At 58.8% G+C, this 56861-nt stretch carries 54 protein-coding genes, 1 tRNA gene and 4 pseudogenes (1 of these 59 running past the window's edge); 33 read left to right on the top strand and 26 right to left on the bottom strand.

Annotated elements, in window-relative coordinates:
- The 3 genes in view from rimK to rimA are tightly spaced (at most 16 nt apart) and all read right to left on the bottom strand, a layout consistent with a single transcriptional unit that may run on beyond the window.
- Window positions 1–332 carry the beginning of a 30S ribosomal protein S6--L-glutamate ligase gene (gene rimK / locus ABJ99_RS23090; protein WP_003318100.1) on the bottom strand. It extends 574 nt beyond the left edge of the window, so 332 of the gene's 906 nt are visible here — the first part of the coding sequence; its start codon is at window positions 330–332; the stop codon falls past the left edge of the window.
- Window positions 329–805, bottom strand: coding sequence for a retropepsin-like aspartic endopeptidase RimB (rimB, locus tag ABJ99_RS23085; protein ID WP_007253181.1), 477 nt, complete (start codon window positions 803–805; stop codon window positions 329–331). The genes rimK and rimB overlap by 4 nt, the downstream gene beginning before the upstream one ends.
- Before the next feature lie 16 nt (window positions 806–821).
- Window positions 822–1604, bottom strand: coding sequence for a S6 modification regulatory phosphodiesterase RimA (gene rimA / locus ABJ99_RS23080; protein ID WP_054087783.1), 783 nt, complete (start codon window positions 1602–1604; stop codon window positions 822–824).
- Window positions 1605–1773: 169 nt separating this feature from the next.
- Between rimA and ABJ99_RS23075 the strand changes: the two genes are divergently transcribed.
- The 3 genes from ABJ99_RS23075 (at window position 1774) to ABJ99_RS23065 (ending at window position 4979) form a co-directional block, all read left to right on the top strand.
- Complete coding sequence (locus tag ABJ99_RS23075; protein ID WP_007253183.1) at window positions 1774–2181, top strand: RNA-binding S4 domain-containing protein; 408 nt, start codon at window positions 1774–1776, stop codon at window positions 2179–2181.
- 171 nt (window positions 2182–2352) lie between these two features.
- A complete protein-coding gene (gene hslO, locus ABJ99_RS23070) occupies window positions 2353–3255 on the top strand; it encodes an Hsp33 family molecular chaperone HslO (RefSeq protein ID WP_054087782.1) in 903 nt (300 codons plus the stop codon).
- A 179-nt stretch (window positions 3256–3434) separates the two neighbouring features.
- The gene (locus ABJ99_RS23065; protein ID WP_054087781.1) at window positions 3435–4979 is read left to right on the top strand and encodes a phosphoenolpyruvate carboxykinase; all 1545 of its coding nucleotides are present in this window, start codon (window positions 3435–3437) and stop codon (window positions 4977–4979) included.
- Window positions 4980–5118: 139 nt separating this feature from the next.
- Here ABJ99_RS23065 and ABJ99_RS29970 read toward each other — a convergent pair.
- From ABJ99_RS29970 to ABJ99_RS23050, 5 genes and pseudogenes are all read right to left on the bottom strand, one after another.
- Window positions 5119–5307 (bottom strand): annotated as a pseudogene (locus ABJ99_RS29970) (hypothetical protein); the annotation flags it as partial.
- A 1-nt stretch (window position 5308) separates the two neighbouring features.
- On the bottom strand, window positions 5309–6019 hold the full coding sequence (locus ABJ99_RS23060; RefSeq protein ID WP_054087897.1) for a hypothetical protein: 711 nt from the start codon (window positions 6017–6019) through the stop codon (window positions 5309–5311).
- 128 nt (window positions 6020–6147) lie between these two features.
- Window positions 6148–6597, bottom strand: coding sequence for a hypothetical protein (locus tag ABJ99_RS27735; protein WP_080378283.1), 450 nt, complete (start codon window positions 6595–6597; stop codon window positions 6148–6150).
- 440 nt (window positions 6598–7037) lie between these two features.
- Window positions 7038–7751 (bottom strand): cupin domain-containing protein, encoded by a 714-nt coding sequence (locus ABJ99_RS23055; protein WP_054087780.1) that lies wholly within the window; start codon window positions 7749–7751, stop codon window positions 7038–7040.
- A gap of 286 nt (window positions 7752–8037) precedes the next feature.
- The gene (locus tag ABJ99_RS23050) at window positions 8038–8895 is read right to left on the bottom strand and encodes a GNAT family N-acetyltransferase (protein WP_054087779.1); all 858 of its coding nucleotides are present in this window, start codon (window positions 8893–8895) and stop codon (window positions 8038–8040) included.
- A gap of 532 nt (window positions 8896–9427) precedes the next feature.
- On the opposite strand from ABJ99_RS23050, the gene ABJ99_RS23045 reads away from it, so the two are divergent.
- The 11 genes from ABJ99_RS23045 to ABJ99_RS22995 all read left to right on the top strand — a co-directional run bounded on the left by ABJ99_RS23045 (window position 9428) and on the right by ABJ99_RS22995 (window position 22464).
- A complete protein-coding gene (locus ABJ99_RS23045; protein ID WP_054087778.1) occupies window positions 9428–10096 on the top strand; it encodes a haloacid dehalogenase type II in 669 nt (222 codons plus the stop codon).
- 69 nt (window positions 10097–10165) lie between these two features.
- Window positions 10166–11440 (top strand): NAD(P)/FAD-dependent oxidoreductase, encoded by a 1275-nt coding sequence (locus tag ABJ99_RS23040; RefSeq protein ID WP_054087777.1) that lies wholly within the window; start codon window positions 10166–10168, stop codon window positions 11438–11440.
- Window positions 11441–11532: 92 nt separating this feature from the next.
- Window positions 11533–13185: an ABC transporter substrate-binding protein gene (locus tag ABJ99_RS23035; protein ID WP_054087776.1), complete on the top strand. Its 1653-nt coding sequence runs from the start codon at window positions 11533–11535 to the stop codon at window positions 13183–13185.
- Window positions 13186–13216: 31 nt separating this feature from the next.
- Window positions 13217–14173 (top strand): ABC transporter permease, encoded by a 957-nt coding sequence (locus ABJ99_RS23030; RefSeq protein WP_054087775.1) that lies wholly within the window; start codon window positions 13217–13219, stop codon window positions 14171–14173.
- Entirely contained in the window at window positions 14170–15048 is an 879-nt protein-coding gene (locus tag ABJ99_RS23025) for an ABC transporter permease (RefSeq protein ID WP_054087774.1), read from the top strand. Before ABJ99_RS23030 ends, ABJ99_RS23025 begins: the two co-directional genes overlap by 4 nt.
- 1 nt (window position 15049) lies before the next feature.
- On the top strand, window positions 15050–16891 hold the full coding sequence (locus tag ABJ99_RS23020) for an ABC transporter ATP-binding protein (RefSeq protein WP_054087773.1): 1842 nt from the start codon (window positions 15050–15052) through the stop codon (window positions 16889–16891).
- Window positions 16888–17199 carry a (2Fe-2S)-binding protein gene (locus tag ABJ99_RS23015; protein WP_007253195.1) on the top strand — a complete coding sequence of 104 codons (312 nt, stop codon included), beginning with the start codon at window positions 16888–16890 and terminating at the stop codon, window positions 17197–17199. The genes ABJ99_RS23020 and ABJ99_RS23015 overlap by 4 nt, the downstream gene beginning before the upstream one ends.
- Window positions 17178–18587 (top strand): FAD/NAD(P)-dependent oxidoreductase, encoded by a 1410-nt coding sequence (locus ABJ99_RS23010; RefSeq protein WP_054087772.1) that lies wholly within the window; start codon window positions 17178–17180, stop codon window positions 18585–18587. Before ABJ99_RS23015 ends, ABJ99_RS23010 begins: the two co-directional genes overlap by 22 nt.
- Window positions 18584–19738, top strand: a complete 1155-nt coding sequence (locus ABJ99_RS23005; protein WP_054087771.1) for an NAD(P)/FAD-dependent oxidoreductase — start codon at window positions 18584–18586, stop codon at window positions 19736–19738. The genes ABJ99_RS23010 and ABJ99_RS23005 overlap by 4 nt, the downstream gene beginning before the upstream one ends.
- Window positions 19735–20892 carry an acetylornithine deacetylase gene (gene argE / locus ABJ99_RS23000; protein ID WP_054087770.1) on the top strand — a complete coding sequence of 386 codons (1158 nt, stop codon included), beginning with the start codon at window positions 19735–19737 and terminating at the stop codon, window positions 20890–20892. The genes ABJ99_RS23005 and argE overlap by 4 nt, the downstream gene beginning before the upstream one ends.
- A 114-nt stretch (window positions 20893–21006) precedes the next feature.
- A complete protein-coding gene (locus ABJ99_RS22995; RefSeq protein ID WP_054087769.1) occupies window positions 21007–22464 on the top strand; it encodes an NAD-dependent succinate-semialdehyde dehydrogenase in 1458 nt (485 codons plus the stop codon).
- 24 nt (window positions 22465–22488) lie between these two features.
- Here the strand turns inward: ABJ99_RS22995 and ABJ99_RS22990 are convergent, their stop codons facing one another.
- The 10 genes and pseudogenes from ABJ99_RS22990 to ABJ99_RS22950 form a co-directional block, all read right to left on the bottom strand.
- Complete coding sequence (locus ABJ99_RS22990; protein ID WP_054087768.1) at window positions 22489–22992, bottom strand: hypothetical protein; 504 nt, start codon at window positions 22990–22992, stop codon at window positions 22489–22491.
- Window positions 22993–23136: 144 nt separating this feature from the next.
- A pseudogene (locus ABJ99_RS29965) lies at window positions 23137–23604 on the bottom strand (methyl-accepting chemotaxis protein); the annotation flags it as partial.
- A 108-nt stretch (window positions 23605–23712) separates the two neighbouring features.
- Window positions 23713–24414 (bottom strand): annotated as a pseudogene (locus tag ABJ99_RS29960) (PAS domain-containing protein); the annotation flags it as partial.
- A 396-nt stretch (window positions 24415–24810) separates the two neighbouring features.
- Complete coding sequence (locus ABJ99_RS22980; RefSeq protein ID WP_054087766.1) at window positions 24811–25089, bottom strand: hypothetical protein; 279 nt, start codon at window positions 25087–25089, stop codon at window positions 24811–24813.
- 180 nt (window positions 25090–25269) lie between these two features.
- Window positions 25270–25713 (bottom strand): helix-turn-helix domain-containing protein, encoded by a 444-nt coding sequence (locus tag ABJ99_RS22975; RefSeq protein WP_054087765.1) that lies wholly within the window; start codon window positions 25711–25713, stop codon window positions 25270–25272.
- Window positions 25710–26027: a DUF4258 domain-containing protein gene (locus ABJ99_RS29665; protein ID WP_054087764.1), complete on the bottom strand. Its 318-nt coding sequence runs from the start codon at window positions 26025–26027 to the stop codon at window positions 25710–25712. Before ABJ99_RS29665 ends, ABJ99_RS22975 begins: the two co-directional genes overlap by 4 nt.
- 360 nt (window positions 26028–26387) lie before the next feature.
- Window positions 26388–26463, bottom strand: a tRNA-Phe gene (locus ABJ99_RS22965).
- Between the two features lie 101 nt (window positions 26464–26564).
- Complete coding sequence (locus tag ABJ99_RS22960) at window positions 26565–26837, bottom strand: oxidative damage protection protein (RefSeq protein WP_002555777.1); 273 nt, start codon at window positions 26835–26837, stop codon at window positions 26565–26567.
- Entirely contained in the window at window positions 26834–27901 is a 1068-nt protein-coding gene (gene mutY / locus ABJ99_RS22955; RefSeq protein WP_054087763.1) for an A/G-specific adenine glycosylase, read from the bottom strand. Before mutY ends, ABJ99_RS22960 begins: the two co-directional genes overlap by 4 nt.
- An 86-nt stretch (window positions 27902–27987) precedes the next feature.
- A complete protein-coding gene (locus tag ABJ99_RS22950) occupies window positions 27988–30210 on the bottom strand; it encodes an AsmA family protein (RefSeq protein ID WP_054087762.1) in 2223 nt (740 codons plus the stop codon).
- Between the two features lie 555 nt (window positions 30211–30765).
- On the opposite strand from ABJ99_RS22950, the gene ABJ99_RS22945 reads away from it, so the two are divergent.
- The 7 genes from ABJ99_RS22945 (at window position 30766) to hisF (ending at window position 37045) form a co-directional block, all read left to right on the top strand.
- On the top strand, window positions 30766–32427 hold the full coding sequence (locus ABJ99_RS22945; protein WP_042914225.1) for an OFA family MFS transporter: 1662 nt from the start codon (window positions 30766–30768) through the stop codon (window positions 32425–32427).
- A gap of 196 nt (window positions 32428–32623) precedes the next feature.
- Window positions 32624–33823: an amino acid aminotransferase gene (locus ABJ99_RS22940; RefSeq protein ID WP_054087761.1), complete on the top strand. Its 1200-nt coding sequence runs from the start codon at window positions 32624–32626 to the stop codon at window positions 33821–33823.
- Between the two features lie 92 nt (window positions 33824–33915).
- Window positions 33916–34509, top strand: a complete 594-nt coding sequence (hisB, locus tag ABJ99_RS22935; RefSeq protein WP_002551454.1) for an imidazoleglycerol-phosphate dehydratase HisB — start codon at window positions 33916–33918, stop codon at window positions 34507–34509.
- The gene (hisH, locus tag ABJ99_RS22930; RefSeq protein WP_054087760.1) at window positions 34509–35147 is read left to right on the top strand and encodes an imidazole glycerol phosphate synthase subunit HisH; all 639 of its coding nucleotides are present in this window, start codon (window positions 34509–34511) and stop codon (window positions 35145–35147) included. Before hisB ends, hisH begins: the two co-directional genes overlap by 1 nt.
- Window positions 35148–35151: 4 nt before the next feature.
- Window positions 35152–35412: a DUF2164 domain-containing protein gene (locus tag ABJ99_RS22925; RefSeq protein ID WP_054087759.1), complete on the top strand. Its 261-nt coding sequence runs from the start codon at window positions 35152–35154 to the stop codon at window positions 35410–35412.
- A 105-nt stretch (window positions 35413–35517) separates the two neighbouring features.
- On the top strand, window positions 35518–36255 hold the full coding sequence (hisA, locus tag ABJ99_RS22920) for a 1-(5-phosphoribosyl)-5-[(5-phosphoribosylamino)methylideneamino]imidazole-4-carboxamide isomerase (RefSeq protein WP_002551457.1): 738 nt from the start codon (window positions 35518–35520) through the stop codon (window positions 36253–36255).
- Between the two features lie 19 nt (window positions 36256–36274).
- Window positions 36275–37045 (top strand): imidazole glycerol phosphate synthase subunit HisF, encoded by a 771-nt coding sequence (gene hisF / locus ABJ99_RS22915; RefSeq protein WP_002551458.1) that lies wholly within the window; start codon window positions 36275–36277, stop codon window positions 37043–37045.
- A gap of 58 nt (window positions 37046–37103) precedes the next feature.
- On the opposite strand, the gene ABJ99_RS22910 is transcribed toward hisF, so the two are convergent.
- Entirely contained in the window at window positions 37104–38624 is a 1521-nt protein-coding gene (locus ABJ99_RS22910; protein WP_054087758.1) for a trypsin-like serine peptidase, read from the bottom strand.
- Between the two features lie 214 nt (window positions 38625–38838).
- Here ABJ99_RS22910 and ABJ99_RS22905 point away from each other — a divergent pair, with 214 nt between their 5' ends.
- Entirely contained in the window at window positions 38839–39594 is a 756-nt protein-coding gene (locus tag ABJ99_RS22905; protein ID WP_054087757.1) for a substrate-binding periplasmic protein, read from the top strand.
- Window positions 39595–39598: 4 nt separating this feature from the next.
- Here ABJ99_RS22905 and ABJ99_RS22900 read toward each other — a convergent pair whose 3' ends face one another.
- From ABJ99_RS22900 to gpmI, 5 genes are all read right to left on the bottom strand, one after another.
- A complete protein-coding gene (locus tag ABJ99_RS22900; RefSeq protein WP_054087756.1) occupies window positions 39599–41089 on the bottom strand; it encodes a trypsin-like serine peptidase in 1491 nt (496 codons plus the stop codon).
- 368 nt (window positions 41090–41457) lie between these two features.
- Window positions 41458–42240, bottom strand: a complete 783-nt coding sequence (locus ABJ99_RS22895) for a divergent polysaccharide deacetylase family protein (RefSeq protein ID WP_054087755.1) — start codon at window positions 42238–42240, stop codon at window positions 41458–41460.
- A 3-nt stretch (window positions 42241–42243) separates the two neighbouring features.
- Complete coding sequence (locus tag ABJ99_RS22890; protein ID WP_054087754.1) at window positions 42244–43575, bottom strand: S41 family peptidase; 1332 nt, start codon at window positions 43573–43575, stop codon at window positions 42244–42246.
- A 33-nt stretch (window positions 43576–43608) separates the two neighbouring features.
- A complete protein-coding gene (locus ABJ99_RS22885) occupies window positions 43609–44931 on the bottom strand; it encodes a murein hydrolase activator EnvC family protein (RefSeq protein ID WP_054087753.1) in 1323 nt (440 codons plus the stop codon).
- A 153-nt stretch (window positions 44932–45084) separates the two neighbouring features.
- A complete protein-coding gene (gpmI, locus tag ABJ99_RS22880; RefSeq protein ID WP_054087752.1) occupies window positions 45085–46617 on the bottom strand; it encodes a 2,3-bisphosphoglycerate-independent phosphoglycerate mutase in 1533 nt (510 codons plus the stop codon).
- Window positions 46618–46761: 144 nt separating this feature from the next.
- On the opposite strand from gpmI, the gene ABJ99_RS22875 reads away from it, so the two are divergent.
- From ABJ99_RS22875 to secB, 3 genes are read left to right on the top strand one after another with little or no spacing between them, the layout of a single operon-like run.
- Window positions 46762–47175: a rhodanese-like domain-containing protein gene (locus tag ABJ99_RS22875; protein ID WP_054087751.1), complete on the top strand. Its 414-nt coding sequence runs from the start codon at window positions 46762–46764 to the stop codon at window positions 47173–47175.
- A 2-nt stretch (window positions 47176–47177) separates the two neighbouring features.
- Window positions 47178–47429 carry a glutaredoxin 3 gene (grxC, locus tag ABJ99_RS22870; protein ID WP_005621585.1) on the top strand — a complete coding sequence of 84 codons (252 nt, stop codon included), beginning with the start codon at window positions 47178–47180 and terminating at the stop codon, window positions 47427–47429.
- 40 nt (window positions 47430–47469) lie between these two features.
- Window positions 47470–47958, top strand: a complete 489-nt coding sequence (gene secB / locus ABJ99_RS22865; protein WP_005896108.1) for a protein-export chaperone SecB — start codon at window positions 47470–47472, stop codon at window positions 47956–47958.
- Window positions 47959–48019: 61 nt separating this feature from the next.
- Here secB and trmL read toward each other — a convergent pair whose 3' ends face one another.
- On the bottom strand, window positions 48020–48475 hold the full coding sequence (gene trmL / locus ABJ99_RS22860; protein WP_054087750.1) for a tRNA (uridine(34)/cytosine(34)/5-carboxymethylaminomethyluridine(34)-2'-O)-methyltransferase TrmL: 456 nt from the start codon (window positions 48473–48475) through the stop codon (window positions 48020–48022).
- Between trmL and ABJ99_RS22855 the strand changes: the two genes are divergently transcribed.
- The 8 genes and pseudogenes from ABJ99_RS22855 to ABJ99_RS22820 all read left to right on the top strand — a co-directional run.
- Window positions 48474–48914 (top strand): hypothetical protein, encoded by a 441-nt coding sequence (locus ABJ99_RS22855; RefSeq protein WP_054087749.1) that lies wholly within the window; start codon window positions 48474–48476, stop codon window positions 48912–48914. The genes trmL and ABJ99_RS22855 overlap by 2 nt on opposite strands.
- Window positions 48915–49923: 1009 nt before the next feature.
- A complete protein-coding gene (locus ABJ99_RS22850) occupies window positions 49924–51282 on the top strand; it encodes an OprD family porin (RefSeq protein ID WP_054087748.1) in 1359 nt (452 codons plus the stop codon).
- A 168-nt stretch (window positions 51283–51450) separates the two neighbouring features.
- On the top strand, window positions 51451–52089 hold the full coding sequence (locus ABJ99_RS22845) for a peroxiredoxin (protein ID WP_054087747.1): 639 nt from the start codon (window positions 51451–51453) through the stop codon (window positions 52087–52089).
- 385 nt (window positions 52090–52474) lie between these two features.
- Window positions 52475–53440 carry a sulfonate ABC transporter substrate-binding protein gene (locus ABJ99_RS22840; RefSeq protein ID WP_054087746.1) on the top strand — a complete coding sequence of 322 codons (966 nt, stop codon included), beginning with the start codon at window positions 52475–52477 and terminating at the stop codon, window positions 53438–53440.
- Between the two features lie 28 nt (window positions 53441–53468).
- Window positions 53469–54266 carry an aliphatic sulfonate ABC transporter permease SsuC gene (gene ssuC, locus ABJ99_RS22835; protein ID WP_054087745.1) on the top strand — a complete coding sequence of 266 codons (798 nt, stop codon included), beginning with the start codon at window positions 53469–53471 and terminating at the stop codon, window positions 54264–54266.
- The gene (gene ssuB / locus ABJ99_RS22830) at window positions 54263–55075 is read left to right on the top strand and encodes an aliphatic sulfonates ABC transporter ATP-binding protein (RefSeq protein WP_054087744.1); all 813 of its coding nucleotides are present in this window, start codon (window positions 54263–54265) and stop codon (window positions 55073–55075) included. The genes ssuC and ssuB overlap by 4 nt, the downstream gene beginning before the upstream one ends.
- A 26-nt stretch (window positions 55076–55101) precedes the next feature.
- Window positions 55102–55317, top strand: a complete 216-nt coding sequence (locus ABJ99_RS22825; protein ID WP_002555770.1) for a TOBE domain-containing protein — start codon at window positions 55102–55104, stop codon at window positions 55315–55317.
- 133 nt (window positions 55318–55450) lie between these two features.
- Window positions 55451–55873: pseudogene (locus ABJ99_RS22820) on the top strand (RHS repeat-associated core domain-containing protein); the annotation flags it as partial.
- A 51-nt stretch (window positions 55874–55924) separates the two neighbouring features.
- Here the strand turns inward: ABJ99_RS22820 and ABJ99_RS22815 are convergent.
- Window positions 55925–56861 (bottom strand): IS3-like element ISPsy28 family transposase (locus ABJ99_RS22815; protein WP_080378292.1); only part of this gene is annotated, 937 nt, incomplete at its 5' end.

The following is a 56861-nucleotide window of genomic DNA, read 5'->3' as shown; positions in this document are numbered from 1 at the left end:
CCACGACGTGAAAGCAATTGCAGCGAGCGCAGCTTGTCGCGCGAGCGGGCAATCGCCACCGATTCATTGAGCGGGAACACGCCCATCATTTCAAACTGACGCAACACCGCACAGCCATAGAAAGTCACCGAAGCCCCGATACGCGGAATGACCGCATCGAAACCTTCCAGCGGTTTGCCGCGATAGTGGATCTGCGGCTTGTGGCTGGCGATGTTCATATAGGCGCGCAGGGTGTCGATCACCACCATCTCATGGCCACGCTCGATACCAGCTTCGACCAGACGACGGGTGGAATACAGACGCGGATTACGCGAAAGCACAGCGATCTTCATGCAACACCTGAGGAAGTAGAGGCCGGGAACACCGGCTTGTCTTGTACGTATGTGATGCCCGGATTAACCACCAGATGGCCGTCAATCAGGGCTTTGGAACCCAGCAGCAGTCGATAGCGCATCGATCTGCGGCAGGCCAGAGTGAATTCCACTGGCCATATACGATCACCTAACGCCAGCGTGGTACGAATCACGTAGCGCACCTGCGCATGGCCGTTAGAGCTTTTAATGGTTTTCATGGCAACCAGTTGCGCCTCGCAGCGACGATGGCGCAACTGAACCACCGTGCCCAGATGCGCGTTGAACCGCACCCATTTCTGCCCGTCGCGCTCGAAAGGTTCGATCTCGGTGGCGTGCAGGCTTGAGGTGCTTGCGCCGGTATCGATTTTTGCGCGCAGGCCTGCGACTCCAAGGTCGGGCAGCGCCACCCACTCGCGCAGGCCGATAACTGTCAGGTGATCAAATGTCTTCAATGCAATTCCGTACGTCTCAAGACTTCTTCAAGGCCTCAGGGGCTACCTGGGCCAGGGCTTTGAATGCAGGTTTGGCGAAAAAATAACCCTGCATCAGGAAAATGCCGCAATCGATGAGAAAGTCCCGCTCTTCGACGTGCTCGATGCCTTCTGCGATGACTTTAATCCCCAAGTCCGAACACATTGTGACAACCCCGCGAACAATCGCCTGACGCACGCGATTACGATGAACATCGCGGATCAGGTTCATGTCGAGTTTGATCAGATCGGGTTGAAAATCAGCGAGCAGCGTCAGGCCTGAATACCCGGCGCCGAAGTCATCGATCGCCGTCATGAAGCCGAACTCTCGATACTCACGCAGGATGTTGCTCAAATGACCATTGCTGCACACATGTTCGCTTTCGATGGTCTCGAAAATCAACCTGTTGATAGGGAAATCGTGTTTTTTGGCCGCTTCCAGCGTGCTGCGAATGCACAGCTCGGGACGATACACGGCATTGGGCAGAAAATTGATCGATAAACGCTCGGTCATGCCCAGCTTTGCCGCACCGGCAATGGCGGTGGTGCGACACATCTGGTCAAACCGATAGCGGTTCTGGTCGGTGACCTGACTCAATACCGAATAGGCACTTTCCCCGCTGGGGCCACGCACCAGTGCTTCATGAGCGAACGTCGTCTGATCACGCAGATCGACAATTGGCTGGTAAGCGTAATCGAACGAGAAACCCAGTTCGGGGCTGCCCGTGCATCCCTCACACCTTTTTCCGGGGGAGGTTAACGAAGTTGGAAATTCTGTCACGTCGCACTCCATGTGAGGTCGGGGCAATAAAATGATGAATGGCTGATTTTGACAAGCAAGGATCGGTTACTACATGTTCGTGAGAGATCTGCCGGTCCGCGGAACCGTGCGGTCGCTGTTCCCGATCAGCCTGATAACGTTCAGACTGCCACACTGATGAGGAATTCACATGGCGCAAAAGTTGGAAGACGACGACAAGGTTCGTCTGGATAAATGGTTGTGGGCGGCGCGCTTCTTCAAAACGCGTGCGCTGGCCAAAGCGGCCATCGAAAGCGGCAAGGTGCACTGTCGTGGCGAACGTTGCAAGCCCGGCAAGGAGCCCCGCCTCGGTGACGAGTTTCAGATTCGTATGGGCTTCGATGAGCGCACTGTGGTTGTGGAAGCACTATCGGTGGTTCGCCGTGGTGCGCCGGAAGCGCAGACACTGTATCGCGAGACCCCGGAAAGCCTTGCGAAACGGGAAAACGCCGCCGCGCAACGCAAGGCTGGCAACCTGGGCGTCACCACCGATGGGAAGCCGACCAAGAAGCAGCGCCGGCAGCTTTTTGATTTTCGGGGCAGCCAGCACAGTGACTGAAACAGGGTGGATGGCACGCCCGGTGATCGGGCCGGAAAGTCATCCAGCTTGGAAGCGCGCCGGATAGCTCCTAAAATGCCGGTCAACGTATGGTGCACAGCGTTTTCAGGTGCCGGACGGCGCTTGCTGCTGATGGCCATCCATTGTCATTACCTCAGATACCCTCTTCCTATGCATGATTTCCCCGACATCGATTTCACCCAGCGTTTCATTTTCGACGAAAGCGACGTTCGTGGAGAGCTGGTCGCGCTGGAGCGCAGCTACGCCGAAGTGCTCGCCAAACATGCTTACCCGGAGCCAGTCGCGCAATTGCTTGGCGAACTGATGGCGGCTGCGGCGCTGCTGGTCGGCACACTCAAATTCGACGGTTTGCTGATCTTGCAGGCCCGTTCCAGCGGCGCCGTTCCGCTGTTGATGGTCGAGTGCTCAAGCGAGCGTGAGCTGCGTGGCATTGCCCGCTACGACGAAGCGCTTATCACCCCGGGCGCAGGCCTGCAGGACCTGATGCCGGACGGCTCGCTGGCCTTGACCGTCGACCCGCGCCAAGGCAAGCGCTATCAGGGCATCGTGGCGCTGGATGGCGTCGATCTGTCGGAAAGTCTTTCCAACTACTTTGTGATGTCCGAGCAACTGGGCACGCGTTTCTGGCTCAAGGCCGACGGCCATCGTGCTCGCGGCCTGCTGCTGCAACAACTGCCCGCTGCCGAGATCACCGAACCGGAAGAGCGCGATGCCAACTGGGAGCATGTCATTACCCTGGCCAGCACCCTGACGGCCGAAGAAATGCTCAGCCTGGACAACCCGACCATTCTGCATCGCCTGTATCACGAAGACCCGGTTCGCCTGTTCGACATTCAGCCGATCTGCTTCCGGTGCAGTTGCTCTCGCGAGCGATCCGCCAATGCGTTGGTCAGCCTCGGGCTGGAGGACGCGCAGCAACTGGTGATCGAGCACAACGGCTCGATTGAAATCGACTGCCAGTTCTGCAACGAGCGCTATCTGTTTGATGCCACTGACGTCGCGCAGCTGTTTGCTGGCGGCGGTGTCGATTCTCCGTCGGACACGCGCCATTAATCAAAGCGTAAAGAGCCTCAGAATACGGTGTGGGTCCCTGTAATGCTGTTCTGACAGGAGGGTCCTACCATTTCTGGGCATTTCTGGCATAATCCGGCCCACTTTTACGCTGTAGTAGTGGTTGTTTTTTTACTACAAAACCGTTTGAAGCACTCGGCCAGCGGCCGACGGGGAACCTCATGACGCAAACCAACAACGCTGTGTACACCGATCTGAGCACCGACGAACTGGTCAAGGAAGCCCTTGCCCGCAAAGAAGGCGTACTGTCCGATACTGGCGCACTGGTTGTGGAAACAGGCCATCGTACTGGCCGTTCGCCGGCCGATCGCTTCATTGTCGAAGAGCCGAGCACTCAGGACGCAATCGCCTGGGGTCCGATCAACCGCAAGTTCCCGGCCGAAAAGTTCGACGCCTTGTGGAACCGCGTAGGCGCTTACCTGGCCGAGCGCGAGCGCTTCGTTTCCCACGTTCATGTAGGTTCGGACCCGGCGCACTACCTGCCGGTCAAGATGACCACCGAAACGGCGTGGCACAACCTGTTCGGCCGTTGCCTGTTCATCAACCCTGAACAGTACAACCCGGCTGGCAAGGACGAGTGGGAAATCCAGAACGCGCCATGGTTCGTCTGTGATCCCGAGCGTGATGGCACCAACTCCGACGGCACCGTCATCATCAACTTCGCCGCCCGCAAAGTGCTGATCGCAGGCATGCGTTACGCCGGCGAAATGAAGAAAGCCATGTTCTCGGTGCAGAACTTCCTGCTGCCAGCCGCTGACGTACTGCCGATGCACTGCGCAGCCAACATGGGCGAAGAGGGCGATGTGACGCTGTTCTTCGGCCTGTCCGGCACGGGTAAAACCACGCTGTCCGCTGACGAAAGCCGTTACCTGATCGGTGACGACGAGCATGGCTGGGGCGAAGGCGTGGTGTTCAACATCGAAGGCGGTTGCTATGCCAAGTGCATCGACCTGTCCGAGAAGAATGAGCCGGTCATCTGGAAAGCCATCCAGCACGGTGCTGTACTTGAAAACGTCGTACTCGACCCGGTCACCAAGAAAGCCGATTACGCCGACAGCAGCCTGACCCAGAACAGCCGTGCGGCCTACCCGCGCGAACTGATCGAAAAACGCGCACCGAAAAACCTGGGTGGCGAACCGAATGCTGTGATCTTCCTGACCTGCGACCTGACCGGCGTGCTGCCGCCAGTGTCGATTCTCAGCGAAGAGCAGGCGGCCTATCACTTCCTGTCCGGCTACACCGCGCTGGTCGGTTCGACCGAAATGGGTTCGGGGTCGGGCATCAAGTCCACCTTCTCCACCTGCTTCGGCGCACCGTTCTTCCCGCGTCCGGCTGGCGAATATGCAAACCTGCTGATCAAGCGCATCCGCGGCTTCAAGTCCAAGGTCTACCTGGTCAACACCGGCTGGACTGGCGGCGGCTACGGCGTCGGCAAACGCTTCAACATCCCGACCACCCGTGGCGTGATTGCAGCGATCCAGAGCGGCGCGTTGATCGGTGCAGAAACCGAGCACCTCGACACCATCAACCTCGACGTACCGAAACTGGTACCCGGCGTAGACACCGGCCTGCTCAACCCGCGCAACACCTGGGCTGACAAAGCTGCCTACGACGAAGCCGCCAAGGCGCTGGCTGGCCTGTTCGTGGAGAACTTCAAGAAGTTCGACGTGAGCGACGCCATCAAGGCTGCGGGTCCGAAGTTGTAATTAAACATCTTCGTGGCCGCACCGACGTGCGGCCCCGGAAATGCTCAGGCAAACGCCCCGACTCGTCGGGGCGTTTGCCTGTCTGGGCTACTGGTTTTTTGTGGCAGTTGATGACAGGGAAGTGGGTGGCTGCGGATATTCAGCCCAGCGGACTGAATCCACTGGTGGCACTGCAATATCGTTTTAGGCTGACTGACTCAGCGAGACGCTTGCACTGTTCATTGAAATATACCTTGGCACCCTTTCGGCATTCCCGGTATTCGATCGAGCCTCTGCGCCAGTTCCGGCATACGCCGGTGTCGTCAATTTCGACCCACTCGGTGCGGTAGTTACCAGGCTTCCTGAAAGTCCGATTGGCTTTTAAGAGTGTTGAAGATGTCCATGGCAGAGCTGTCCCCCGATGTAATGTTGGCGGCGTAATTCGCAGGGTACTGGGCTTTTTCTATGGGCGGCAGTTGATCGTAGTGAGCGAGAAGCATCACCAGTGTTTGAGTGCTTTTGCCGGTTTCGTTGTATTCGTCGACATATCTTTGGCAGATGGCCCTTTTCCATACTTGCTCTTGAGCGTAGTTTTCGGAGTACGCTGCACTTCTTTCGTTAATTGTGAAGTCGCTATCTTCGTCGTACATGATCAGCCTCAGTTTATCTTGAGATAACCCCGCGAACGGATTTGCTCCTGACCCGTTCTTGAACGAAGTCGCTTGCCTGGCCCTTTCGAGCAGTGCAGGGTCGTCCGTATCCGGTATCTCTGCATCGTGCAGTTTTCTATTGGAGTAATAACTGTTGCCTGCAATTTTGTCACTGATGCTTTTTGCCAGAGAGCCCAAACTTTTGAAGTCAAGGTTGCTGTCGCGAGCCTGGGCGCGTGCGGCACTGTTGCTCAATTGACTGGACAGTCTCGAGAAGGTGGCGCCGTCAATGGCTGGCCCAGAAGTGAGTTCTTTTAGGCTGGAACTTATATTTGTGACGGAGGTGCTTTTCTCGACAGTCTTTATTGTGGTGTTATGGGGGAGGTGGGCGACGGATGTTGTATCAAGCATGCTGCGTCCTCGCTGCTGAGGCCAATCCATGGCTTTATATTTAATCCCTGTATCGGCCAAACCAGAGTCAGCTTTAACTTTCCGTTGAAAAACGTGCGTGTCAAAATGCGACACGCACGCTCCGGCGCTTATTTCATTGTGAATTCAGCAGCCCACGCATAAGTGGAAAGATTGGTGGCACGAGACGTCGCAGTGCAGACTGCGCCACCTTCGGAGTTTGCGGTCCGGTTCAACTTTGGCACCTTGACACCACCCGCACCGTGAAGCTTTATGAAGGTGGTCGAGAATATGCAAACCTTGGAGCCCATGACATAGCGAACACTGGCGTAATTTGTATCCGGTGATAGAGTGCTTTGTGTGGAGTAACTATCTGAATCCCCAGGTTGGACTTTTGGTGCAATAGTCGTTCTGGTATTACGCTGAGTCGACAGTTCGTTTCGAGTAACGGTTTTGTACTCCGCCACCTCCGTTCCCAGATTTTTAAATGTCACAGTCACCGGTGGGCCTGCGTGCGCAGTAACGGCGGTGCACAGTGTGGCAAGAACAATCGAGGTCAGTAAGATTTTATGGGTTTTCACAGTGGGTAGTTCCTGAGTCAATTCATTGAGTTTTTAATTATTTAAATAAGTCAGGTGCGAAGCGGTGCTTGGCGAAAATTTATTCACGGCCGCGACCTGTCGTTCAGATCAAAGTCTGTGATGTGTCAATGCGCACAATGCGTGCGCCGGTCACTTACAATATTGTTGATGCAGATGATGTTCAGAGAAGAGCCCTGCGCTGAAACACGGGCCGTTCCACTGGGCGGGTAGCAAGAAAATAGTGGTTTTCCGCAATCCGTGGTGATGTTTTAGCACGATGGGCGGGGAAGAAAAGTAGGAAGTTTCTGATTCTTTGCAAATCAGCTAATGAACATTATTGTTCTTGTCTTTTAGTGTCGAGTTGGATTAACTGCGCTGGCAGAAGTTATAAGTGTGCAGGTTAGAGCGCCCCACAGAGCTGAAGGGCGCCACCCTGTGCCTCACGTCACCGCATAAAACTTGCGCACATACCCCGTGCTGGTCCATTTGCACGGCGCGCCCTGGGCGACGAATACGGTATCGCCTGTGTTCACGGTCAGGCTTGGGCCGTTTTCCAGGCTCAACACTACGCTGCCTTCGATCAGGTTCATCAGTTCATGGATCTTGTGCGGGCGCGAGATACGTTCGTAGGGCGTGGAGTCCCAGACGCCGATGCGCAGGGTGCTGGCCGTGTCTTCGAACAGGTTGTTGCTGCGGCACTGCGGCAGCGCGCTGATCATGATGCTCGGGTCTGGCGGCGAGGACGGTGTGAGCATGGCGAGGCGGTCGAGCGTGACGATGCCGGGCTTGTCGGGCCCGCTGGCCTGAGTGGATGCGCAAAACGCCCAGAGGCTGTCAGGTTGCGCGTCAATGCGTACCTGCGTGCCACGACCGATCACTGCGCTTTCACCGGTGCTGAGGGTGATGCTGTCGGTGCCTGAGGTCAGCGTGACGCTGCCGCGATGCACCACCAGCATTTCGGTGTAGGGATAGGCGGCTACGGACAGCGACGTGCCGAAATGGACCAGGCCGGCAGCAACACCCTGATTGTCGATGAACGCTGTGCGACGGCCTTCATTGAAGGGGTCTTGGGCGTCGAGCGGGCCAGTGGTGAATTGGGTCTCTACCGGGCTGAGGTCGGCACGGGCGAGGACTAGTGCGGTGGGTTGGGGCATTGGAAGTGAGTTCCTGGGTGAGGGTTTATGATTCATCGATGATCGTTCCCACGCTGAGCGCTCAGCGTGGTACACAGCTCTGCTTTTGATTCTGGCCGGAGGCTGTGGGAGATTCTTGTTCGCGAAAGGGCCGANCCAGACACAGCCGAGGTAGCCTGTTTCGGGGCCGCTTCGCAGCCCATCGCAGCCGTCGTAACCTCCTGAATCTCCCACGCCCTCCGCGGGCAGAAGCCAGATATATGGGCCTCTCGGGACTTGCGCACACCGGCGAACGCTATGACTGCGCTCAACCGATTGCCTGGGTTATCAACGCAAACTGACTCACCCCTTCGCGGGCTTGCGGAACTGCGCCCATGCTCATGCAGGTCACGCTGTCGACGCGCTTGAGGCCGGCTTCCTCCAGCCAGTCCGCCAGGCCGCAGTCAGTGGGTATGTCGATGCGGACAAAGGCGTAGGGCACTCTGGCCAGCAGGTGTTCGATCATGTGCCGTGCCTGCTCGACCGTCTGGGCAACCACCGGGCCGATGCACAGGCCGCGGCCGAAGGGGCGCAGCAGGGCGAAGGCCTGTAACTGGCCGTTATGCTCGATGCCCACCGCGTGTTCGATATCCTTCAGCACGTCACCCAGCGTGACCGAGCGGTCCATACCCGAACCGGCGTTGGCCAGTTCCAGCACACGAGCGTGGTCGGCTTCTGTCAGCGGCCGGCAGTTTTCCTCTGCCTTCAGTGCCGTCACACCAAGCGGGTGCGCCTGCCCTTGACGCTGCTGAATTTCGCCAAAACTGACGAAACCCATTTTCTCGTACAGCGGCGCACCTGCCAGCGTGGCGTTGAGAATGGCAGTACGTGGCGGAACGCTGCCGACGGCCAGCTCCATCAACTTGCGGCCAATGCCCTTGCCTTGATAGTCATCGCTGACGATCACCAGGCCGATGGTGGAGAACTCGCCCTGATGACAGGCGAAGGCGCTGCCGATCAGACGGCCGTTGTGCTCCGCGACAAAACCCTGGGCGACGCGTTGCAGCATGGCCCAGTCTTCAAGTCGATGCGGCCACTTCAGGGCGATGGACAGCTCATGCGCATTGCCGACATCGGCGGCGGTCATGGGGCGAAATTCAAAGTCGAGGCGTTGCTGAGCGAGCATGACGTGTCTCCGTCCAGAAGGATGCACAGGCAAATAAAAGGTGCGACAGACGTGTTGTATCCCACCTGCGATGAGAGGTGACAAGAGGGCGGTAAACATTCGGCAGATTCCACAAACCGCAGTTCTTCAGACCACAGTTACTGCTTAAAACGGTCGGAGGCCCGGCAGCAAATGCTTGTGGTTTTTTATCCGGATCAAGCTCTTTATATAGCAGTGGGATTTGCCCACTCACCGATCAGCAGCGCGGCGCAGTTTCTGCGGCGCAAAGCCCCACGTTTGAGCTTGAGCGCCCTGAAAAGGGTCAAAAAAGCGCCAAAAATCGGGGTTTGCCCAAGGCTGGAGCGCCCCGCAAAGTCTGCTGAGCGCACACCTCAAAACGGTGCTTTCTATCAAGCAGCCATCACTTTTAACGCCATATGCTGATTTCACGGTGTTGTAATGAGGGTGTGCTGCAGCGTGCATCACCGCCCTTCAGACGAAGCCGGATTGTGCGTCATGCCATGCCCTCAACGAACTTTCAGGACCGCACACAATGAGCTTTCTTCGACCAAAATTCATTACGTTCGACTGCTACGGCACCTTGACCAACTTCCATATGGGCACCATGACGCGCGAGATCTTTGCTGACCGCGTTCCGACTGAACAGATGGATCAGTTCGTCAAAGACTTCTCGGCTTATCGCCTGGATCAGGTCATGGGCGACTGGATGCCTTATGACGAAATCCTGAAAGTCGCACTGGCCCGCACCTGCAAGCGCTGGAACGTTGAATACCGCGAAGAAGGCCAACTGTATTACGACGCGGTGCCGACCTGGGGCCCGCATGCCGATGTACCGGCCGGCCTGTCGAAAATCGCCGACAAGATCCCTCTGGTGATTTTCTCCAACGCCAGCGACAGCCAGATCATGTCCAACGTCGACAAGCTCGGCGCGCCGTTCCACAAGGTGTTCACTGCGGATCAGGCCAAGGTCTACAAACCGCGCCTGGCTGCGTTCGAGTTCATGCTCGACAACCTCGGTTGCGGCCCGGAAGACATCTTGCATGTCTCTTCCAGCTTCCGTTATGACCTGTTTTCGGCGCATGACATGAAAATCAGGAACAAGGCCTTCGTGGCACGCGGTCACGAACAGCCGGCCAACAGCTTCTACGAGTACCACCAGATCCCGGACATCGGCGGTCTGGCCGGGCTGGTCGGCCTCTGACCGGATAAGCGCCAACGGCAACCACGGCATTTTTCAGGGTGCTCTTCCATGAGTGACGAGGGGAACAAGATGCGCAGTGAGTCCTACTGGCTCGATACGGCTCCAGACTTTACCGGCGCGCAGGATGGCGCGGTGGAGGGGCAAGCTGACGTGGTGGTGGTCGGTGGCGGTTTTACCGGTCTTGCGGCAGCGCGTGCATTGGCCTTGAAAGGTGCCAGCGTGGTGGTTCTGGAATCAGGCCGGGTGATCGGCGAAGCCTCTGGCCGCAACGGTGGGCAGTGCAACACCGGCGTGGCTCAGGATTACGCGTCATTGAGCGCGAGCCTGGGGGCCGATCAGGCTCGCGAGTATTACAAGGCTTACGAAAGTGCGGTGCAGAGCGTCGTCACTGTGATCGAGCAGGAACGTATCGCCTGCGATATCAAACGTAACGGCAAGCTCAAACTGGCAGCCAAGCCAGGGCATTACGAAGGGCTGGCGCGCACCTGCGAGCTGATTCGTCGTGAAGTCGATGCCGACGTCGAGCTGCTGTCGGCTCAGGACGTGCGTGCTGAAATCGATTCCGACGAGTTCCACGGTGGCCTGTTGCAACGCAATGGCGTGCAGATCCACGTCGGGCGTTTCGGTCTGGGGCTGGCGGACGCGGCGGTGCGGCATGGCGCCCGGGTGTATCAGGACGCTACCGTCAAGGACTGGAAAGCCAACCGCGGCGGTTTTGTGGTCAACACCTCGAAGGGGTCCATTCAGGCCGGACAGGTGCTGCTTGCCACGGGTGCCTGTCAGCATGGCGGCCTGGGCTGGTATCGCCGCCGCATCGTGCCGGTCGGCAGTTTCGTGATCGTCACCGAAGTGTTGCCGCAGGCGCTGATCAACCAGTTGTTCCCCAACCAGCGCGCTTACGTGACCAGCCGCTTGATCGGCAACTATTTCCGTCTCACCCCGGACAATCGCCTGCTGTTCGGCGGTCGGGCGCGCTTTGCGATGTCCAACAGCAGTTCCGACGCCAAGAGCGGCAAGGTGCTGCAAGCGGCGATGGTGCAGATGTTTCCGCAACTGGCCCACGTCAAGGTCGACTACTGCTGGGGTGGTCTGGTGGACATGACCTCCGACCGTTTGCCGCGTGCAGGCGAGCACGGCGGAGTCTTCTACTCGATGGGCTACAGCGGCCACGGCGTGCAGATGTCAGTGCACATGGGCCAGGTGATGGCCGAGGTCATGGAAGGCAAGGCGCAAGCCAATCCCTGGAAAGACCTGAGCTGGCCAGCCATCCCCGGCCATTTCGGCAAGCCCTGGTTTCTGCCTCTGGTCGGCGCTTACTACCGCTATCAGGACAGTCGCCACTGAGTTTTTGTTTAACCGTCGTCGTGTGCGCATGAAGGATGCTCCGGCCCCCGTGAGCAACTCGGAATTTCCCCTTTTCGACAGGTAGAACTGATATGGCTGACAAGAAAACCGATTCCCCGCTGATCACAGGTGAAGACAGCCTGCGAGTTTTCGAGGGTCTCAATCGCGGTCTGTCGCGTCGTGACGCACTACGGATGCTGGGCGTTGCAGGCGTGGTCGCGGCTGGCTCAAGCAGCCTGTTCGGCGCAGCGGGCAAGGTCTTTGCCGACGACGCCGATGCACCGGTCAAAGGCAAGCCGGGCGGCCGCATTCGGGTGGCGGGCATGTCCAGCTCCACCGCTGATACGCTTGATCCGGCCAAAGGTGCGCTGTCTACCGACTACGTTCGCCATTTCATGTTCTACAACGGCTTGACCCGCTTCGACAGCCATCTGGTTCCGCACATGGAACTGGCCGAGAAGATCGAAAGCGACAACGCCACCGTCTGGACCGTGACCCTGCGTCAAGGCGTGACCTTCCACAACGGCAAAGCGTTGACCGCAGGCGATGTGGTGTTCTCCCTGTCGCGCCACAAGGACCCGGCCACCGGCTCGAAAGTCCTGCCGTTGATGGCGCAGTTTTCCGAGATCAAGGCCACCGGCCCGATGGAAGTGCAGATCACCCTCAGTTCGCCGAACGCCGAGCTGCCGTCGATCCTCGCGGTTTCGCACCTGCTGATCGTGCCCGAAGGCACCACTGATTTCAGCAAAGGCATCGGCACCGGCCCGTTCACCGTCAAGGAATTCAACCCTGGCGTGCGTTCGGTCAGTGCGCGTAACCCCAACTACTGGAAGCCGGGCCTGCCGTATCTGGACGAGATCGAATTCATCGCCATTTCCGATGAGCCATCGCGGGTCAACGCGCTGCTCTCCGGCGATGTGCACATGATCAACGAGGTCAACCCGCGCTCGACCACGCGCATCGCCGCCAGCGCCAAGCACCGCGTGGTGGATGCGCCGTCCGGCAACTACACCGACCTGATCATTCGCCAAGACCAGATGCCCGGCAAAAGCCCTGAATTCACCGAGGCCATGAAGTACCTGCTGGACCGTGAACAGGTCAAATCCGCAGTGTTCCGTGGCTACGCCCGTGTCGGCAACGACCACCCGATCTCGCCAGGCTCGCGCTACTTCAACGCGGACCTGCCGCAACGTGCCTACGATCCCGAGAAAGCCAAATTCCTGCTCAAGAAAGCCGGCATGGAAAAGATCACCATGGCTGTGGCGGCATCGCCTGCCGCGACCGGCCCTGCCGCGACCGGCTCGGTGGACATCGCCGTGCTGCTGCAACAGTCGGCCAGGCAGGCTGGCCTGACCCTCAACGTCAACCGCCTGCCGAGCGATGGCTACTGGTCCAACCACTGGATGAAGCACCCGCTGAGCTTCGGCAACATCAACCCGCGCCCGAACGCCGACGTGATCTTCTCGCAATTCTTCCAGTCCACCGCGCCGTGGAACGAGTCGGGCTGGAAGAACGATCAGTTCGATCAGTTACTGCTGCTGGCCCGTGGCGAAACCGACGACGACAAGCGCGCCAAAATGTACGGCGACATGCAGACCCTGGTCAGCCAGAACTGCGGCATCGGCATTCCGGTATTCATCAGCAACATCGATGGCTTGGACAAGCGTATCCAGGGCTATTCCAGCAACCCGCTGGGCGGCTTCATGGGTTACATGTTCAGCGAGCAGGTCTGGCTGGACGCGTAAATGCAACGCTGAACCGAGCGGGAGGATGCAGATGAATAGCAACACACTCTGGTTGATCGTACAGCGCTTCGGCGCGGCGATTGTGACGTTGTTGATCGTTTCCATCGTGGTCTTCGCCATTACGGCGGTGCTGCCTGGAGACGCCGCGCAACAGGCTCTTGGGCAATTCGCGACGCCTGAACAGGTCGCGGCATTGCGTACAAAACTGGGCCTGGATCAGCCGGGTGTTGTGCGTTATCTGCATTGGTTGAGCAACCTGCTGGGTGGCAACTTCGGTGAGTCGGTATCCAATGCGATGCCGGTTTCCGAGCTGATTGCCGGGCGCTTTCCCAAAACCCTGATGCTGGCGGCAACCACTGCGTTGGTATCGGTTCCGGTGGCACTGGCGCTTGGTATAGGCGCTGCGATGGGCCGGGGTGGCCGCATCGATGGCGCTCTGAATTTCATCACGCTGACGTTGGTGGCGGTGCCCGAATTTCTGGTGGCAACGCTGGCCGTGCTGATTTTCGCCGTCAACCTGGGCTGGCTGTCGGCCTTGTCGTACGGCGGTGACGTCAGTTCGCCCTGGCAGTTCATGCGCACCTATGCCTTGCCGGTCATGACCTTGTGCTGCGTGATCGTGGCGCAGATGGCGCGCATGACCCGCGCCGCGGTCATCGATCAACTGGACAGCCCTTACGTGGAAATGGCCAGGCTCAAGGGCGTCAGCCCGGTGCGTATCGTATTGCGCCACGCCCTGCCCAACGCCATCGGGCCGATTGCCAACGCTGTGGCGCTGAGCCTTTCGTACCTGCTGGGCGGGGTGGTGATCGTGGAAACCATCTTCAACTATCCCGGCATCGCCAGCCTGATGGTCGATGCCGTGACCAACCGTGACATGGCATTGGTTCAGGGCTGCACCATGCTGTTCTGCGCCGCTTACCTGGGTCTGGTGCTGATGGCCGATCTCTGTGCAATTCTTTCCAACCCGAGGCTGAGAACCCAATGACTGAATTCATTGCGAAATCGACGCCTGTTGCGCCGGAAACGGTGCCGCGCAAAAAAACGGTCCGCCCGACTTCGTGGCTGGGCCTGTTGGGCGCGACGGTGTGCTTCATATGGCTGATGGTCGCGCTGTTCGGCCCTTGGCTCGCGCCGCATCAGGTGGGCGAGGTGGTCTCCGACAACATGTTTGAAAACATGAGCGCGGTCTACCCGTTCGGCACCGATTACCTGGGCCGCGACATGCTCAGCCGGGTGTTGATCGGCGCACGCTTCACGGTCGGCCTGGCATTGATCTCTGCCGTGCTGGCCAGCGGCATCGGTACGTTGTGCGCATTGCTGTCGGTGGTTGCGCCCAAATGGCTGGACGAAATCATCAGCCGCCTGATGGACGCATTCATCTCGATCCCGAGCAAGATGCTGGCGCTGATCATGGTGTCAGCGTTCGGCTCGTCCGAAGTGTTGCTGATCTGTACGGCGGTGTTGAGCTACACGCCGGGGGCGTTTCGTATTGCGCGCAGCCTGGCGGTGAACATTGAAGCGCTGGAATACGTGCAAGTGGCGCGCACCCGTGGCGAAGGTCGTGTGTATATCGCCTGTCGGGAGATCCTGCCGAACATGCTCAACCCGGTTCTGACCGACCTGGGGCTGCGTTTTGGTTTCATCGTATTGCTGCTCAGCGGCATGAGTTTTCTGGGGCTCGGTGTGCAGCCGCCTGATGCCGACCTGGGGTCGCTGGTGCGCGAGAACATCGGCGGGCTCAGCCAGGGCGCGCCAGCCATCGTGATTCCGGCGCTGGCGATTGGCACGCTGACCATCGGCGTCAACCTGTTCATCGACCGACTGGCCTCACGGCGCGGTCGCCGTTCGGGAGGGCATTGAGATGAGCCAGTTGATTCGAGTGCAAGACCTGCGCGTGGTCGCCGAGAGCGATCACGGTGAGCTGGAAATCGTCAAAGGCGTTAGCTTCGCGCTGGAGAAAGGCGAAGTGCTGGCGTTGATCGGCGAGTCCGGCTCCGGCAAGACCACCATCGCTCTGGCGCTGCTGGGTTATGCCCGACGCGGCTGCAAACTGGCGGGCGGCGTGGTTCAGGTCGGCGAGCACGACATGCTCAGTCTGCCCGAAAGCCAGCTGCAGGGCCTGCGCGGCAATCGCGTTTCCTACATCGCACAAAGCGCCGCAGCGGCGTTCAACCCGGCGAAAAAACTCATCGATCAAGTGATCGAAGGTGCGCTGATTCATGGTCTGGGCAGCCGCGCAGTGCTGGAAACCAAAGCCATCGAGCTGTTCCGCGACCTGGCGCTGCCCAACCCGGACAGCATCGGCCAGCGTTATCCATATCAGGTGTCGGGCGGTCAGTTGCAGCGCGTCATGGCGGCGATGGCGCTGATCAGCGATCCGTTGCTGGTGATCCTCGACGAGCCGACGACTGCGCTGGACGTCACCACGCAAATCGACGTATTGCGCGCGTTCAAACGGGTGGTCCGCGAACGTGGTGCGACGGCGGTTTACGTCTCTCACGACCTGGCCGTCGTGGCGCAGATGGCCGACCAGATCGTGGTGCTCAACGGCGGGCAGATTGTCGAAACCAGCAGCACCGCAGCGCTGCTCAGCGGTCCTGAACAAGCCTACAGTCGCAGCCTGCTGGCGGCGGCGCGTCCCGACAAAGTGCTGAAGCCTGCCAGCGACGTGGTCAAGGACAGTACGCTGTTGACCATCAAAGGGCTGACCGCAGGCTACGGCAAAAAGAACCTGCAAGGCATGCCGATGATTCGCGTGCTGGAAGACATCGACCTGACCATTCGCCGTGGTCAGGCCATTGGCGTCATCGGTGAGTCGGGCTCGGGCAAATCGACCCTGGCCCGCGTGGTTGCGGGCTTGCTGGAACCGGCGCTCGGCAGCCTGACCTTCGACGGTGCCGAATTGTCCGGCACCCTGGCGGGGCGCACCGAAGAGCAGTTCCGGCGCATCCAGATGGTGTTCCAGAACGCCGACACCGCACTTAATCCGATGCACAGCATCAGCGCGATTCTTGCCCGGCCGCTGAAGATGTATTTCGGCCTCAAGGGCAAGGCATTGAACGAGCGCATCGGCGAGCTGATGGACCTGGTGCGTCTGCCCCGCGAACTCGCCGAGCGGCGCCCCAACGAACTGTCTGGCGGCCAGAAACAGCGCGTCAACCTGGCTCGCGCACTGGCGGCCAAGCCGGACCTGATTCTGTGTGATGAAGTGACCTCGGCGCTGGACACCGTAGTCGGTGCCTGCATTCTTGAATTGCTAGGCGAACTGCGCCGCAAGCTGGGTGTTTCCTACCTGTTCATCAGCCATGACATCTCCACCGTGCGTGCGCTGTGCGATGACATCGTGGTGATGTACAGCGGGCACAAGGTCGAAGAGGGCAGCCGCGACGCCTTCAGCCGCGTGCCGTTCCATCCATATACCGACTTGCTGGTGCACTCGGTGCCGGAGTTGCGTCAGGGCTGGCTGGAGAGCTGTGGCGTGACCAGCGGCAAGCTGCCGCCGATCAGCGCACCGTCCATTAATCCGGAGCTGTGCACCTTTCTCAATCGCTGCCCTGCGCGCATCGAAGGCCTGTGCAACAAGACCGCTCCCGGCCGCCGCCGGATTGCAGGCGGCAGCGAAATTCTTTGCCATCGCGACAGCGATGAACTGCAAGCCGTACAAGAAAATCTTAATCCTGAGACCGTGGGAGCCTACGCATGAACGGCCGTTTTGTGAGACTGGGCGAGCGTGATCGTCCGGCCGTGAGCCTGATGGTCGATGGCGCGCCCATCGAAGCCCTGCAGGGCGACACCCTGATGGTGGCACTGCTGACCCGTAAAGCGACGCTACGCCAGTCTGAATTCGATTCGGGGCGGCGTGCCGGGTTTTGCCTGATGGGCGCCTGTCAGGACTGCTGGGTCTGGACCCGCAGCGGAGAACGACTGCGCGCCTGCTCCAACGAAGTCCGCGACGGGCTCGATATCGTCACCACCCAACCGGAGGCGAAATGGCCACTTCTTCACGGTTAGAGACTCAGAACCCTGCCAGCCCGCGTGTGATCATCATTGGTGCTGGCCCGGCCGGCACGCGCTGTGCAGAAACCTTGCTGGCGGCGGGTATCAAGCCGATTCTGATCGATGAAAACCGCCGTGACGGCGGGCAGATCTATCGTCGCCAGCCGGAAGGCTTCAAGCGCGATTATTCGGCGCTGTACGGCACCGAGTCAGCCAAGGCGCGCGATCTGCACGAGAGTTTCGACCGCTTGCGCCAACAGATCGACTACCGCCCCGACACGCTGGCCTGGAACCTCACGCAAGGTGAACTGTGCTGCGCCAGCCAAGGCGTGCACACCGTGGTCGAATACGACGCGCTGATACTGTGCGCCGGTGCCACCGACCGCTTGATGCCGATCAAGGGCTGGCAACTGGCAGGCACGTACAGCCTCGGCGGTTCGCAGATTGCGCTCAAGTCGCAATCGGTGTCCATCGGCAGCCGCGTGGTGTTCATGGGCAGTGGGCCGCTGCTGTACCTGGTCGCCAGCCAGTACGTCAAAGCCGGCGCCGACGTGGCCGCCGTGCTGGATACCTCGCCGTTCAGCAAGCGCGTCGGTGCGATGCCCAAGTTGCTCGCCCGGCCCGGTCTGCTGTTCAACGGCATGAAACTGCTGGCGCAGTTGTACAGTGCCAAAGTGCCGGTGCATCTGGGCGTGCAGCCTGAAGAGATCATGGGCAGTGAACAGGACGGCGTGACCGGCGTGCGGGTAAAGCTCGCCAACGGCAATGCGCTGACCATCGATTGTGATGCCTTGGCGCTGGGCTATCACCTGCGCCCGGAAACCCAGCTCGCTGATCTGGCCGGCTGCCAGCTGCGTTTCGACGACGCATCCGGGCAATGGGTGCTGGCCGTCGATGAAGAAGGTCGCACCTCGGTCAAAGGTGTTTATGCCGCCGGCGACGGCGCGAAGATTCGCGGTGCCGACGCGGCCGAGCAGGCCGGCCGGCTGGCGGCGATGGCGTTGCTGGAAGACCTCGGCCGGCCTGTGGATAAGTCACGCCGTGAAGAGGTGCGCAAAAACCTGGTGGTCATGGACCGCTTTCGCGTCGGGCTGGCCGAAGCCTTTCCGTGGCCTGCTGCTCAGGCGGCGGCGCTGCCCGACGAAGCAATTGTGTGCCGGTGCGAAATGATCAGCGCAGGCGAGCTGCGTGGCGTGGTGCGTGAAAAGGGCGCGTGTGAAGTCAACCGCGCCAAGGCGTTCAGTCGCGTCGGCATGGGCCGCTGCCAGGGACGTTATTGCTCGCAGGCCGGTGCCGAGGTGATCGCTGCCGAATCCGGTGTGCCGGTGGAGCAGGTGGGTCGGCAGCGCGGTCAGGCACCGGTCAAACCGTTGTCGATGCTGGTCGACGAGGTGGTGTCATGAAGCAACCGAAAGTCGATGTGCTGATTGTCGGGGGTGGCTTCATGGGCTCGGCTTCGGCGTTTTTTCTGCGCCAGCGCGACCAGTCGGTGACCCTGCTGGAGCGCGACGTGATCGGCCAGTACGCCAGCGGCGTGAATTTCGGCAATGTGCGGCGTCAGGGTCGTCATCTGGGGCAACTGGAACTGGCCAACCGTTCACGAGCGCTGTGGCAGCGGCTGCCGGAACTGATCGGTGAAGACCTGGAATTTCTGCCCAGCGGCCACATGCGCGTCTGCTATCGCGAAGACGAAATTGCCGAACTGGAAGCCTACGCAGCAGCCCCGGAAGCCCGTGAGCTGGACTTGAAAATCTATCGCGGCAAAGCGCTGCACGAGCGCTTTCCGTTTCTCGGGCCGGACGTGAAGGGCGGCTCCTACGCGCCGCACGATGGTCACGCCAATCCGCGTCTGGCTGCGCCTGCTTTCGCCCGCGCCGCGATTCGTGCCGGCGCGCGGATCGAAGAGCGAACCGAGGTGGCGCATGTCGAAAAGGTCGGTAACGAATTCGTGGTCACGACCACTGACGGGCGAATCTTCACGGCAGATCAATTGCTGATCACCGCAGGCGCGTGGGGGCAGAAACTCTCCGCGCAGTTCGGCGAGCCGGTGCCGCTGGACACTCACGGTCCGCAGATGGCCGTGACCGAGCCGGTGCCTTATGCGCTGCCGACCGTGATCGGTGTGTTCACCAAAATCCCCCACGAAGTGATTTATTTCCGGCAGATCGCGCGCGGCAACATCGTCATCGGCGGTGGCTTTCGCAGCAAGCCGGATATGGCCAATCGCCGCGCCTATGTCGAGCCGCGTAGCATCATCAATCAGGTGCAGCAGATGCGTCGCCTGTTGCCCGGCGTCGGCAACCTGAACATTATCCGCGTGTGGAGCGGCATCGAAGGCTACACGCCGGACTCGCTGCCGGTGATGGGCCGCAGCGGCAAGGTCGACGGGCTGTTCTATGCCTTCGGTTTCTGCGGTCACGGCTTCCAGCTCGGTCCGGGCGTGGGCGACGTGATGGCTGAACTGATTAACACCGGCACGACCAGCACCTCGATCAGCCCGTTCGACATTCGTCGTTTTGGCCTCTTCACCGCACAAGCGAGCAAAGCCTCATGAGCCCCCGCGCACTGGAAATCCTCAAGCGTCTGATCGCCTTCGACACCGTGTCGTCCGAGCCGAACATGGCACTGATCGACTACGTCCGCGAGCTGTTGGCGAGCAAGGGCATCGAGTCGCTGATCGTCAAGGACGAGACCGGCAAGAAGGCCAACCTGTTCGCCAGCACCGGCCCGCGTGACATGCCGGGCGTACTGCTTTCCGGCCACACCGACGTGGTGCCCGCTGCCGGTCAGGCGTGGACGATGCCGCCGTTTCAGGCGACGCTGCGCGACGGACGCATCTATGGCCGCGGCACTTGCGACATGAAGGGCTTTATCGCGCTGGCGATCGACGCCATGCTCGATGCGGCGGACATGACCCTGCTGCGTCCGCTGCAACTGGCCTTGTCCCACGATGAAGAAATCGGCTGTGTTGGCGTGCGACGGCTGCTGGATGTATTGCACCTGGCGCCGGTGCGCCCGTTCCTGTGTGTGGTGGGCGAACCAACCCTGATGCAGTTTGCCGTCGGGCACAAAGGCAAAGCTTCGTACCGTACCTTCTGCCGGGGCCAGGAAGCACATTCTTCGCTGGCGCCTCGGGCGGTCAATGCGATTCATCTGGCCAGCGATTTCATCGCCGAACTGCGTAACAGCCAGAAACAGATCGAGCGGCAGGGCGTGCGTGACGAGGGTTACGACATCCCCTACAGCACCGTGCACATCGGCCGTATCGATGGCGGCAAGGCGCTGAACATTGTGCCTAATCTTTGCACCCTGGAATTCGAGTACCGCAACCTGCCGGGAGACAATCCCGACGTGCTGCTGGAGCAACTGCGCGAGCGCGCCGAAGCGTTGGTTCGCGAGGCGCGGCAGCTGTCCGGCGTGGCCGCCATCGACATCGAAGTGATGAATGAATACCCGGCGCTGGAGACCCATCCAAGCGTCGAAGCGGTGCGCATGCTGCACGCGTTTGCCGAACCGGGTACGCAGCACATCAAGGTCTCCTATGGCACTGAAGGCGGGCTGTTCGCCGGGCGGCTCAACGTGCCGGTGGTGGTGTGCGGGCCGGGTTCCATCGAGCAGGCGCACAAGCCGGACGAGTTTATCGAAGAGAGCCAGATGGACGCGGGCGAGCGTTTTCTGCAAAGTCTGCTCGGCTCGCTGAAGCAGTAGAGGCTGCCGTCCGGGCGTCAATTTCAGCATCGGACGCTGCCGTTACCCTGCTTTCAGCATCCTGGACTGCGACGCCTGCCTAGACTGGCAGGTATCCCGAAACAGGACTCGACCATGCTCAAGAATCAGTTGAAAGACCCAAGCCTGCTGGTAGACCGCGCCTACGTCGATGGGCAATGGATCAGCGCTGACGATAGTGCAACGCTGACGATAACTGACCCGGCGACCGGCGAGATGATCGCGCAGGTTCCGGCCCTGCAAGGCGTCGAAACCCGGCGTGCCATCCAGGCCGCTGAGCGGGCCTGGCCTGCGTGGCGCGCGCGTCCTGCCGCCGAGCGTGCGGCGCTGCTGGAACGCTGGCATCAGGCGATGCTCGACAACGTCGAAGACCTTGCGCTGATCATGACCCTTGAGCAAGGCAAGCCGCTGAACGAGTCGCGTGGCGAGATTCGCTACGGCGCGAGCTTCGTCAAATGGTTCGCTGAAGAGGCCCGTCGTTCCTACGGCGAAACCATCCCGACGCCCAGCGCAGATCGTCGGCTGATGACGCTAAAACAGCCGGTGGGTGTCTGCGCCGCGATCACACCGTGGAATTTCCCTAATGCAATGATCACCCGCAAATGCGCGCCAGCCCTGGCGGCCGGGTGCCCGATCATCGTCAAACCGTCGGATCTCACGCCACTGTCAGCGCTGGCGCTGGCGGTGCTGGCCGATCGGGTGGGGATTCCTGCCGGGGTGTTCAACGTCATCACTGGCATGCCCACCGGGATTGGCGAAGAGCTGACCGGCAACCCGGTAGTGCGCAAGATTTCCTTCACCGGCTCGATACAGGTCGGCCGCCTGCTGATGCGCCAGAGCGCCGAACACATCAAGCGCCTGAGCCTGGAACTGGGTGGCAACGCGCCGTTTATCGTCTTCGATGACGCCGATCTGGAGCAGGCGGTGGCGGGCATCATGCTCAGCAAATTCCGCAACGCGGGGCAGACCTGCGTGTGCGCCAACCGGATTCTGGTGCAGGACGGTATCTATGAGCGTTTCGCGGCGCGTCTGGTGGAAGAAGTTGCCAGACTCAAGGTCGGCAACGGTCTGGAAGAGGGCGTGACGATTGGACCGCTGATCAACCCGGCAGCCGTCAGCAAGGTCGCCCGGCACATCGACGACGCGCTGAATCAGGGTGCGAAGTTGCTCTACGGCGAGCGTCCCGACGGTGAAAGCCAGTTCGTGCAGCCAACCGTATTGGGCGATACCCATGCGGGCATGCTGCTGGCCAACGAAGAAACCTTCGGCCCGGTCGCTCCGCTGATGCGCTTCACCGACGAGGCCGAAGCGCTCGCGCTGGCCAACGCTACGCCTTACGGCTTGGGCGCGTATTATTTCACCCAGGACCTGCGCCGCTCATGGCGTTTCGGCGAAGCGCTTGAGTTCGGCATGGTCGGCCTCAACACCGGCATCATTTCGATGGAAATCGCCCCGTTCGGCGGCATCAAACAGTCCGGCCTGGGCCGCGAAGGCTCAAGCTACGGACTGGACGAGTACCTGGAAGTGAAGGCGTTTCATGTGGGCGGCTTGTAACCTGCGCAATCTTCAGGATCGCCTCTAGTAGGGGCGATCTGCCTGGTGCGCAGCCTTGCTGTCTCTCTGCGTCAACAGGTCCGATGCCAGGGTGTAATCCTTCTGAAAGGCCGGGCTTTCGATCCACTCGATGGCGGTGTCCTCGTCCTCATCGTGATACATGGCGCGGTATACGATAAGCAGGCCCATCATGAAGTCCGTGGCCGGGTCTTCTTCCTCTTCCGACACCACCAGGGCCAGCACCGGGTATTGCAGGAAGACCACGCACAACGCCAACTGGCTGATGGCTTCGGCCGCTCTCATGGCGACGAACAGGTCATCGTAGTCAGCCGGGTCGAAGCCGTTCTCGACGATGTCGTTGAAGTCGAAGGTATTGAGGTCGAGTTCGATGTCATCAAACGGCTGATTGACCAGCGCAGAGCCAAATACTGGGTGGACCAGTCGAGTCGGGGCTTTGCCCGAGCGGTTTTGCTTGGCTTTGATCTTCGCGCGTTTGGCGCGTTTCTGCTGCTTGTCTGGCGAGGCCATGAGCGGTCCTTTGGCGGGCGGTGTAAGGCAATGGCGGCTATTGAAGCGCAGAAGCAGGCAATAACCAAGGTCTGGCCGAAAATAGCGCACCGCCCAGGCAATAAAAAAACCGCCATAAGCGGGTTTGATTATTTTCATAACGCGTCAGCGTTTGCCTGGCTTGGAAAACGCCTCTGCCTCGTCCATGCGATTGGCGAACATATTGACCGCCTCTACCGCATCGCTCGCGCCGTCGCGAATCTGCACGATCACCTGCCCGGCCTGATCCGCCAGCATCACACCCCGATTGGCGCCTTCCTGGGTGGCGCTCATGCTGGCGACGGCATCGCGGGTTTCCGCGAGGATCTTGCCGATCATTTCAGCGATTTCCGTGGTCGAGCCGCTGGTGCGCCCCGCAAGCTGACGGACTTCATCGGCCACCACCGCAAACCCGCGACCCTGATCGCCGGCCCTGGCGGCTTCGATGGCTGCATTGAGTGCCAACAGGTTGGTCTGGTCCGCGATGCCGCGAATGGTGTTGACGATAGCGGTGATCTGCTCGGATCGAGCACCTAGCTGACTCACCAGTTTCGCCGACGCACCGATGTTTTCGGCAATCTGCCGCATCTCCCGCGCAGTATCCTGAATGACCAAGGTTCCTTGCTCGGCCACTTTCTCGGTTTCCGCCGAAATATGGTAAGCCCGCGATGCGCCATGCGCGTCAGCATCCTGCTTTTCAACGCGTGCAGTAATGTCGCTGGCGAACTTCACCACTTTGTAGAGTTTGCCGTCGACATCGAACACCGGGTTGTACGTCGCCTCCAGCCACACCACCCGACCGTTCTTGCCAATGCGCTTGAACTGCCCGCCGACGAACTCGCCATGGTTCAGTTTGCGCCAGAAGTCAGTGTATTCCGGGCTGTTGACCAGTGACGGTTCGCAGAATGTTCTGTGGTGTTTGCCTTTGATTTCGGTCAGCGCATAACCCATGACATTCAGGAAGTTGCTATTGGCGGCGATCACATTGCCAGTGGGGTCGAACTCACAGATCGCCATGGCGCGATCGACAGCGGCCAGCTTGCTGTTTGTCTCGTTCTCGAGCATCACCTGGCGGGTTACATCCAGGGCGTACTTGACGACCTTGAAGACCTTGCCCTGCGCATCACTCACCGGGTTGTAACTGGCCTCCAGCCAGACATTGCTGCCGCTCTTGTTGATGCGCTTGAATTTCCCCGAGATGAATTTACCGGCCCGCAGAGACGCCCAGAGATCAGCGTATTCGCGGCTGCGGACCATCTCGGGCTCGCAGAAATCACGGTGTGTCTTGCTGGCAAGTTCTTCTGACCGATAGCCCATCGTCGTCAGAAAGTTCTCGTTGGCGCGAAGGATCTTGCCATCAACGTCCATTTCAACGACAGCCATCGACCTTTCCAGCGCGTTCATCAATCCTTTGAGTCCATCTACCTCAGCCTTCATGGCGGTCAGTTCAGCCTTGCTCTTGTTTCCGAACATAACGTGCCCCTAGTGTTTTTTTACGGACGGATTGTGATCAGGCTATCGACGTAAATGACAGCGACATTAATTTGTCGGACAGCAAAACAGACAGACGGATTCTGACCCGTGTCAGCGTCAAAATATGGACATGCGTTTGGATGGGAGCGCGCCGAAGAAGTCGTTGTGCGGATGCCTGACAGTGAAAGCAACCGCTGACTGCCAGATGGGTTATCTGGCCAAACAGCAGACAAAGAAAAGCCCGCGATGGGGGAGCGGGCTTAAGGATTCACACTTGGGAGCAGCTCTACAATGCCGTGTCGGCTGTGAAAAGTTTGTGAAGAGTTTTCACTTTTTTTCTGGCTGAATAGTGTTGGTCACTTCGGACGTCGGCACGAAAGTCTTCGACTCTTCGGCAGCAGCTTCCTTGGACGCCGCTTTATCCTTCGCCGCTTCAGTGTTCTCTTTGGCAGCCTCGTTCACCTTGTCCTGAGCAGACTCCATCTTCTCTTGGGATTTTTCCTGGTGAGCCTGAGCATCCTGTGCTTTCTGCTCGGACTTGCTGTCGCAGGCAGCCAGACCCAGAGTGGCGACGATGATGAGGGCGGAGGCAGTAAACTTGAGCACGTGATTTTCCTTCGGATAGCAAATGTACGGCTTCGAGGGCGAGCGGGGGGAGTTAGTTCAATGGGATGGAGGTGGCAGGGCTCTGGAAGGCTGGTATGAGTAGCAGAAGGCTGCTGTGATCTTCTCAAGTGTTGCTTTGAGCAGCAGCTTTATATGCCGCCAGACTAGGCACCCTGTGAGTCAAGCGACTTTCAGCTCGGACTCTTTCCACTGTGTTCCGTCCAATTCGAACGCGGCTCCTTCATGGGGTTGAGCGTTTCGTTCGAAGATGATCGGACCAAAATTGGCATGGATGTAGGCAGCGTAAAAAGCCCTCATGGCGACGTCAGCTGGTCCCGGTATTTCTTGAGATTCGCGCTTTTCCCAGTTGGCAATGGTCTGCACATCGACCCGGAAAATGGCTGCAGCCACCTCCTGAATGAGATCCTGCTCCTTTCTCAAAAAGCGAAACTGACGCCCGGTCATTGGCGTTTTCTGGCCAATGATATCCACAGCTATCGCCCGATGAAGTCCGTCGATATCTTCGATCTTCACACCCTCGCCGTACGGCGTTTCAACGATCGTATATCCATTTTTCAGGAAGATGCCGTCCAGTCCGCTGCCTTTATATTTGTACATTTTCATACCTCCCACACCGTAATTGCGAAAAGCTCGTCAGGCTCAGGACTTGGATTGACGGCTACTACCATGCAGACAACATCCCTCGGCGCTAGCTCGCTCATCCTGAACTCGAAGTTGCCGTGCTTCTCGCTGTACGCAGGCCCTCGGATGATTGCTCCTCGACGCAGGCATCTCAGTGCCTCCGTGGCGGTTATGCCACGCTCATAGAGGCGCTCCAGGCAATGCTCGCGAAAGACGACTTTGGAGGAGTCTCTTGCCAGGACATGAACAAGATCCTCAAGCTGCTGCTTACTCCATAAGGGCTGCCTGTTTTTCATACTGCCTATAATCCTTATAGGTGACACCATAGTAGGGTGTCGTCCTTGCGTCGTAAATAATGATTATTTTCCGCCTGGGGCAGCGCGCTTTGAGCCTTCGAAATTAGCGGTTTTTGGTTTGCCGAGGCTTGGCTACCTTGTCACGCGCCGCGAAATGCAGGCAAGCGAATAAGCAGGATGGCGGCCGACGTGCAGCGCAGGAAGAGGCGACACGTGCGGTAGTCTGATTTGATAGGTCTCTTCTGCGCGGGCAGGGTGCAGACACGTCTGTAATTCAAAAAATCAGACAACAAAAAGCCCGCACGAGGCGGGCTTCTTGTGTGCTTCCAGGTGTGCTTGGCAGCACCTGAAAACGAAAGGTGGTGCCCAGAGACGGAATCGAACCGCCGACACGGGGATTTTCAATCCCCTGCTCTACCGACTGAGCTATCTGGGCAACGGGGCGCATTAGACGTGTTTTTCAGGAGGTCGTCAAGCGTGTTTTTTCAAAAATTTGAATTATTACCGACGCTTACGACCTTCGCTGCGTGAAACGCTTTATTTTTCGGGGGGAACGTAGCCTTCGGCCTGGGCGTATTCTTCGCCGGAGAGGAACTTGTCCATCTCGGTCTGGAGGAATTTGCGGTCTTCGGCGTTCATCATGTTCAGGCGGCGTTCGTTGATCAGCAGGGTCTGGTGTTTCTGCCAGTCGGCCCAGGCTTTCTGTGAAACGTGGTTGAAGATGTCTTCGCCTTTGGCGCCAGGGTATGGGGCGCGTTCCAGGCCGGGCAGTTCTTCTTTGTATTTGCGGCACATTACGGTGCGGGTCATGACGACTCTCCTGCGTTCAATACGTCGGCTGCGCGTTTGAGCAGCTTTTTCACCGGGGCGGCAAGGCCCAGGCGTGGCGGGGTGGCGAGGTTATACCAGAGCCAGTCGGCCTCGGCCACGTGATGGGCGGACTCCTGAACTTCGATCAGCCAGGGTTCGATGCTCAACTGGAAGTGGCTGAAGGTGTGTATCAGCCCCGGCAGTTCGTGGTGTTCGCCCAGTTCCAGTGCGTGTTGTGTGGCCAGATGCTTCAGGTCTGCAAAGTCGTCCAGTTCCGGCAGGCTCCACAGGCCGCCCCACAAGCCACTGGAGGGGCGACGATAAAGCAGAATCGCGCCCTCGCGGTTGGCAAGCATTGGCATGAGTGTGCGCTTCTGCGGGACCGTCTTGCGTGGCTTGGGGATCGGGTAGCGGGTTTCCAGGCCCAGCAGGTGCGCCTGACAGCCGCGTTCAAGCGGGCAGAGCAGGCAACTGGGTTTGCTGCGGGTGCAGAGCGTGGCACCGAGGTCCATCATCGCCTGGGTATAGTTGTTGACCCGACTGTAAGGTGTGAAGCGCTCGGCGGTGGCCCACAACTGTTTGGCGACCTTGGGTTCGCCGGGGTAGCCTTCCTGCGCCGTGAAGCGCGCCAACACCCGTTTGACATTGCCATCGAGAATTGGCGCGCGAAGGCCCATGCTCAGGCTGGCAATCGCCCCGGCAGTGGACAGGCCTATGCCGGGCAGCAGAATCAGTTTTTCGACGTCGCGGGGAAACTCGCCGTCGTGATCGGCGACCACGATTTTTGCGGTCTTCTGCAGGTTGCGGGCGCGGGTGTAGTAGCCCAGCCCGGTCCACAGGTGCAGCACTTCGTCTTCGGGGGCTTCGGCGAGCGCCTGCACCGTCGGCAAGGCTTCCATGAAACGGTCGAAGTAATTCAGGACGGTGCTGACCTGGGTCTGCTGCAGCATGATTTCCGATACCCAGACGCGATAGGGCGTGATGCCCTGTTGCCAAGGCAGATCGTGTCGGCCATGACGGTCGTACCAGTCCAGCACGGCGCTGGAGAATTGTTCGGGTTGCATGGCCGGGAGGGTTCTCGTCGTCGGGATGTAAGTTCTTTGCGATGAAGCGTTACGGAGCGCCTGCATAGACGCTCCTGAGCGGTACGCTAGCGTTTGAAGAGCCCCTTGAGGGCGTCCTTGAACTCGGGGCTCACTTTGTCGCCCAGTTTCTCGTTCAGCTTGTCCTCAAGCTTCTCGCTGATCCGGTCGCCGGCCATTTTTGCGGCGATCTGGCCGACACCTTCCTTGTCCAGGCGGCAGGCTTTGGCACCCAGTTCCAGCGGGCCGCGGCACTGCACCGGCCATTCGATACCGACAAAGCGCGGGTTGATCTCGCAGGCCGGGTCCGGCATGTCGCTCTTGTCGCCTTCGACGATGATGCCGACGCGGTAATTCATGCCCAATACGCGCAGATCGACATCGCCGTTGCCGTTGACGGCCATGCCCGGCGTGCGCACCTTGAGGTCCGGGTTGCTGGCCACACCGTTGCGCACCACCAGGTTGCCGTTGAGCTGCTGGAACGGCGTGTCCTTGGCGCGCGGTTCGCCGCTGAGCGTCTTGCGGTTCAGGATCGAAATCCCTTTGCACAGTTGCTGTTCGAGGTTGGCGTTGACCAGCACGCCATTATCGACGGCGAAACTGGCCGTGCCGTTCAGGCCATCGATCAGGGCTTTTTCACTGTTGCCTTTGCCCGACAGGTCGCTGTTGAGGGTCAACATGCCGCGCACCGGCGGTTTCTGGCCCTGACTTTCAAGAATGCGCTCGATCGGCACTCTGGCAATGCGCGTCTGTACGCTGACCACCGGTACATCAGGACGAGCGTCCAGGTTGCCTTTGACGTCGAAGTTGCCGTTGTAAAGGTCGCCACTCAACGTCTCGAGCCTGATCACGCCAGCGTTGGCCTGGGTTTTGAAGGAGGCATTGTCGATCGGCAGTTTTTCCAGGGTCAGCTTGCCGAAACTCAGGTCAGCCTCGACGTCCAGCGTGCGCAGGCGCTCCAGTGGCAGCAGTTTTGTGGTGCTCCAGGCGGCTTTGGTCGGTTGCTCGGGCAGCGGCGAGTCACCTGCGACAGCAGCGGCTTCGCCACTCTGCACCTCTGACTGCCGTGCAGCCTTGGCACCTTTGCTTTCTTCGCTTTCGGCAGGGCGGTAGCGGTCGGCGTCGAAGGTGTCGCCTTTGAGCTGCACACGCAGCGCCTGTCTGGCGAAATCTTCCATGGCGATACGACCGGTGAAGGTGCTCTCATCGACTTTCACGCTCAGGTCTTCCAGCGCCAGGCTGGTGGGCGTGCCATTGAGGCGGGTGACCATCTCGACTTTGCTCAGTGCGCCCTCGGCCATGGCTGGTAGCGGATGGCCAATGTTTTCCAGGAACGTGCGCAGATCGAGCTGGGCAATGGACAGGCCGCCACTGATTTGCGGCGTTTTATCCAGATCGCGGGCACGCAGTTCGCCCAGCGCGCGCAACTGGTTGGCGGAAAACTTCAGGCTGTTCCATTCGGCGATATTGGCGGCCAGGTCTACCAGCAACTGACCCTGAGCCGAGAAGGTCACGGTCTTGCCTTGCAGCGGCTCACCTGCGACTTCACCGGACAGGCGCATATCTTCGAACTGATAGCGCTTGAGCACACGATCCATACGTAACTGGCCAACCAGCTCGGTCTTGGCGCGAACCACTGGCTGATTGGTGCTGAGGAAAGCCGTCAGTTTGATTGGAATATCCGACGCTTCGCGGATCGGGCCGGTGCTCAACTGGATGCTTTCGGCCATGAAGGTGCGGCCTTTTCTGGCATCGCTGTAGTCCACGCGGGCGTTGTTGACCGTGAGGCTGTCGATGTCCAGCCTGAGGGGTTGCGAGGGACGATCCGGCTTTGGCGCATCAGGCGTAGGAGGCGGGGTTGTTTCAGGCGTTCCGGTCGATGTTACAGCCGGCTTGCCGATATCTTCCCAGTTGCCATGGCCGTTTTCGTCGCGGTGCAGTGTCAGGTTGAGGCCTTCGACGCGGATGTCGCTCATCTGCACCTGACGGCGCAGCAGTGGCAGGACTCGAACGGACAGGCCGAGCATCTGCACATCGGCGAAGGGCTGGTCCGGGGCGGTCAGGGTGGCGACGTGGGTGTCGTGCAATTCCAGGCCGAGCCATGGGAACAGGCTCCAGCCGATATCGCCATTGAGCGTCAGCTCGACGTTGGCTTTTTCACGGGCCAGCTGTCGAATCTCGTCTTTATAGTCGTTGGGATCAAACAGGTGGGTCAGGGCAAAGCCGAGAGCCACGATGATCAGCAACAACCCGAGAATAAACAGCCCCAGGATTTTGCCGAACGCTTTCATGGGCGAGTCCTTGTGTCGATGTTCAAAAATAGCCCACGAGTATACCGCCCCTGCGCGTGTCTCGGGCTGTGGATACCGTTATTGCCGAGCGAATCCTTTTTTGCGGGCTCAGCCGTCTTCAAACACTCGGTACCGCTGGCGAGTGACGATCAGGTATGAGCGGATTTTTCTGATCATCTGCGCGCCGTTGACAGCAGGTAAACGTGCACCTTTCAGCGCTGCACGATATAGCTTTCGGGCCTGTTACAGCGTCGTTTCTACAACAAGTTTGTTGACCGCGAATAAACACAAACGCTCTTTTATCGGGTTATTAATTGGTTGCCTCTATGGGCTAATAGATGGCGTGGATTGACAGGCTGATCCTGATAATAAAAAGGCTGTAACAAGATGCTTATTTGCCATCAGACAGTGGTAGTCTCCGTTTTTGCTGGCTAAGGTGCGTCTTTTTGTCACGTATCTGAATAACCTGCCGATAAAACAGACATGGCCGCACGGCATCGAGTCTGTGGCGGACCAGCGGACCATCTGCGAGCTTCACACATTGGGGTAATTATAATGAGCACAAGCACAGCCTTGGGCGGCGAAGCCGTTCAGCCTGCGTTCTTGTCCAAAGAGCGCATTATCGCCAAGCCCGGTTTCAACCGTTGGCTTGTTCCACCAGCAGCATTGGCAATCCATCTTTGCATCGGCATGGCTTATGGCTTTTCGGTGTTCTGGTTGCCACTGTCGAAGGCTATCGGTGTTACCGCACCTGTTGCTTGTACACCGGACATGGGTTTCTTCGCACAGATGTTCGCGTCGACCTGTGACTGGCAGATCTCCATGCTGGGCTGGATCTACACACTTTTCTTCATCTTCCTGGGGTGCTCGGCTGCCATTTGGGGTGGCTGGCTGGAGCACGCGGGTCCACGCAAGGCGGGTGTTGTTTCGGCACTGTGCTGGTGTGGCGGTCTGCTGATTTCCGCGCTGGGTATTTACACGCACCAGATCTGGCTGATGTGGCTGGGTTCGGGGGTGATCGGTGGTATCGGTCTGGGGTTGGGCTATATCTCCCCGGTGTCGACCCTGATCAAGTGGTTCCCGGACAAGCGCGGCATGGCGACCGGCATGGCGATCATGGGCTTTGGTGGCGGCGCGATGGTGGGCGCACCGCTGGCCACTGCGCTGATGGGCCATTTCGCTTCGGCTGAAGGCGTGGGCGTCTGGCAGAGCTTTGTGGTGATGGCGGTGATCTACTTCGTCTTCATGATCGGCGGCGCTCTGGGCTACCGTGTTCCGCCAACCGGCTGGAAACCTGAAGGCTGGACCGCTCCGGCTGCCAAGGCCAAGAACTCGATGATCACCAACCGTCACGTGCATGTCAGCGTGGCCTGGAAGACTCCGCAGTTCCGTCTGGTCTGGCTGGTGCTGTGCCTCAACGTGTCGGCCGGTATCGGCATCCTGGGCATGGCTTCGCCACTGTTGCAGGAAGTGTTCGCCGGCAAGCTGCTGGGCAACGATCTGACCTTCGGCGAGCTGAATGCCGATCAACTGAAAGCCATTGCTGCAATCGCTGCCGGTTTCACAGGTCTGTTGAGCCTGTTCAACATCGGTGGTCGATTCTTCTGGGCGTCGTGCTCGGACTACATCGGTCGTAAAGCAACGTACTTTGTGTTCTTCGCGCTGGGCTTCCTGCTTTACGCATCGGTACCGACCCTGGGTCATATGGGCAGCATTGCGCTGTTCGTTGCGGCTTTCTGTGTGGTGCTGTCGATGTACGGTGGCGGTTTCGCGACTGTGCCGGCTTATCTGGCCGACCTGTTCGGTACACAGATGGTCGGCGCGATCCACGGTCGTCTGCTGACGGCCTGGGCAGCGGCGGGTGTGCTGGGTCCGGTATTGGTCAACTACCTGCGTGAGTACCAACTCAGCCATGGTGTTGCACGTGCCGATGCGTACAACATCACGCTGTACATCCTTGCCGGCCTGCTGGTGCTGGGCTTTATCTGCAACCTGCTGATTCGTCCGGTTGCCGACAAGTACTTCATGACTGACGCCGAACTGGCCGCTGAACAAGCCATCGGCCACGACAAGGGCGCCAATGCCACCACTTCGCTGGAGTGGAAAGCATCCGCCAGCAGCAAGCCGATGGTCATCGCGGCCTGGCTGGCGGTCGGCATCCCGCTGGCGTGGGGCGTCTGGATCACCCTGCAAAAGACCGCAGTGCTGTTTCACTAAAAGCCTGTAGGTCACTAAAAGCGCTTGCACCTCGGTGTCGGCGCTTTTTTTTGCCTGCAGACTTCTCGTGCGGCTCGCTCCACAGAGTCAACACTTTGCCGTTGAATGAGTCGGTTGGCTCGATGCACCGCCCGTTTCCCTGCAGACGCTGCTACATTAGTCAGCCCCGATTTTATTGCCTGAAGGAGTTGTTTGCATGCTAGCCCACGTGGAGTCGTACGCCGGTGATCCGATCCTTTCGCTCATGGAAACCTTTGGCAAGGATTCACGTGCAGACAAGGTCAATCTGAGCATCGGTCTGTATTACGACGCTGAAGGCCGTATCCCGCAGCTGGCATGTGTCGCCACAGCGCAAAAACAATTGGCCGAAGGCGAGCAGGCTGCTTCTGTGTATCTGCCGATGGAAGGCCTGGCGGCTTACCGGCAGGCGGTGCAAACCCTGCTGTTCAGTGCCGACCATCCGCTGGTGCAGGCCGGTCGGGTGGCGACTATCCAGACTGTGGGCGGTTCGGGCGCGCTGAAGGTGGGTGCCGATTTCCTCAAGTATGCGTTTCCGGATTCTCAGGTCTGGGTCAGTGATCCGACCTGGGAAAACCACCTCGCGCTGTTCGGCGGGGCGGGCTTCAAGGTCAACACCTACCCGTACTTCGACGCGCAGACTGGCGGCGTCAGGTTCGACGCCATGCTCGACACCGTGCAGGGTCTGCCGGCGCAGAGCATCCTCTTGCTGCACCCGTGCTGCCACAACCCGACGGGCACCGATTTGTCTGTCGAGCAATGGGACCGGTTGATCGAGGTGATCAAGGAGCGTCAGCTCATCGCGTTTCTGGATATCGCCTATCAGGGCTTCGGCAAAGGCATCGACGAAGACGCCTACGCCATCCGTGCGATGGCCGACGCGGGCATCACCACGCTGGTCAGCAACTCGTTCTCGAAAATCTTCTCGCTGTATGGCGAGCGGGTTGGCGGGCTGTCGGTGGTCTGCGAAGACACGGCATCGGCCGCCAACGTATTCGGCCAGCTCAAGGCCACTGTGCGTCGCAACTATTCCAGCCCGCCTGCGCACGGCGCGTTTCTGGTGTCGAAAGTGCTCAACACACCGCACCTGCGTGATCAGTGGCTGAGCGAAGTCGAAGCCATGCGCTTGCGTATCATCGACATGCGCAGCCGTCTTGTTTCGGTGCTGGCGCAAAAAGTTGCCGGGCGCGATTTCAGCTTTATTCTCAGGCAGAGCGGCATGTTCAGCTACACCGGACTGACGCCGCAGCAGGTTGACGAGCTGAAAGATGTTCACGGTATCTACATGCTTCGCAGCGGCCGGGTGTGCATGGCAGGTCTGAATGAAGGGAATATCGACAAGGTGTGTGACGCAATCGCGAGCCTCTTCACACACTAAATGCCCTGCTGGTCGTCTGTTTGCTTCATGGCGAGCGCTTCTGAGCCTATAATGCTCGCCTTTTTTCGCCCAATGATTTTGCGGAGCTGGTGATGGCCGAACGTAAGGCGTACGTCGAGCGCAATACTCTGGAAACCCAGATCAAAGCCTCGATCAACCTGGATGGCACCGGAAAGGCCCGATTCGATATCGGCGTGCCCTTCCTTGAGCACATGCTCGACCAGATCGCCCGGCACGGGCTGATCGACCTGGACATCGAATGCAAGGGCGACCTGGCAATCGACGACCACCACACGGTAGAAGACGTCGGCATTACCGTGGGTCAGGCGTTCAGCCAGGCCATCGGCGACAAGAAGGGCATTCGTCGTTATGGCCACGCTTACGTGCCGCTCGACGAAGCGCTGTCGCGTGTGGTCATTGATTTCTCGGGGCGTCCGGGCCTGCAGATGCATGTGCCGTACACCCGCGCCACGGTTGGCGGCTTTGACGTGGACCTGTTTCAGGAGTTCTTTCAGGGCTTCGTCAACCACGCGAACGTGACGCTGCACATCGACAACCTACGTGGCACCAACACTCACCACCAGATCGAAACCGTGTTCAAGGCGTTCGGTCGTGCGCTGCGCATGGCGGTCGAGCTGGATGAGCGCATGGCCGGGCAGATGCCATCCACCAAGGGTGTGCTCTGATGCAGACGGTTGCGGTCATCGATTACGGCATGGGCAACCTGCACTCGGTCGCCAAGGCGCTGGAGCATGTGGGCGCAGGCCGTGTGCTGATTACCAGTGACGCCAAGGTGATTCGCGAAGCCGACCGTGTGGTGTTTCCGGGTGTGGGCGCGATTCGCGACTGCATGGCCGAGATCCGTCGCCTGGAATTCGATTCGCTGGTCAAGGAAGTCAGTCAGGATCGTCCGTTTCTGGGCATCTGCGTCGGCATGCAGGCATTGCTCGACAGAAGCGAAGAAAGCGGCGGCGTGGACTGCATCGGCTTGTTTCCCGGTCAGGTGAAGTTCTTCGGCAAGAACCTGCATGAAGAAGGCGAGCACCTGAAGGTGCCGCACATGGGCTGGAATCAGGTAACTCAAGCGGTCGATCACCCGCTGTGGCATGACATTCCAGACCTGGCGCGCTTCTACTTCGTGCACAGTTTCTACATTGATGCCGCCAACCAGCGTCAGGTGGTCGGGCGTGGTCACTATGGCCTCGATTTCGCCGCCGCACTGGCCGACGGTTCGCGTTTCGCCGTGCAGTTCCACCCGGAGAAGAGCCACACCCACGGCCTGCAATTACTGCAGAACTTCGCCGCCTGGGATGGTCGCTGGTAAGCGCATGAGCAAAGCCAAAGGCAAGCCACCCATTCTGACCCTTTCGCCCGAGCACGAGCAGCAGGCGATCGACAAGCTCAAGCGTCTGTTTGCAGATCGCTTCGAGCTGGAGCTGGGGTCGTTTGAAGTGGCGGAAGTCCTTGAGCTGTTTACGCGCGAAATCGCCCCGCATTACTACAATCGCGCCATTTTCGATGTTCAGCAGCACCTCAAAGAGCGGTTCGAGAGCATCGAAAGTGATTTGTGGTCACTCGAAAAGAATTAGATAAAGCAGCTTCAAGCGTTGAGCTTCAGGCTGCAAGAATTGGTGAGTACGCATATTTGCAGCTAATCGCTTGCAGCTTGCCGCTCTTTTGACGAAGGAATAAGCATGCTGATTATCCCCGCTATCGATCTCAAGGACGGCGCCTGCGTACGTCTGCGTCAGGGCCGGATGGAAGATTCCACGGTGTTCTCCGATGACCCGGTAGCCATGGCTGCCAAGTGGGTCGACGGTGGCTGTCGCCGCCTGCATCTGGTCGACCTGAACGGTGCGTTCGAAGGTCAGCCGGTCAACGGTGACGTGGTCACGGCCATCGCCAGACGCTACCCGAACCTGCCGATCCAGATCGGTGGCGGCATTCGCTCGCTGGAAACCATAGAGCACTACGTCAAGGCGGGTGTGAGCTACGTCATCATCGGCACCAAGGCGGTCAAAGAGCCTGAGTTCGTGGCTGAGGCCTGCCGTGCGTTCCCCGGCAAAGTGATCGTCGGTCTGGATGCCAAGGATGGTTTTGTCGCCACCGACGGCTGGGCTGAGGTGAGCAGCGTGCAGGTCATCGATCTGGCCAAGCGCTTTGAAGCCGATGGCGTGTCGGCCATCGTGTACACCGACATCGCCAAAGACGGCATGATGCAGGGCTGCAATATCCCGTTCACCGCAGCATTGGCGGCCGCCACGCGCATCCCGGTGATCGCGTCGGGTGGCATTCACAACCTGGGCGACATTCAGGCGCTGTTGAACGCAAAGGCTCCGGGCATCATCGGCGCAATCACCGGCCGTGCGATCTACGAAGGCACGCTGGATGTGGCTGAAGCGCAGGCGCTCTGCGACCGCGAACAACGCTGAATAGCTGGAGACTGACTCTGTGGCCCTAGCCAAACGCATCATTCCTTGCCTGGACGTCGACAACGGTCGAGTGGTCAAGGGCGTCAAGTTCGAGAACATTCGCGATGCTGGCGATCCGGTTGAAATCGCGCGTCGTTACGATGAGCAGGGCGCCGATGAAATCACGTTCCTCGACATCACCGCCAGCGTCGATGGCCGTGACACCACGCTGCATACCGTCGAGCGTATGGCCAGTCAGGTGTTCATCCCGCTGACCGTTGGCGGCGGCGTGCGCACCGTGCAGGACATCCGCAACCTGCTCAACGCAGGTGCCGACAAGGTCTCGATCAACACCGCCGCCGTTTTCAACCCCGAGTTCGTCGGTGAAGCCGCTGCCCGTTTCGGCTCGCAGTGCATCGTGGTCGCTATCGATGCCAAGAAGGTCTCCGGCCCCGGTGAAACCCCTCGCTGGGAAATATTCACCCACGGCGGACGCAAGCCTACCGGTCTGGATGCGGTGCTCTGGGCGAAAAAGATGGAAGACCTGGGCGCTGGCGAAATCCTCCTGACCAGCATGGATCAGGACGGCATGAAAAACGGCTTCGACCTGGGCGTCACTCGCGCCATCAGCGATGCGCTGGGTATCCCTGTCATCGCTTCGGGTGGCGTCGGTAACCTTGAGCATCTGGCGGCGGGCGTGATCGAAGGCCACGCCAGTGCCGTGCTGGCGGCGAGCATTTTCCACTTTGGCGAATACACCGTTCCCGAGGCCAAGGCGTACATGGCCAGTCGCGGTATCGTCGTGCGCTGAGTGACATTGTCCCGAGACGCGAGCGCAGCCTTTTCACGAGGGTTGCGCTCGCGTTGTTTCAGCCTGCCGATTCGGGTTCCAGCAGCATGTCCGTTCGGGGTTCTGACGGATGGCCGGCTTCGTCTTTTGCCAGCGTACAGAGTTTGACCGGCAGCAGTTTAGGGCTGATGGTGAAGTTGTAGAAGACCGTCTTGTAGCCAGCGGGATCAGCACAGTCCGTGAGTTCCGGTGCCCCGAATTTATAGGCGTGACTGGCATGCGTCGGTATAGCGGGGATAAAGGTTACCTGGTGCTTGCCGTTATCCAGCCGTTCGATGCTGACATTGGGCGCAGGCGTTTCATTCGGCTCGACCAGCTCGACCGTGTGAATGAACGCATTTTCCCGCACGCCCGGCTCTGGGCCCTGATTGCCGTTATGGCCCGCCACACACAGCGAATACAGGCCCGGCTCAGTGCCGATAATCGCATTGATATGCGCGGTACGCGCATCTCTGGAGCTTCGGTATCCTTCGGGTTCGCGGCATTCGAGTGGATTTTGCGTGGCCTTGAACTTGAACATTGACGTGTTGACGGTGAATTTCATGTCCCAGCGCGGGGCAATCACGTCTCCGTTGTCATCGCGTTCGAGCCTGATGTAATGCTTGCGGTAGTCCGGGTTAGCGAGCGTCAGTTGCGCTGCGGGTTGTAACTTGCAGGCGGGGAGAGCGATATCGAACACACCTTCGGCAAAACAGGCAGGCAGTGATTCTATCGGGCTTGCGTAGTTGGTGTTGGCACTCCACGACGCTTTCCCGTCGTTGACTTCGCAGGGCGAGTCGGTAAAACAGCGGGTCTGTTCGGTCGCACCTCGGGTTGTGGTGCCCATGATGCCGATGATCCTGTTTGTATAACGATCAATGAGTGGGCTGCCTGAGCTGCCCGGCAAGACGTCTTCGCATCTGTTGGTCTGGTTGGCATTCCAGGTGTAGGGGTGTTCGACAATGTTGGCTATCGACTCGAGCTTGCACGCCGCCATGCGTAACGTGTAGCCGGTGGCCGTCACGGGTGCGCTGACGGACAGTACATCGATGCCGACGTTGGGCACACCGTCTGCCATGCGCAGCGGCTTTATGCCGTCATCAAGCAAGCGGGATAACGTTGTATCCAGCTCAAGCACCGCGAGGTCCGTGCCGCGCAGGCTACTCCATTGGATTCTTTTCAGCGGATAGCTTTTTCGCGCCTTTGGAAGATCCTTGAAGTAGTTGAATTCGACATGCCCCTCGATTTCCAGATCGACACCCAACTGGCTCGGCCTGGTGTAGGTGCAATGGCCGCTGCTCAACACGTAGGCGGGTATATCAGGGCTTTCAGTCTGGGGGTCTGTACGTGGGTCGATCAGCACCGCGGTACACATGCGGTTGCCCCGACTTTCCAGGCGGCCTATGCCATTCCAGTGATCGAACCTGCCTTCCTTGTTTTCCAGCAGCATGGAGGGGGTGAAAGGTGGCATGCCGTCGCCATAGTCGAGCTGTTGTGCTGACACCGCGGTCGTTATCGACGCCGCGAACAGTGCCAGAAGAACCGGTTTTTCAATGTCCATCATCATTCCTTGATAGTGGTGTGGGTGCTTGGTATTGAATGAGATTCTGTGGCGAGGCGTGAGGTAAATAGTTATCGAGCCTGATTATCTTCAAGGCCGGGCTTCGGACGTTCATCCCTGAGTTGTCCGTAAGCGACATCGCAGAGTACCGGGCTAGACAGTGCTCCGGGTTCCCGGCACTCTGCATGCGTCGTCCACGATCGAGTGTCGAAACATGTTCAAACGTCTATTTCTTGCCCTGATCGGGGTCGGCGTGTTGTTGGGCGAAGGTGCTCGTGCTGATCCGTCACCGCCTTATTCCGTCGTGTTGCTGACCGAGAATTTCCCGCCGTTCAATATGGCGGTTGATGGCAAGAATTTCGCTCAGGAAAACAACATCGACGGTATTGCTGCTGAAGTCGTGCGCGAGATGTTCAAGCGCGCGAACATCGGTTACAGCATGACCCTGCGCTTTCCGTGGGATCGCGTTTACAAGCTCGCACTGGAGAAGCCTGGCTACGGTGTGTTTTCCACCACCCGCCTGCCCGAACGGGAAAAGCTCTTCAAATGGGTCGGCCCGGTGGGTTCCTACGACTGGATCATGCTCACGCGCGGTGACAGCCCGATTACCCTGACTTCACTGGAGCAAGCCAGGGATTACAAGGTTGGCGCCTACAAGGGTGACGCCATTGGCGAGCGCCTGAATGCCATCGGGCTGAATCCGATTCTGATGTTGCGCGATCGTGACAATGTTAAAAAGCTGGTCAACGGCCAGATCGATCTGTGGGCGGTAGGTGACCCTGTGGGGCGCTATCTGGCGAAGCTGGAAGGCGTCACCGGGCTGAAGACAGCGCTACGTTTCAATCATGCCGAGTTGTATCTGGCCCTCAATAAAGGCACGCCCGACGAAGTCGTCACCCGCCTGCAAAAAGCCCTCGACGGGATGCGCGCCGAAGGCTGGGTGGAAGCGGTCAAGGCGCGCTATCAGTAAGCGCTCAACCTGCTGCGGGAACGATATCCTCGCGTAGGGCGGAGGGCTGCCCATTGATGTCATGGGCATAGGTGCAGATCTTCAACGGCAGCGACTTTGCACGCAGTGTCAAATCGCGGAACTGAGTTTTGAAACCTTGCGGGTCGGCACAGTCAGTGGTGTCCGGCGGGCCCATCTTGACGGTGTAGTGGTCGATCAGGCGATGCTCGTATGACCAACTGACCGATAATGCGCCAAAGCGGTTTTTGCCAATAATCACCTGCGGCTCGGGTGTCGGCCCGGCAGGTTGCAGCTCGATGGCAAGTGTCAGTGCATTGCGCATCAGACCGGCAGTGGGGAGGTGTTGCGCCGAAGACACGCCGATCATGCACAGCCAGTTGATTCCGATCTGCCGATCCACAGGGTCATCAATGGCCGCATCCTGTGAGCTGATGGTGTGGCTGTAACCCACCGGATCCTCGCATTGCATGGCAGAGTCGACTTTCTTGTAGCGGTACAGCGGCGTGTCGACCAGAAATCTCAGGTCCCAGGATGGGTAGACATTCTTGCCTTCGGCATCCAGTTGCACCCTTGCAAGCCGCGCCGGCTGCCTGCCCAGCGTATCAAAGTCGACCGAGAACGTTGGAAACAGGTCACAGATTGCCGGATCCGTACTCAATGTGCCGCCGACAAAGCATTTTTTCAGCAGCGTGACCGGGTTGCCATAGTTACTGTCGGGGACCATGGGTGGAAAGCCGGGTATTTCATCACTGAAGTCTTCAGTTGCGTCAGCCGACGAAGCTTGATTGGTGAGGTTCAGGACCGCATAAATCTCGTTGTTTTCCCGGGTCAGAAGCGGGCTGCCGGAAGCCCCGGTATCGACATCCCTGCATTGATTGCGAACCGTGTGACGCCAGACCCAAGGCTGCTCCATGATCACCTCCGACGTCTGATGAACACACGCGGCCATGCGCAGATGGCCCGTGTCCTTGTTGAGCGGGGCACCTAACCACAGAATTTCGCGGCCCTGCTCCGGTATCTCGCTGGCCAGTTTGAGCGGCTGAATGCCGTCGTCGATCAGCGATTTGAGCGTTGGCTGCAGTTCAACAACGGCCAGGTCCACCCCCTGCATGCTGCTCCAGTTGACGCGTTTCAGCGGGTAGCTGCGCGCCGTGCTGTCAGTGAAAAAGTTGAACTGGACGCTGCCTTCAATCTCGCTGTCGGTGATGATCACGCCGTTCTGCCGGCTGATGCAATGGCCGCTGGTGAGCGCATAGGCCGGAGCGTCAGGCGAGCTGTCCGCGCTGCGCGTGTCGATCAGCGACGCAGTACAGCTCGACCCGCCCTTGCTCTTGATACGACCGATGCCGTTCCAGTGGTCGCGTGAGCTGTCGGCGTTGAGCAAAACTTTGGACGGGGCAAGTGAAAGCATTCCTTCGCCCAGGTCGGTAGCGGCAGCCGAAAAGGGGATCAGTGCAACGATGCAGAATGCCCCGGTAGTTGTAAGTAGCTTCATCATTATCGTCCTTGATAACCGTGTCTTGGCCTCCGTTGTGGAGGCCTTATCCTTTAAGACGGAATCGACAGGGTTATCAAGGCTGAAATGGCGCGGGACATGCGAAACAGACCTTGCCTACTTTGCGTGCGGAACTTGCTGACTCGGTTTTGGCGCGATCAACGATAAAATCCGTCAGCGTCATGTCTGGAGAGATAAGGGCCGATTGGCGAAAGCCAATTAACGCGTAATTAAGAGTTATTGCGAGCGAGCGAGCGAGCGCTGGCTGAGCTTGGGCGGCGTATTACGTTGAGCATTGAGCGGGCCGCTTGATGCGTAGTGCTCTCATTTGAAAGACGAACTGACAGGGCGTTTCGTCGTTCGCAGAATCAGCGATACAGCCCGTTCTTGCCATGCGCCGCGCTCGCCTGGTTGCCGCGCTCGCTGATCATGCTGCGCAGGTCGATCCATTCGACACCTTGAGCCTTGAGCTTGGGCAACTCGCGTTCCAGTACGTCCAGCGTGACCGGGTAGGGGTGGCCGATGACCACGGCTGAACCCTGCTTTTGAGCCAGTTTGACTGCGGTCTGTAACTGGCGGGTGATGGCCTCGGCAGTGCGCTCGTCGTCCAGAAACACATCGCGTGACACACTGGCCAGACCCGCGCGTTGCGCCTCGGCGGCGGCCACGGTTTTCGCGCTGGTGCGGCTGTCGACGAAAAACAGGTGACGTCGCTGCAATTCCGCCATCAGCCAGGCCATGGCGACAGGTTCGGCCGTCATCCTGCTACCCATGTGGTTATTGATACCGGCGGCATACGGCACTTTCAGCAGCGCGGCATTGAGACGGCTTTCCAGTTCCGCCAGGGGCAGTTCAGGGTGCCAGGCGTAAGGCCCGGTCGCCGGGTCCATCGGCATGTGCAGCATCACCGTTTTACCGGCGCGATGCGCCTGGCGGGCGAAATCGGTGGCGTGCGGGGTGTCGGGCATGATCGCTAGCGTGACCGGGCCCGGTAACGCCAGCGTACGGCTGTCGCGCTCCGGATTTTGCCCCAGGTCGTCGATGATCAGGCTGAGGTAGGCCTTCGCGGGTTTTTCAGCATGCTCGGCTGACGCTGCATGCGCAGCGCCAGTGATCGAGAGTGCCAGCAGCAACGAGCCGAGAAAACGCATCCGTCAGTTGCCGCGTGTGATGCTCAGCCCCTTCAGCAGGCTGAGCGCCTGGCTGAGCTGGAAGTCATCATCCTGTGGCCGCGCCTTGGCCGCTGCGCCACCTTTGAGGGTCGGTTTGTCTGCGCCACCATTGCCGTTGCCCAAGTGGCCCAGCAGATCGGCTTCCTTGTAGTTCTCGCCGTCTGCTTCGCTGGTGACCTTGGCCCGACGAACCACGATGTCCGGGTTGATGCCCTGCGCCTGAATGGAGCGGCCGTTCGGCGTGTAATACAGCGCTGTGGTGATCTTCAGTGCACGGTCGTTGTTCAGCGGCAGCACGGTTTGCACCGAGCCTTTACCAAACGTGTCGGTGCCCATCAGGATGCCGCGTTTCTGGTCTTGCAGGGCGCCGGCGACAATTTCCGATGCCGAGGCACTGCCACCGTTGATCAGCACCACCAGCGGCACGCCTTCGCTGGCGTCTGCCGGGTCTGCCGAGAAGCGCAGTTCTGAGTTGGCAATGCGGCCCTTGGTGTACACGATCAGGCCTTTGGTCAGGAAGTGATCCGCCACCTGCACCGCCGATTGCAGCACGCCGCCCGGGTTGTTGCGCAGGTCGAGAATCAGCCCGCTCATTTTCTTGCCGTTTTCCTTGCGGAACTGAGCCAGCGCCTTGCCGACTTCATCACCGGTCTTGACCTGGAACTGGGTAATGCGGATATAGCCGTAGCCGTTCTCCAGCATCTGCGCCTTGACGCTCTTGACCTGAATGGTCGCCCGCGCCAGTGTCACGTCAAACGGTGTACCGCCGTCGCGCACCAGCGTCAGAGTGATCTTCTCGCCGATCTTGCCGCGCATCTTGTCGACCGCTTCCTGCATGTTCTGGCCTTGGGTAGGCGTGCCGTTGATCTTCACGATCAGGTCGCCTGCCTCGATGCCAGCTTTGGACGCCGGAGTGTCGTCGATGGGCGAAACCACTTTGACGAAACCGTCTTCGACACCCACTTCGATGCCCAGACCGCCGAACTCGCCGCTGGTGCTTTCCTGCAACTCCTGGAAATCTTCCGGCCCGAGGTAGGCGGAGTGCGGATCAAGATTGCTGAGCATGCCCTTGATGGCGTTCTCGAGCAGCGTCTTGTCGTCCACCGGCTCGACATAGGCGGCCTTGACCCGATCCATGACCTCGGCAAACGTGCGCAGCTCGTCCAGAGGCAGCGGCGGTTTTGCATTGGCGTTGGCAGGCGCAACTGCTGCAGGAGCGGCTGGCGCGGTCTTTTCGGCAGCTTGCGCCAGCGGCGCGCCGATAACGATGGCAATTGCCAGGGCCAGCGAGGTGAGGCGGGACAAATGCAGCATGTCTAACGAACTCCTACAGATATTGGTGCCGGCTTATCCTTGAGTGCGACACCATTGGGCCGGATCGCTCGGGCGACCCTGCTGACGAATAGCAAAGTACAGCGCTGCCGTGTCCTGACCGCCACTATTGCCGACCGTGGAAATCGCTTCACCGGCTTTTACAATGTCACCTGCCGACTTGAGCAGGCTCTGGTTGTGCCCATACAGGGTCAAATAGCCATTGCCATGGTCGAGAATGACCAGAAGCCCGGCACCGCGCAACCAGTCAGCGAACACCACTCGTCCGCCGTGCACTGCATGAACCTGACTTCCGGCTGCCGCGCTAATCATGACGCCGTCCCATTTGGTCCGCTCGTCATCACCGCGTGCCTCACCGAAACGCGCAAGCAGTCGACCATTGACGGGCCATGGAAGTTTTCCCCGGGCCTCGGCAAATGGTCCGCCGTAAGAAACACCGGCACTGGAAACGACTGCGCCGGGGGCTTTGACCGGGCGACGCGGTGCGGGTTCATCGTCGGCCTTGCTGCTGGTGCTATTGTTGTTGCGGGCCACGGCTTCAGCTTCGCGCTGACGCTTCTCTTCGGCCTCGCGAGCGGCAACCAGCGCCTTCTGACGAGCCTCTTCGGCTTCACGGGCCTGACGTGCCAGGGTTTCTTCGATGGTCTTGAGAACCTTGGCCAGATCGGCCTGATCCTGCTGGCGGGCCTGCAATTTCTGATCGCGGGCCTTGTAGTCCTGATTCAGCCTGGCCAGTGCCTGTTGGCGTTCCTGGCGAACCTTGGCCAGTTCTTCTGTCTGGTTTTCCAGGTTGCTCTTCTGCACCAGCAATTGCGCCTGTTGCAGATCGATATCTTTTTCGACGCCTGCGAGCTGGCGCAGCGTTTCATTGAAGCTGCGCAATTGCTCCAGGCGCGCTTTGCTCAGGTAATCGTAATAGGTGAGGGTACGAGCGAACTTCTCGGGGTGCTGCTGGTTGAGCAGGAGTTTGAGGTATTCCTGGCGACCACTCTGGTAGGCGGCGCGAGCCTGGATGGCAATCAAACGTTGCTGTTCAACGCGAGCGGCATTGAGTTTTTTTTTCTCACTGTCGAGCTTTTGCAGCTCGGTTTCGGTCTTTTTTAGTTCCTTTTGCAGGACCTCGACCTGCTTTTCCAACTTCCCCATGTCGGTTTCAGTGGTGCGCAGATCCTTCTGGACGCCTGCGCGTTCTTCCTGAAGTTTGCTCAGGGCTTTCTGCAGCTCCGTCACGTCCTGACGCGCAGCATCCATCTGTTTTTGGGTTTGCACACGCTCGTCTTCGGCAAACGCCGGATTGAGCAGGCAGATCAAAGCAAGGGCAATCAAGGCGCGGAGCATGTGGGTGGGCGATACCGAGGAATTGTGAGAAAAAATGTCAGGCCTAGTATGCCCGCCATGCGCTGCAAAAAAAACGCCTCGCAGCCACTGCTTTGAGGCCTTGAACATAAAAAACCGGCCCTGCCTGATGGCTAAGGGCCGGTTTTCAGCGGTTCATTCGTTCACGAGGATCGAATGGCCAGTCATTTCCGGTGGTTTCTCCATGCTCAGCAGATGCAGCATGGTCGGCGCCACGTCAGCCAGAACGCCGCCTTCGCGAACGCTCAGCGGGCGTTTGCCGACGTACACGAACGGCACCGGCTCAGAAGTGTGCGCGGTATGTGCCTGACCGGTAGAGTCATCGGTCATCTGTTCGACGTTGCCGTGGTCCGCAGTGATCAACGCTTCGCCGCCGACTTTTTCCAGCGCCTCGGTAATCCGGCCAACGCAGACGTCCAGGCATTCAACCGCCTTGATCGCGGCTTCCATGATGCCGCTATGGCCGACCATGTCGCCATTGGCATAGTTGACGATGATCACGTCATAACGCTGATGCTCGATGGCATCGACGATTCTGTCGGTTACTTCCGGCGCGCTCATCTCCGGTTGAAGGTCGTAGGTCGCGACTTTCGGCGATGGAATCAGAATGCGCTCTTCGCCGGGAAACGGCTCTTCACGTCCGCCGGAGAAGAAAAAGGTGACGTGTGCGTATTTTTCCGTCTCGGCGATGCGCAATTGGGTCTTGCCATTGGCTGCCAGGTACTCGCCCAGCACGTTCTTCAGGCTGCCCGCAGCAAAAGCGGACGGTGCCGGGATGCTGGCCGCGTATTGGGTCAGCATCACATAGTTGACCTTCGGCTGGCGGGCGCGCTCGAAGTCCTTGAAATCGTCTTCGACGAACACGCGGGTCAGCTCGCGGGCGCGGTCGGCGCGGAAGTTCATGAACACCACCGCGTCGCCGTCTTCCACTCTGGCAGGCTCGCCGATGCGTGTGGCTTTGACGAATTCGTCGTTCTCGTCACGTGCGTAGGCCGCTTCAAGCCCGGCAACGCCCGATTCAGCGTGAAATTGCGCAGTGCTGTCGGCAATCAGGTTGTAGGCAGAAGCAACCCGGTCCCAACGGTTGTCACGGTCCATGGCGAAATAACGGCCGATGATCGTGGCGATGCGGCCCTTGCCAAGGCGAGCGAAGGTCTGGTCCATCAATTCCAGGGATTTCTTCGCGCTGCGCGGTGGCGTGTCGCGACCGTCGAGGAATGCGTGAAGGTAGATTTTATCGGCGCCGCGTTTGACGGCCAGTTCGGCCATGGCGACCAGATGGTCCTGGTGGCTGTGAACACCGCCGTCAGACAGCAGGCCCATGATGTGCACGGACTTGCCTGCGCTCACGGCTTTATCCACAGCTGCGCAGATGGTCGGGTTCTCGAAGAACTCGCCGTCACGAATGGCTTTGGTCACCCGAGTGAAGTCCTGGTACACCACACGACCGGCACCGAGGTTCATGTGCCCGACTTCGGAGTTGCCCATCTGCCCGTCCGGCAGACCGACGTCCATGCCCGACCCGGAAATCAGGCCGTTGGGCATGGTTTTATAAAGACGCTCCATGACTGGCATCTTGGCGGCCAGAATGGCATTGCCCTCGTGGCTTTCGCTGTGTCCGAAGCCATCCAGGATGATAAGGACCAGAGGTTTTGGCGTGGCAGTCATAGAACCCACTCGATGCTGGTTGGATAAAGTACAAGGGAACGGCATTTTAAGGACAAGTTCAAACGACGTCACTGCCGTACGGACTTTGGCCGACCTTGGCTGCTGTGTATACTGGCCGACATTTTAACGCCCTGGAACCTACTGATGGTTGCTCATCTGCTTGAATTCGCCACTAACCACTATTTGATCACCGGTGCCTTCGTCATTCTGCTGGCACTGCTGATCGCTTATGAACTGAGCAAAGGCGGCGCCAGCCTGAGCACCCGCGAGCTGACGGCGCTGGTCAATCGCGATGAGGCGGTGGTCATCGACGTGCGCTCGAAAAAGGATTTCACAGCAGGCCACATCGTCGGTTCCCTGAACTTTCCGCAGGACAAGGTGCTGACCCGCACCGCCGAACTGCAGAAATACAAGGACAAGACGTTGATCATAGTGGATGCAATGGGGCAGCATGCGGGCAGCACCGCCCGTGAGCTGCTCAAATCAGGCTTCAAGGCGGCCAAGCTGTCCGGTGGTATTTCCAGCTGGCGCGGCGACAACCTTCCTCTGGTGAAGTGAAAATGGCTCAAGTCATCGTTTATTCCAGCGACTACTGCCCGTATTGCATACGTGCCAAACAGTTGTTGCAGAGCAAAAGCGTGGCTTTCGAGGAGATCCGCGTGGACGGCAAGCCGCAGCTCCGCGCCGAGATGACGAAAAAAGCCGGTCGCACTTCTGTACCGCAGATCTGGATCGGCCCGACCCATGTGGGCGGCTGCGATGATCTGTTCGCGCTGGAGCGTGCCGGCAAGCTCGATGCGCTGCTGGCCTGATTCCCTTTAATCTTTCAGCCCTATCTGACAAGGATCCGAGATGACCGATCAACCGAACACCGGCGCTGTTGAAAACGAAGAAAACGGCCCACAATTTTCCCTGCAGCGTATCTACGTTCGCGACCTGTCGTTCGAAGCGCCAAAAAGCCCGGCGATCTTCCGTCAGGAATGGACCCCGACCGTCAGCCTCGACTTGAACACTCGCCAGAAGCAACTGGAAGGTGATTTTTACGAAGTCGTGCTGACCTTGTCCGTGACCGTCAACAACGGCGACGAAGTGGCCTTCATCGTTGAAGTGCAGCAGGCCGGTATCTTCCTGATCAAGGGCCTGGACGACGGCGCAATGAGCCACACGCTCGGCGCGTTCTGCCCGAACATCCTGTTCCCTTACGCTCGCGAAGCCATCGACAATCTGGTCGTCCGCGGCTCGTTCCCTGCGCTGATGCTGGCGCCGGTGAACTTCGACGCGCTGTACGCGCAAGAGCTGCAACGCATGCAGGAAGCTGGCGAAACGCCAACTGTTCAGTAAGCGTTACCGCTGCAAGCAAAAAGCGCCTTTCGGGGCGCTTTTTTGTGTGTGGTCGATGGCGTTACGCAAACCCGTGCTGACGCCACGCCTCATAGACAGCCACGGCGACGGTATTGGACAGATTGAGGCTGCGGCAGCCTTCGCGCATGGGCAGTCGCAGGCGATGATCACTGTCCAGTGAATCGAGAATGTCGGCGGGCAGCCCTCGGCTTTCAGGGCCGAACAGAAAGGCGTCGCCCGGCTCGAAGCTCGCATCGTGAAAAGGTCGCGAACCTTTGGTGGTGAAGGCGAATAAGCGTGGGTTGCCGATTTTTTCCAGGCAACTGGCCAGGTCGGCGTGGGTCTGTAGCGTGGCATACTCGTGATAGTCGAGACCGGCACGCCGCAGGCGCTTGTCGTCCAGCTCGAAACCCAAGGGTTCGATCAAATGCAGGGTGCAGCCGCTGTTGGCGCATAGCCTGATGACGTTGCCGGTATTCGGCGGAATTTCTGGTTGAAAAAGGATGACGTGAAACATGCACGGCTCCGAACGAAAGGACGGGATGCATTCTACCCCCGAAGAGGACCCGAGACCGAAGCTATGGCCGCGTGTTCTGGGTTCGATGGCAATTGTCGGTTTCACTGTGGGCACAATTATCGGTGGCCTGCAGCAGCCAGACCCTGTCGAACTGGAGCAGATCGAGGAGTTGCCAACGGGCCTGGCGCTCTGGTTCAACGAAGAGCCGAAGTATCGGGGCGCGACGGTCGATGGCGCTGTGGTGCTCAACGTCGATGCGTCAGGGCGGCCGTGGACGGGCCAGTTGAGGTTCGACAACAAGGTGGCGCGCTGGAAGGTGGAGCGAGGAGAGAAGGGCTTGGTGCTGACGCTCCTGGCGGCCCGTCCACTTCATGGCGACTGGCGCACTGAGAAGGTGGACGGGCGCTGGAGACTGGAGGTCAGTCTCCGGGAGGAGTAAAAGAGGGGAATCCCCGGCCTGCCTGTACCAAGGTCCCCAAAACTGGTTATGTATAAGCTAATGCAGAGGGCGTGCCAGTTTTCATTGATTAACCCTCGGAAATGCGCTTGTAGTTGGATTCAGGCTGTGCCTTTTCAGGATCTGCATCTTTTATGAATGCCTAACTCTTTGAATTAATTATTTTTTATATACCTTCGCGTATCGATCGCAGTGCATCATTGTCCGCCCAAAAGCTTCGGTCTTTTTTAAAGACCACTCTCTCCCGAGCCTGCCTACTTTCAGAGCTGCACACAATTTGCGCACCAGAGCAGCGCAGAAACCCATCCTGATGCACTTGCTTGTTTGAGCCTAGCGCTCGGCCTGGTGTTCTCCTGCACATAAATGCCGCGTTACGCATCTGCCAACTGGCTGCGCGATGCTGCGCGCGACACTGAAATTGCCTTTTTGTTCATCTGGGCTACAGTGAGGTACGGGTTTTTAGCGCAAAAAAGCCTTGGAAATGGCCCGGAAAACCAATGTGAAGATTTTTTTTTGTGCTACGAGAAGGTGCATCGCTGAAGTGATGACAACTGTCACATTAACTGGCTAGTCTCCCCGAAGTGCCCGGACTGCAAGGCTTTCATCGAATGGCCACTATTGTGCCTGCGATGAAAGTCGGGACCGGATCGACTGCATTTTTGCGGTCGCGCACAGAAAAACAAGAGATCTGACGAACGGTACCAAAATATATTTTGGGAAATGGGTAATTAGGTCGATACACTCCGTGACGTTGGTGCTGACACGAGTTGTGACATATGACTGAAAGTACTCAAAATTCTTGAGTCGGGTTCTTCAGTGCATAAAGGCATTTCGTCAGCGTGTTGCCACCGACAAACGCGGTCTAGTCAAAAGTCAGGGTGACAGAATCCATTGATCTCGGATCGGGACTGTTGCCTATCGCTAATCCGTGGGTCAGGGCAAAGCCCGGCACCATGGATATAAAAAATTAGATTCACGAGGAGCGTAGTTAATGAAGAAGTCCACCCTGGCTTTGGCCGTCACTGTCGGTGTATTGGCTCAGCAGGCCAGCGCAGCTGGTTTCCTGGAAGACAGTAAAGCGTCCGTCAGTTCTCGTACCCTGTATTTTGACAATGATTTCCGCGAAGGCACCACTCACAACAACCGTGAGACAGCCACTGGCCTGAAATTCGACTACCTGTCGGGCTTCACCCAAGGCACTGTCGGCTTTGGTCTGGACCTTCAAGGTCTGGTCGGTGTTCATCTTGATGGCGGTCGTGGCAACCATTCTGCTGCACTCAATGGCGGCATTCTGCCTACCGACAGCGACGGTTCTGCTGTCAACGAGTGGAGCCGTCTGGGCGCCAACGGTAAAGTACGCTTCTCGAAAACCGAGCTGAAAGTCGGTAACGCACTGGCACCTAACCTGCCGATTCTGGTCAGCAACGACGGTCGTCTTCTGCCTCAGGCTTTCCAGGGCGGCATCCTGACTTCCAAAGATCTGGACAACGTGACCTTCACTGCTGGCCAGCTGGACAAGTCCATCGGCCGTGCTTCGAGCAACTGGACTGACCTGTCCATTGCCGGCGCTTCGCAGACCAGCGATCAGTTCCGCTTCGCCGGTGCTGACTGGAAAGTCACCAAAGACCTGACCTTGCAGTACTACTACGCCAACCTGGAAGACTTCTACAAGCAGCACTTCCTGGGTCTGGTTCATGTTTACCCGATCAGCGACAACCAGTCCTTCAAGACTGACCTGCGTTATTTCAACAGCAGCTCTGACGGCAAAAACAGCGACGCCGCGACTGGCTACCGTTTCAACAACAACAACGGTTATGCCAAAAACGCTGGCGAAGTGGACAACTCCACCTGGTCTGCCATGTTCACCTACGCCTTGGGTGGCCATGCGCTCATGGTTGGTCATCAGCAGATTGGCGATGACGGCGGTATGGTTTTCCTGAACCAGGGTAACGTCACCAAAGACGGCACCACCCGTACTGGCCTTGAAGGCAACGGCGGTTCGAGCTTCTACCTGTTCACTGACTCGATGATCAACGGCTTTAACCGCGCCGGTGAAAACACCACCTTCGGTCAGTACTCGTATGACTTCGCCAAACTGGGCGTTCCAGGCCTGAAAGCAGCTGTTGCCTACCTGCACGCAGACGACATTCGTGACCGTACTACCGGTAACGAAGAGTACTCCGAGTGGGAAACCGACATGCGCGTTGACTACGTGATCCAGAGCGGTCCAATGAAGGGCTTCGGTACTACCTTGCGTCACGGTACCTACCGCGCCGATGGCGACCTGAACAACTCGACCAACACCGATCAAACGCGTCTGATCTTCAACTACACCTACAACTTCATGTAAGTGTATTGATGCTCAAAGGAACCCCGCCCTGCGCGGGGTTTCTTTTATCTTTTTTTTGATATGCCCGATGGGTATATGGCAGTGATTATTAATTCTTTTTGATTTTTCGCATTCAAGCGCACAGTGAGGTCAGAGCACGACATCCCGAACATGACCAGGAGCAACACCATGACACTGCGACTTGGCGACATTGCCCCGGACTTCGAGCAGGAATCCAGCGAAGGTCGTATCCGTTTCCATGAGTGGCTCGGCGACAGCTGGGGCGTTTTGTTTTCCCACCCGGCAGACTTCACGCCTGTTTGCACCACCGAGTTGGGCTTCACTGCCAAATTGAAAGACGAGTTTGCCAAGCGCGGCGTCAAGGCGATTGCGCTGTCGGTAGACCCGGTGGATTCGCACATCAAGTGGATCGACGACATCAACAGCACTCAAAACACCCAGGTCAACTTCCCCATTCTGGCCGACGCGGATCGCAAGGTTTCCGACCTGTACGACCTGATTCATCCCAATGCCAATGACACACTGACCGTTCGCTCGCTGTTCGTCATCGATCCGAACAAGAAAGTGCGCCTGACCATTACCTATCCGGCCAGCACCGGGCGTAATTTTCACGAAATTCTGCGCGTCATCGACTCCTTGCAACTGACCGACAACTACAAGGTTGCCACGCCTGCCAACTGGGTAGATGGCGATGATGTAGTGATCGTGCCGTCGATCAAGGACGAAGCCGAGATCAAAGAACGCTTCCCCAAAGGCTACAAAGCCGTCACGCCATACCTGCGCCTGACGCCGCAGCCAAACCGCTGATTTCCGATCTACCAAGTGTGGGGTTATTCGGGCCGATTTATCGGCCCTTTTTTATGCACCCCCGAACACCTCTCGTTCAATTCAGCGCATGACTACCTGGGTCGGACGCAGAGCGTCGCACGACAGTCGAGATGATTGTTCCTCACGCCTCAGCGCAGGACTGCTCTGGGTGACGCTCTGCGTCACAAATCTGCGCGCAATTGCCTGTTCAAGGCTGGATGCAAAGCGTGAGAGCGATTATTCGCATATTCATTTATGGAATAACTAAATTAATAAATAAGATTTATAGATATAAAAAACTGCTGTTAAGGTCGTCCCTATTCCCGCCTCGTTCGTCTGTGACTGGCTGAACAGGCACTACCCAATACCCGGTAAAGGAGCGCATATGCGCACTGTCATCTTGCGTCGAGGCCTTGTTGCGCTGTTTGCTGCTGCAGTCGCCCTTGGGGCGGTCACGCAGGCTCAGGCCGAAGACCTGCGCATCGGTTATCAGAAATACGGCACGCTGGTCTTGCTCAAAGCCAAGGGTTCGCTGGAAAAGCGCCTGGCCGAGCAGGGCGTCAACGTGCAGTGGACCGAATTCCCGGGCGGCCCGCAGTTGCTTGAAGGCCTGAACGTAGGCTCGATCGATTTTGGTGTGACGGGTGAAACGCCTCCGGTTTTCGCTCAGGCAGCGGGCGCCGATCTGCTGTATGTCGCCTACGAGCCGCCAGCCCCGACCAGCGAAGCGATTCTGGTGCCCAAGGATTCACCGATCACCTCGGTCAAGGATCTGAAAGGCAAGAAAGTCGTCCTCAACAAAGGCTCGAACGTTCACTACCTGCTGGTGAAAGCGCTGGAAGACGCAGGCCTCAAATACACCGATATCCAGACCGTGTTCCTGCCGCCAGCGGATGCGCGTGCCGCTTTCGAGCGTGGCAGTGTGGACGCCTGGGTTATCTGGGACCCGTACCAGGCTGCGGCTGAACAGCAATTGCAGGCGCGCACGTTGAAAGACGGCACCGGCATCGTCGACAACCATCAGTTCTATCTGGCGACCAAACCTTACGCGCAGAAGAATCCGAAAGTGATTCAGGCGTTGATCGAAGAAGTCCGCGCGGTTGGCGAATGGTCCAAGGCCCACCCGGAAGAAGTGACCAGACAGGTCGCGCCGTTGCTAGGTCTACCTGCCGATATCACCCTGACCTCGGTTAAACGTCAAGGCTACGGTGCGCTGTTCATGACACCGCCAGTCGTGGCAGCGCAGCAGAAAATCGCTGACACCTTCTACCAGCTCAAACTGATTCCCAAGCCGCTCAGCATTGCTGATGTGGTCTGGACGCCACCTGCTGCTGTGGCCCAGGCACAGTGATCAACAGGCCCTTCGAGGAGAAAACTCCATGAGCCTCAGCGCTTCACAACGCATCGTTCATCGGCTGGCGCCCTGGGCACTTCCGGTTCTGCTGCTGGCGGTCTGGCAACTGTCGGTCAGTGCCGGCTGGCTGTCCACACGCATCCTGCCAGCACCCAGCGCCGTCATTGAGGCGGGTGTCAATCTGGTGGCCAGTGGCGAAATCTGGACACACCTGGCAATCAGCGGCTGGCGCGCCGGGATCGGCTTTGCCATCGGCGGCGGCATCGGGCTGGCACTGGGCTTTATCACTGGCCTGAGCAAATGGGGCGAGCGCCTGCTGGACAGCTCGGTACAGATGATCCGTAACGTGCCGCACCTGGCGCTGATTCCACTGGTCATCCTGTGGTTCGGCATCGACGAGACCGCCAAGATATTTCTGGTCGCGCTGGGCACCCTGTTTCCGATTTACCTGAACACCTATCACGGCATCCGCAACATCGATCCGGCGCTGGTAGAAATGTCGCGCAGCTATGGCCTGTCAGGCTTCAGCCTGTTTCGGCACGTGATCCTGCCGGGTGCCATGCCCTCGATTCTGGTCGGCGTGCGTTTTGCGCTGGGCTTCATGTGGCTGACGCTGATCGTGGCGGAAACCATTTCTGCCAGCTCCGGTATTGGCTACCTGGCAATGAATGCCGGGGAGTTTTTGCAAACCGACATCGTGGTGCTGGCCATCGTGCTATACGCCGTTCTCGGCAAGCTGGCCGATCTGGCGGCGCGCGGCCTTGAACGTGTCTGCCTGCGCTGGCATCCGGCCTATCAAACGAGCAAAGGCGGTGCCGCATGACCAGTCTGAAACAGCAACCCCCGCACTTGCTGCGCGGTATCCCGCTGGCGGTGCAAAACCTGAAAAAGGCTTTTGGCTCCCGCGAAGTGCTCAAGGACATTGACCTGCACATTCCGGCCGGTCAGTTCGTTGCTATTGTCGGCCGCAGTGGCTGCGGCAAAAGTACCTTGCTGCGCCTGCTTGCCGGTCTCGACAAGCCAACCGAGGGCCAGTTGCTCGCAGGCTCTGCGCCGCTGGACGATGCCCGCGAAGACACGCGCCTTATGTTTCAGGAGGCGCGCTTGCTGCCCTGGAAGAAGATCATCGACAACGTCGGCCTGGGCCTCGGTGGCAACTGGCGACCGCAGGCACTCGAAGCGCTTGAGGCCGTCGGGTTGGCTGAACGTGCCAACGAGTGGCCGGCGGCGTTGTCCGGTGGCCAGAAGCAACGTGTTGCACTGGCTCGCGCGCTGATTCACAAGCCACGCCTGCTGTTGCTCGACGAACCATTGGGCGCGTTGGATGCGCTGACACGAATCGAAATGCAGCAACTGATCGAAAAGCTGTGGGGCCAGTACGGCTTCACCGTGCTGCTGGTCACCCACGATGTCAGCGAGGCCGTTGCGATTGCCGACCGCGTGATCCTGATCGAAGAAGGCCAGATAGGCCTGGACCTGTTGGTCGATCTGCCTCGTCCACGCGCCCGCGGCTCGCATCGTCTTGCGGCGCTGGAAGCCGAAGTGCTCAACCGCGTGCTGGCACTCCCCGGTTCGCCACCCGACCCCGAACCATTTTCGCCACTGCCCACGCAACTGCGCTGGGCAAATTAACCCTGATCCTCAAAGGAAGACACGCCATGACTATCAAAGCCATCAACGTTCGCAACCAGTTCAAAGGCACCATCAAGGAAATCGTCCACGGCGACGTACTGTCGGAAATCGACGTACAAACCGCCTCGGGCGTCGTGACCTCGGTCATCACCACCCGCTCGGTAAAAGAGCTGGAACTGGTCGTAGGCAGCGAAGTGATCGCCTTCGTGAAGTCGACCGAAGTCTCCATCGCCAAGCTGTAAACGATGAGTAAAAAACACCCCGGACGGTCCCGACCCTCCGGGGTTTTTGCTGTTTACCTAGCAGTTCTGTGAGGTAGGCGGTGTAGCGGTTTTACCGGATGCTAAAGACCGATTCCTTTTGGAACGTCTGGCCATGGCCTCTTCAAATCAAGCAGTGTTATGCCGCTACAGTTACGACCCACTGGACCGTCTGGCTTCCAGCATGCCGAATGGCCAGGCGGGTATTCAGCGCTTCTATCAGAAGAACCGTTTGGCGACCGAGATACAGGGCGCGCTGCGGCGTGCGGTCTTTCAGCATGAAGATCTGCTGTTGGCCCAGCAACGGCGTGTTGACGGTGCGCTGGAAACCACACTGTTGGCGACCGATCAGCAGCGTTCTGTTTTGCAGCTTGTGGACAAGGCTGGCACTGAGCCTATTGCTTACAGCCCATACGGTCATCATCCGGCTGAAAGCGGCTTGACCAGTTTGCTGGGGTTTAATGGCGAACGACGTGATCAGGTGACCGGGCATTATCTGTTGGGGAATGGGTATCGGGCTTACAACCCGGTGTTGATTGACCTTGCCCCCGAGAAACGTATCCCTTAACCCGGCGTCGGGGTTGAGTATCTAAGGTTGTTGTCTTTGCCAGTTCTGCTCGTATTGCATCGGACTTACGTAATGAAGCGTCGAGTGCAGGCGCTCCTGGTTGTACCAAAGCAGCCAGTTAATGACCTCGTCCTTGGCAGCGCGTCGGGTTTTGAATTTCAAGCCATGCAGACGTTCCACCTTCAACGAGCCAAACACGGTCTCGCTGCACGCGTTATCCCAGCAATTGCCCCGTCGACTCATCGAGCTGACAATCCCGTAGCCCTGAAGGACATGACGAAAATCAAAGCTGGCGTACTGGCTCCCGCGATCACTATGAAACAGCAGTCCGGAGGCCTTATGTGGATGACGCTTGAACCAGGCCATGCGCAACGCATCAATCACCAGGCTGCTTTTCATGCGCTCGTCCATCGACCAGCCCACGATCTGGCGACTGAACAGGTCTACCACTACCGCCAGAAACAGCCAGCCCTCATCTGTCGGGATGTAGGTGATGTCGCCCACCCAAGCTCTGTCAGGCTCCATCACGGCGAACTGGCGATCCAGCAGGTTCTCCGAAATGGGTAAGTCATGAGCGCTATCAGTGGTCACTTTGAAACGTCGTTTGCCCTTGCCACAAATACCATGAAGCTGCATCAGCTTTTGCACACGCTCCTTGCCGACGCGAACGCCGTCAGCCAGCAAACCGTGCCAGATCCTGGGCCAGCCGTAGCTGCCACGACTGCGGGCATGAGCGGCGCGAATGTGGACGAGCAATGCTGCGTCGCTTAAACCTCGTTGAGGGCAATTAACTGCACAGCGAGCTTGGTGGCAATGAAAGCCGGTCGCACTGACGCCCAGCACCCGGCACTGCACACCGATAGGCCAGATACGGCGATGAGTAAAGATGAACGCGTACTTCAGCTGGATGCTTTTGCGAAGTACGCCGTCGCCTTTTCCAGAATGTCGCGCTCCATCT

Source organism: Pseudomonas syringae pv. cilantro (assembly GCF_001293775.1).
GTDB lineage: Bacteria > Pseudomonadota > Gammaproteobacteria > Pseudomonadales > Pseudomonadaceae > Aquipseudomonas > Aquipseudomonas syringae_P.
Note: the sequence above shows the minus strand (reverse complement) of the source record. Positions and strands in the feature narration are given on the sequence as shown.

Coding starts and splice junctions, on each gene's coding strand:
- ABJ99_RS23075 (WP_007253183.1), top strand. CDS start 1,774: ATGGCGCAAAAGTTGGAAGACGACGACAAGGTTCGTCTGGATAAATGG.
- hslO (WP_054087782.1), top strand. CDS start 2,353: ATGCATGATTTCCCCGACATCGATTTCACCCAGCGTTTCATTTTCGAC.
- ABJ99_RS23065 (WP_054087781.1), top strand. CDS start 3,435: ATGACGCAAACCAACAACGCTGTGTACACCGATCTGAGCACCGACGAA.
- ABJ99_RS23060 (WP_054087897.1), bottom strand. CDS start 6,019: ATGCTTGATACAACATCCGTCGCCCACCTCCCCCATAACACCACAATA.
- ABJ99_RS23055 (WP_054087780.1), bottom strand. CDS start 7,751: ATGCCCCAACCCACCGCACTAGTCCTCGCCCGTGCCGACCTCAGCCCG.
- ABJ99_RS23050 (WP_054087779.1), bottom strand. CDS start 8,895: ATGCTCGCTCAGCAACGCCTCGACTTTGAATTTCGCCCCATGACCGCC.
- ABJ99_RS23045 (WP_054087778.1), top strand. CDS start 9,428: ATGAGCTTTCTTCGACCAAAATTCATTACGTTCGACTGCTACGGCACC.
- ABJ99_RS23040 (WP_054087777.1), top strand. CDS start 10,166: ATGCGCAGTGAGTCCTACTGGCTCGATACGGCTCCAGACTTTACCGGC.
- ABJ99_RS23035 (WP_054087776.1), top strand. CDS start 11,533: ATGGCTGACAAGAAAACCGATTCCCCGCTGATCACAGGTGAAGACAGC.
- ABJ99_RS23030 (WP_054087775.1), top strand. CDS start 13,217: ATGAATAGCAACACACTCTGGTTGATCGTACAGCGCTTCGGCGCGGCG.
- ABJ99_RS23025 (WP_054087774.1), top strand. CDS start 14,170: ATGACTGAATTCATTGCGAAATCGACGCCTGTTGCGCCGGAAACGGTG.
- ABJ99_RS23020 (WP_054087773.1), top strand. CDS start 15,050: ATGAGCCAGTTGATTCGAGTGCAAGACCTGCGCGTGGTCGCCGAGAGC.
- ABJ99_RS23015 (WP_007253195.1), top strand. CDS start 16,888: ATGAACGGCCGTTTTGTGAGACTGGGCGAGCGTGATCGTCCGGCCGTG.
- ABJ99_RS23010 (WP_054087772.1), top strand. CDS start 17,178: ATGGCCACTTCTTCACGGTTAGAGACTCAGAACCCTGCCAGCCCGCGT.
- ABJ99_RS23005 (WP_054087771.1), top strand. CDS start 18,584: ATGAAGCAACCGAAAGTCGATGTGCTGATTGTCGGGGGTGGCTTCATG.
- argE (WP_054087770.1), top strand. CDS start 19,735: ATGAGCCCCCGCGCACTGGAAATCCTCAAGCGTCTGATCGCCTTCGAC.
- ABJ99_RS22995 (WP_054087769.1), top strand. CDS start 21,007: ATGCTCAAGAATCAGTTGAAAGACCCAAGCCTGCTGGTAGACCGCGCC.
- ABJ99_RS22990 (WP_054087768.1), bottom strand. CDS start 22,992: ATGGCCTCGCCAGACAAGCAGCAGAAACGCGCCAAACGCGCGAAGATC.
- ABJ99_RS22975 (WP_054087765.1), bottom strand. CDS start 25,713: ATGAAAATGTACAAATATAAAGGCAGCGGACTGGACGGCATCTTCCTG.
- ABJ99_RS29665 (WP_054087764.1), bottom strand. CDS start 26,027: ATGAAAAACAGGCAGCCCTTATGGAGTAAGCAGCAGCTTGAGGATCTT.
- ABJ99_RS22960 (WP_002555777.1), bottom strand. CDS start 26,837: ATGACCCGCACCGTAATGTGCCGCAAATACAAAGAAGAACTGCCCGGC.
- mutY (WP_054087763.1), bottom strand. CDS start 27,901: ATGCAACCCGAACAATTCTCCAGCGCCGTGCTGGACTGGTACGACCGT.
- ABJ99_RS22950 (WP_054087762.1), bottom strand. CDS start 30,210: ATGAAAGCGTTCGGCAAAATCCTGGGGCTGTTTATTCTCGGGTTGTTG.
- ABJ99_RS22945 (WP_042914225.1), top strand. CDS start 30,766: ATGAGCACAAGCACAGCCTTGGGCGGCGAAGCCGTTCAGCCTGCGTTC.
- ABJ99_RS22940 (WP_054087761.1), top strand. CDS start 32,624: ATGCTAGCCCACGTGGAGTCGTACGCCGGTGATCCGATCCTTTCGCTC.
- hisB (WP_002551454.1), top strand. CDS start 33,916: ATGGCCGAACGTAAGGCGTACGTCGAGCGCAATACTCTGGAAACCCAG.
- hisH (WP_054087760.1), top strand. CDS start 34,509: ATGCAGACGGTTGCGGTCATCGATTACGGCATGGGCAACCTGCACTCG.
- ABJ99_RS22925 (WP_054087759.1), top strand. CDS start 35,152: ATGAGCAAAGCCAAAGGCAAGCCACCCATTCTGACCCTTTCGCCCGAG.
- hisA (WP_002551457.1), top strand. CDS start 35,518: ATGCTGATTATCCCCGCTATCGATCTCAAGGACGGCGCCTGCGTACGT.
- ABJ99_RS22910 (WP_054087758.1), bottom strand. CDS start 38,624: ATGGACATTGAAAAACCGGTTCTTCTGGCACTGTTCGCGGCGTCGATA.
- ABJ99_RS22905 (WP_054087757.1), top strand. CDS start 38,839: ATGTTCAAACGTCTATTTCTTGCCCTGATCGGGGTCGGCGTGTTGTTG.
- ABJ99_RS22900 (WP_054087756.1), bottom strand. CDS start 41,089: ATGAAGCTACTTACAACTACCGGGGCATTCTGCATCGTTGCACTGATC.
- ABJ99_RS22895 (WP_054087755.1), bottom strand. CDS start 42,240: ATGCGTTTTCTCGGCTCGTTGCTGCTGGCACTCTCGATCACTGGCGCT.
- ABJ99_RS22890 (WP_054087754.1), bottom strand. CDS start 43,575: ATGCTGCATTTGTCCCGCCTCACCTCGCTGGCCCTGGCAATTGCCATC.
- ABJ99_RS22885 (WP_054087753.1), bottom strand. CDS start 44,931: ATGCTCCGCGCCTTGATTGCCCTTGCTTTGATCTGCCTGCTCAATCCG.
- gpmI (WP_054087752.1), bottom strand. CDS start 46,617: ATGACTGCCACGCCAAAACCTCTGGTCCTTATCATCCTGGATGGCTTC.
- ABJ99_RS22875 (WP_054087751.1), top strand. CDS start 46,762: ATGGTTGCTCATCTGCTTGAATTCGCCACTAACCACTATTTGATCACC.
- grxC (WP_005621585.1), top strand. CDS start 47,178: ATGGCTCAAGTCATCGTTTATTCCAGCGACTACTGCCCGTATTGCATA.
- secB (WP_005896108.1), top strand. CDS start 47,470: ATGACCGATCAACCGAACACCGGCGCTGTTGAAAACGAAGAAAACGGC.
- ABJ99_RS22855 (WP_054087749.1), top strand. CDS start 48,474: ATGCACGGCTCCGAACGAAAGGACGGGATGCATTCTACCCCCGAAGAG.
- trmL (WP_054087750.1), bottom strand. CDS start 48,475: ATGTTTCACGTCATCCTTTTTCAACCAGAAATTCCGCCGAATACCGGC.
- ABJ99_RS22850 (WP_054087748.1), top strand. CDS start 49,924: ATGAAGAAGTCCACCCTGGCTTTGGCCGTCACTGTCGGTGTATTGGCT.
- ABJ99_RS22845 (WP_054087747.1), top strand. CDS start 51,451: ATGACACTGCGACTTGGCGACATTGCCCCGGACTTCGAGCAGGAATCC.
- ABJ99_RS22840 (WP_054087746.1), top strand. CDS start 52,475: ATGCGCACTGTCATCTTGCGTCGAGGCCTTGTTGCGCTGTTTGCTGCT.
- ssuC (WP_054087745.1), top strand. CDS start 53,469: ATGAGCCTCAGCGCTTCACAACGCATCGTTCATCGGCTGGCGCCCTGG.
- ssuB (WP_054087744.1), top strand. CDS start 54,263: ATGACCAGTCTGAAACAGCAACCCCCGCACTTGCTGCGCGGTATCCCG.
- ABJ99_RS22825 (WP_002555770.1), top strand. CDS start 55,102: ATGACTATCAAAGCCATCAACGTTCGCAACCAGTTCAAAGGCACCATC.